Here is a 57671-nt window from a genome sequence, read left to right as displayed (position 1 = left end):
TGGTTCGGGATGGCGACCGTGGACGTGCTCGACGTGCTGCCCCCGACGCACCCGAACCGGGCGGCGCTGGTGGACGTCGTGCGGCACCTGGCAGGTGGCTACCAGCGGTGGCAGGACCCGGCGAGCGGCCGGTGGTTCCAGCTGCCGACCAAGCCCTCGCTCGCGGGGAACTGGACCGAGACGTCGTGTTCGAGCATGTACGCGTACACCGTGTCGCGGGCGGTGGAGCGCGGCTACCTGAGCCCGACCTTCCTGCCGGTGGCGGCGAAGGGGTACCGGGGTGTGCTCGACCGGACGTCCACCGGGTCCGACGGACGCGCCCAGGTCGAGGAGATCGTGGTCGGGACCGGGGTGGGGAACGAGCGGTACTACCTGGACCGACCGCGGGCCGTGAACGACTTCCACGGGTTGGGGGCGTTCCTCATCATGAATGAACAACTGGCCTACCCAGACCGATCGGTTGGTCCATGAGAATCGCGTGAAAGCGTCTCGGACCGCATTTTTCGGCCGCTCCAACACCAAGTTGTTACCTGTCGCGCGTGGACCTTGAATCCGCTGGTGGGAGGCGTTCTCGGCACCCCTATCGACCCCTGGGCACCCCAGATTTGTGTCGCATTTAGATCACGACACGCACCCTGGACGAGCTACGCGCGTCTTCTGGGTAGAGAACAGCTCGCTGCTCCTCGCCCGGAAGGACGGATCCCATGATCGACGACCCTCACGCGTACCAGCACCGTGAAGGCGACGCTCACCAGTGGCTGTGCCGCTTCGGCATCGACGACCGCCACTGCGTCACCGGGACGACGACCAAGACGGCCATCACCGAGCGGGGTGGGGAGGGGCGGTCCAGGTCGGGGTCGCTCGCGTCGCTGAGCTGGAACACGACCGACCCGTACGCGATCACGCTGCTCGTGCACGACGACGAGACCGGCGAGGCGTCCGAGTGGGTCTTCGCCCGTGAGCTGCTGGTCGACGGCGGCGGCATCGGCGACGTGCGGGTCCGGCACGGGCTGGTGACGTCGCTGGAACTGGACTCCGCGGCCGGTGACCTGACGCTGCGGCTGTCCGTGACGTGGGTGGAGCAGTTCCTCCGGTACACGCAGGAGGTCATGCCGCTGGGCCAGGAGCCGAGCCTGGTGGACGTCGGCGAGCTGGAGTGGACGACCGAACTGGAGTGGCTCGTGGACGGCCGCGCCGACATCTAGGACCCGCCTTCCCCCGCACCACCCCGACCTACCGGACCGCACGGCCGGCGATCACCTCTTCGAGTGATCCCCACCCGACTTCGGGCCCTCAAAACTGTCAGCCCTCTCCTCTAGCGTGTGAGTCGGGGGGCCTTCCACACCGGGCGACGCCCGCTTCGCGCTGCTCGAACGGCCGCGAGCCGGGGCCACCTCCGCCCGATCACCGCAGCGCGAACGACGGCCCGCTCGAACGGCACCAGGCCGAACAGCCGCCTGCCCGAGCGCAGACCCAGGCGACCCCACCGCCGGAACGACCACCTGCCGGAACAACCGCAGCCCCGGGCGACCCGGCCGCCGAACGACCGCCTGCCGGAACAACCGCAGACCCAGGCGACCCCGCCGCCGCATCACCCACCGCCGGATCACCCGCTGCCGGAGCGACCGCGACTTGAGCGACCGCCAGCCGAACAACCGCAGGCCCGAGCGACCGCGGGCGAACAACCGCCGATCCGGACAGCCGCCAGCCTGAGCGCCCGCGGCCCGAGAGCTAGCGACCGCCCAGGCAGTCCGACAGGTTGCCGTGCGCCCAGCGCGCGAGCTGGTCGAACACCGGGAGCAGGCGCTTGCCCTCCTCGGTGAGCGCGTAGGTCACCGACGGCGGCTTCGCCGTGGTCACCGAGCGCACGACCAGGTTGATCGACGCCAGTTCCGTGAGCCGGTCCGACAGCATCGAGTCGGTGATGCCGGTGACCGCCCTCTTCAGGTCGGCGAAGCCGACGGGGCCGAGCGCGCCGATCGTCGCGATGATCACGCCGTTCCACCGCTTGCCGAGGAAGCCGAACGCGCGCCGCAGCGACACATCGCACACTTGCAGGTCGTGAGCCTCTTGAACGGTGCTCGGCTCCGGTGGTGTCACGCACGCCATAGTACCCCGCCACTTGCGCTCCACCTGTGTGCTCGTATATTCATAGTGACTAGTGAAGCGCTAGCAGCTAGTGCATCACTACCCACTGGGAACCACTAGGAGTCACACCATGTCGCTCTTCCGCCTGGACGCGAGCATCCGCGTCGAGGGCTCGCACAGCCGAGAGATCGCCGACATCGTCGAGCAGGAGTGGAGGTCGGCCCACCCCGACGCCGCGGTGACCACCCGGCACATCGGCGTCGACCCGATCCCGGCCACCGCGTGGGCCACGGCCGTGACCGCGCCGTACACCCCCGAGGAGAACCGGACGCCCGAGCAGCGGCAGGCCGTCGCGCTGGCCACCGAGGCCACCGACCAGCTGGTCGACGCCGACGCGCTGCTGTTCGCCGTGCCGCTGTACAACTACGGCGTCTCGCAGCACTTCAAGACGTGGGCCGACCTGGTCGCCACCGATCCGCGGATGGGTCCGGGGGCCACGCCCGCGACGCAGGGCAAGCCCGCCGTGCTCGTGACGGTGCGCGGCGGCGGCTACGGGGCGGGCACGCCGCGCGAGGGCTGGGACCACGCCACCGGGTGGATGCGGCGCTTCCTCGCCGACGTGTGGCTGCTGGACCTGAAGGTGGTCGAGTCGGAGCTGACGCTGGCCGCCGTGACGCCCGCGATGGAGTCGCTGCGGGACCTGGCCGCCGAGATGCGGGTCGCGGCGGAGCACAACGCCCGCGAGCACGGTCGTGACCTCGCGGGCGCGGCGCTCCACCGCGTGTAGGACTAGGTCGCGCTCAGCGCCAGGACCTTGAGGTTCTGGTTGGGGGTGGTGGTGAAGGACGCGGCGGTGCGGGTCGGGTCCAGCGGGACGGCGACGTGCCAGATCCGGACCGTGCGGCCGTCGGCGGTGCCGTTGACGTTGTAGCGGGTGGTGGCGGTGATCGCCGTGTCCTCGCCGAACTTCGGCCCCGCCGCCGACGCCCAGTCGGTGACGGCCAGCGTCGCGGTGGACGTCGAGCCGTCGGTGTAGGTGACGGTGACGTCCACCCGCTGGTCGCCGTTGACCGCCGTCGTGAGCAGGTCGAGCGTCGTGTAGGCCTTCGGCGTCAGGTACGTGCGCTGGCCCCTCGCGGTGAGGACGTTGCGGGCGGTGCCCGTGGTGGTGGGGATCAGGTAGTCGACGCCCGTCACGGTGCGCGGCCCCGCCGCGGGGAGCTGTTCGGCGGGGAAGCTCCAGCCCTTGCCGTCGAGGTTGCCCTGCTGCTTGGCGTCCGCGGTGGCCACGCCGTCCACATCGGACTGGACGCGGAGGTCGTGGGCGCACTGGGAGCCGGACGGGGTGCAGGGCTCCGGGAGGTTGGGGACCGGGGCCGCCGCCGCGGGGACGTGGTCGACGGGGAGGTCGGTGGTGCCCCAGCCGGTGTTCGGGGTCGGACCGACGTCGACGGTCAGGTCACCGCCCCTGGCGACCACGCTCTCCGGGAGCCACGACCTCGTGTGGGCCTTGCCGTTCAGCGTGGCGCCCTGGACGTAGACGTTGTCCGGGGAGGCGTTCGGGGTGGTGATCCTGATGGTCTTGCCACCGCGGTTGATCCACGCCTTGGGGAAGGTCGGGCTGGACAGGAGGAGTTCGGCGCGGCTCGGGGTCTGCGGGTAGACGCCGAGCGCGGCGAAGACGTACCAGGCGGACATGGTGCCGAGGTCGTCGTTGCCCGGCAGTCCCCCCGGACCGGTCTGGTAGACGAGGCTCGCCATCGCCCGCACGGTCTGCTGCGTCTTCCACGGCTGGGCGAGGGCGTTGTAGAGCCACGGGGTGTGGATGCCCGGCTCGTTCGTCGGGTCGTAGCGGAGGCCGTCGCCGCCGGTGGCCCAGGAACCGTCGGGCCGGTGGAAGAAGTCGTCCAGCCGGGCCGCCGCCCGCGCCCTGCCGCCCATGGCGTTCGCGAGGCCGGAGACGTCGTGCTGGACCATCCACGTGTAGGTGGCGCTGCTGCCCTGGGCGAAACCGGTGTCCGAGGAGGGGGTGAACGGCCAGACCCACGTGCCGTCGGCGTTCTTCGCCTGCTGGTAGCCGGTTCCGGCGGCCGACGGGTTGAAGGTGTTGCGCCACCAGCTCGCGCGCGGGAGGAGCCGGGTGCGGATGTCGGACCGGCCGAGGCGCGCCGCCCAGTCGGCCAGGGCGAAGTCGGCGGTGGAGTCCTCCAGGGTTTCGGCCGCGCCGCCCCAGCAGTGGCAGGTGTCCTGGGGGGCGTAGCCGAGGCGCTGGTACTCGGCGAGGTTGGGGCGCTGGCCCTCGCACTGGCCGGGGCAGCCCTTGTCGGACAGGCCGTCGGGGTGCGGGGTGGTCGCCTGTCGGGCGAGCGAGGCCAGCGCTTCGTCCGCGTCGAAGTCCTTGGCGCCCATGGCGTACATGCCCGCGAGGGCCGGGGCGGAGGGGTCTCCGGTCATGACGTGGGTGGGGCCGTTGACGTGGACCCAGCGGTCCCAGACGCCGCCGTTCTGCTCGGCGAGGTTGAGCAGGGACTGGGCGTAGTCGCTCGCCACCTCCGGTTCCAGGAGGGCGAGGAGCTGGGTGTGGGCCCGGTACTGGTCCCAGCCGGAGAAGTTGCCGTACTGGTCGTCCTGGCCGCGTTCGAGCCGGTGGACCTGCTGGTCGCTGCCGAGGTACGTGCCGTCCACGTCGCTGGCGACGTTGGGTTGCAGGAAGGCGTGGTAGACGGCGGTGTAGAAGGTGGTGAGCTGGTCCTGGGTGCCGCCCGCGACCTCGACGTCCTTGAGCTTGGCCTCCCACGCCCTGGTTGACTCGCGGGCGATGGTGTCGACGGTGTCCCCCGGCTTGATCTCCTCGGCCAGGTTGCGCCTCGCCGCCTGTCGGCTGGTGTAGGAGATGCCGACCTCGACCTGGACGTCGCTGTCGGTGGACGGGTCGAACGTGACGTAGCCGCCGGAGCCCCGGCCCGCTCGCGCGGCGCCCGTCTCGTAGCCCTCGCCGCCGTGGGTGGTGGTCGAGCCGGGGGTCAGGGTGTCGTCGCGCCAGGTGCCCGTCGAGGCGAACGGGCGGTCGAACCGAGCGGTGAAGTAGAGGCGGTAGTAGGTCTTCTTGTTGTTGCCGCCGCCGTTGGCCCGCCTGCCGCAGAACGCCCCGGTGAGCACGGAGCCCTCCACCGAGTTGGTCCGCGGGTCGATGGTGATGTCCGCGTCCTCGCTGCCGTTGAGCGAGTTGGAGACGCGGAACAGCAGCGCCGCCTTCTTGTCCTCGGGGAACGAGAACGTGCCGACGCCCGCCCTGGTGGTCGTGGAGAGGTCGACCGCGGCACCGGACTCCAGGGCCACCCGGTAACGGCCGGGCGTGGCCTTCTCGTCCTCGTGGCGGAAGTCGTCGGCGTAGACCTCGTCCCCGGTGTCCGCCGTCGGGGAGGTCGTGATGTCGCCGGTGAACGGCATGATGGGGACGTCGCCCGCGGCGCCGGGGTGGCAGCCCGCGCCGTTGACGTGGGTGAGGCTGAAGCCCCTGACCCTGGTGGCGTCGTAGGCGTACCCGTTGGCCGCGCCGGTGTTGGTCTGGTCGCCCCTGGTGCTGGTGGGGCTCCAGGAGATCATCCCGAAGGGACGGACCGCGCCGGGGTAGGTGTTGCCGCCGTTGGCGCTGCCGATGAGGGGGTCCACGTAGCGGGTGAGGTCCTTGGCGGGTTTGAGGTCGCCCGCCGGGTGGGCGGACGTCGGGGTCGCCGCCGCGCTCAGGACCAGGAGGGCTGCGAGGCTGAGCGGGAGGACGCGCATGGGGATCCCTTCGTGCGGCGGTGGCGGCTCGACAGTAGGGTCCGCGCCTCGGCTCGCACAGGGACGTCGCGGTGAACTTCGGATTCTGTCCGGTGGACAGGCCCCCGGATCGGGCGAGGTCCGGAACTCGCCTGCTCGGACCGTTTTCGCGAGCGTCGATCACGCCCTGCGGGCGCACGGGACGCCGAGGGGCGGAGGTGCCGCGGAAAACCGTGGTGAAATCGATTGCGCGATCATCAGGTACCCACGGGGCGACGACGACCGCTCCCCGCCGCCTGCTCCTCAGTGGACGAGGACCACCCGTTCGCACCCAAGATCACCCGGTCCGTCCGCCCGAGCCCGGCCGCCGTGTCCTAACCTGGGCACGCGACGTCACGCAACGCCATTGGGGGATGGTCTCGTGAACGAAATCCTGTGCGGGGCGTGCCGGGTCCCGCTGCTCGACCAGGAGTCCGGCAGGCCGTCGCGGTACTGCTCGGCCGCGTGCAGGCAGCGCGCCTACCGCGCCCGCTCCAGGTCGGCGCGGAGGCACCCGGCGGGCCCCGACGCGAACGGGCCGGACGTCCCGCACCTCACGTCGCTGGAACTGCTGGCGTGGCGCGGAATGCTGGAGGTGCAGACCCGCATCGTCCGCAGGCTGGACGCGGACCTCCAGAGGCGGGCCGACCTGACCACCACGGAGTTCGACGTCCTGTACCGGCTGTGGACCGCGCCCGACCGCAGGTTGCGGATGAACCAGCTCTCCGGTGTGGTGACCCCCAGCGGCGTCACCAGGATGGTGACCCGCCTGGAGGAACGAGGCCTCGTGGAGCGCACCAGCGTGCCCGGCCGCCAGGCCGTGGACGCCGCGCTGACCGCCGAGGGCGAGCAGCACCTGGTGCGGGCCATGGACATCCTGTTCCGCGACATCCGGCGGGAGTTCATCGACCACCTCTCCTCCCCGGACGTCAGCCGCCTGGCCGCGCTGTGGACCCGCCTCGGCCCGTCCGCCGGATCAACGACAGAACAAGGACAGAAGCCGGACAAGCGCTGACCACCCGGTTCCACGGACCGAAGCGCCGGACGACCCGCTGTAGCTTGGTCGCGTCACCACCGCGAGCGGGAGGAGCCTGCGATGGTTTCGGCGGACGGCGCGCATCAGGGGTCCCCGACCCGCGCGGAGGGCGTGCCCGCGCTGGCGGTGCACCTCCTCCCGGTGGGCGAGCACGGGCGGCTGCCCGTCCGGCGGCTCGAACCGCTGTCCGGGGAACTCGCCTCCCACGGCCTCGCCCACGGTCTGTTCGACGACGCTGAACCGCTGCGGGTCGACTCCACCGACGAGAGCGCGTCCGCCTTCCAGCGGTCGTCCGGCATCACCGTGCGGCGCGACGGCGCGCGCTCGGCCTGGACGGCGCTGCCCGGCGGCGGGGGCAGCGCGCTGGTCGAGGACGTGGTGCCGCGGCTGGAGAACCTGATGACCGCGCTGCTCGCGCTCGACCTGCCGGTGCCGGACCACGTCGCCCCCTCGGTCGGTCTCGAAGCGCTCGACCACGTGCGCGCGGACGCCGCGCGGTCCGCGACCGTCACCGCGGGGGAGACCTTCAGCGTCACCCGGCTCCGCGCCGCGGTCCACGACGTCACCGCGGAACTCGGCGCCCGCCTCGTCTCCGCCGTGCGCCGCGAAGTCCGGTGAGCGACCGCGACGCGCCTCGGGTCTTCACCTCCCGCTCCCACGCCGACCCCGGTGTCGTGACCGCGGCCCGCCGAGTGTTCCCTTGACGCCGGACGAAGGGGAACCGATGACGAGCAACTCCATGTCCGGTGTCTCGGGCAACCTGGTGCAGGCGGGCGCGATCGCGGGCGGAGTGCACTTCCACGCGCCCTCCGAGGTCACGCGGACGCCCAGGCAGTTGCCCGCTCCACCGCGAGGGTTCGGCGGCCGTGACGCGCTGCTGGCGGCCGTGGACCGGGCGGTGTTCGACGCGCCCGCGGGGACCGTGCCGGTGGTGGTGCTGACCGGCATGGGCGGCGTGGGCAAGACCGCGCTGGCCGTGTCCTGGGCGCACCGGGCCGCCGACCGCTTCCCGGACGGGCAGTTCCACGTCGACCTGCACGGGTTCGGCGCGGAGCAGCCCTCCGACGCGGGCGAGGTGCTCGGCTCCTTCCTGCGGGCGCTGGGCGTGGAGCCGGAGAACCTGCCCGTGGGGACGGAGGAGCGGGCGGCGCTGTTCCGCTCGCGGCTGAGCGAACGGCGGGTGGTCGTCGTGCTGGACAACGCGCGGGACGAGGAGCAGGTGCGGCCGCTCGTGCCGGGTGCGGGGTCGTGCGTGCTGGTGACCAGCCGGGCGAACCTCACCGGGCTGGTGGTCGACCACGGCGCGGTGCCGCTGGCCGTGGACGTGCTGGCCGAGGCCGAGGCGCTGGACCTGCTGGCGACGCTGGTCGGCGACCGGGTGCGGGACGAGCCGGAGGCCGCGGCGGAGTGCGTGCGGCACTGCGCCGGCTTGCCGCTGGCGCTGCGGGTGGTCGCGGGCTACGCGAGCTACCAGCCGGACGTTCCGCTCGCCGACCTGGTGGCGGCGCTGGCCGACGAGCGGAGCAGGTTGGACGCGCTGGACAGCGGCGACCCCAGGACCGCCGTCCGGACGGTGTTCTCGTGGTCCTACCGGCGGCTGCCGCCGGACGCGGCGAGGCTGTTCCGCCTGCTGGGCCTCGTTCCCGGCGCGGACGTCGGCAGGGCAGCCGTGGCCGCGCTGGCGGACGTCCCGGTGCGCGGGGTGAACCGGCTGCTCGCCGTCCTGTTCCAGGCGCAGGTCGCCGTGGACGCGGGTCGCGGCCGGGTCGGCATGCACGACCTGCTGCGGGTCTACGCCGCCGAACTGGCCGAGGAGGGCGACCGGGAGGAACGGCGGACGGCGCTCGTGCGGCTGTTCGACCACCACCTGCACGGCGCGGCACAGGCGGACGTGCTGCTGTCACCGCGCCGCTTCCGCGTAGCGCTGGACGGGTCGTCGACGCCGGTCGAGGGGCTGGACAGCCGCGAGTCCGCGCTCGACTGGATGACGGCCGAGCACGAGGTGCTGGCGGCGCTGTTCCAGGTAGGCGGTCCGGAGTTGGACGCCCGCCGCTGGCAACTCGCCTACACGATGCGCGGCTACTTCTTCCTCACGAAGGACTGGGACACCTGGGTCCGCACGCACCGCACCGCACTGGCCGCCACCCAACGCCTGGGCGACCTCGCCGCGGAGGCGTCCACCCGCAACAACCTGGGTCTGGCCCTGCTGGAACGCGGCGACCCCGAGGCGGCGGGCCCGCACTACCTGCGGGCACAGGAGATCTTCGAGCAGGTGGGCGACCTGCGCGGCGCGGGCAACGCCATGGGCAACTACGCGTGGATCCTGCACGGCCGCGCAGACCACGAGGGCGCCCTGGAGTGGGCGACCCGCGCACTGGCCAACTACGAGCGCTGCGGCGCGCGGACGAACGCGGGGATCACGCTGCGCGGCATCGCGATCTTCGAGGCGGCACTGGGCAGGTTCCCCGAAGCCGTCAACCACCTGCACGACGCCATGGCCGTGTTCGAGGAACGCTCGTCACCACTGGACCAACTGATGGCCCACAACAGCCTGGGCGAAGTGCACTGCCAGGCAGGCAACCCGACAGCGGCAGCGGCAGCCCACCACAACGCCCTGGCACGAGCGGTAGAGCAGGGCAGCCGGTTCGAACGGGCCAGAGCACACAGGGGCCTGGCCAGAGCAGCACAACAATCAGGCGACCACGACCAGGCGAAAACCGAACTGCGCACGGCAGCAGACCTGTTCACCGCGCTCAACGCCACAGCAGAGGCGGCAGAGGCAACCACAGCACTAGCGGCACTGGAGCAGTGAGAGGCACAGCGCTGACCGGGAGCACGCGACCCAACCCGGCACAGACCTCCCCCACCGCACCACCGCCCGACCACTTCACCCGCACCAACCCTCACCCAGCCGAGGCTGGGCTGGGCTGGCCGAGCCTGGCCTGGGCTGGGCTGGGCTGGGCTGGGCTGGCCGAGCCTGGGCGGGGCTGGGCTGGCCTGGCCTGGCCTGGACCAGCCCTCACCCCAGCTCACCCAATCCCCAACCGCGACAACGACTCCCGAACCCGTGCCTCCCCGATCATCACCGGGTTCACCGAGTCGTGCACCCCATCGGCCCGAGCCCACAGCGCCTCAGCCTCGGCATCCCGCCCGGCAGCCCGGTGCACGTTCCCCAACCCGATCAACGCCCGAGCGGTCTCGTACCGGCTGCCGCACCGCTCCCCCAGCTCCACGGCCTCCTCGTAACGAGCGACGGCGGCCCCGTGGTCACCGGCCTGGAAGTGGGCCCAGGCCTCGCAGTTGACCGACATCACCACGTCGAGGTGCAACGCCAGGGCCTCGAACTCGCACCGCGCCTGCCCCGCGTGAGCCACGGCGTCGTCGTACCGCGCCAACTCCGCCTCCACCAGCGCGACACCGCGCAGCGCGATGGCGGCGCTGCGGGGCTGGCCGCGCCGCCGGTAGGACTCCATCACCTCGCGGAGCCCGCGCAGCGCGGTCTGGTGGTCGTCGAGGTAGAGCGCGGCCCACGCCAGGTTGGAGAGGGCGTCGGTGGTGCCGTGCTCGTCGTCCAGCTCGCGGAAGAGTTCCAGCGCCTCCTCGAAGTAGCCGACCGCGACGTCCAGCTCCCCCCGGTCGACGTGGGCCACGCCGAGGTTGTCCAGCGTCATCGCGAGCGCCCTGGTGTCGCCCGCGGCCCGTGCTGAGGCAGCCGCTACGAGGTGGGTGTCGATCCACGGGTCCCAGAGCTTCGCGAGGAAGAAGAAGTCCCGCAGGATGTAGGCGAGCTGCCAGCACGCGTGGTGCAGTCCGCGCGCGGCGGCCAGGTGGCACAGGCCCACGAGGTTCGGCCACTCCTGGTCGATCCAGGTGAGCGCCGACTCGTGGTCGGTGAACTTCTCCGACACCTCCGGCAGCTCGTCCGGCGCGACCGGCGGCAGGTAGCGGTTCGGGGCGAGGAACTCGTCGCTCGACTCGGCGAGCAGCAGGTTGTGGTCGAGCATCCGCCGCACGGCCGCGGCCTGCTCGTGGGCGGGGATGTCGGGCAGCACCCGGTCGCGGGCGAACTCGCGCACGAGGTCGTGCACGGTCAGGCGGTCGGCGGTGTCGTGCACGACGAGGTGGGCGTCGCCGAGGTGGTCCACCAGGCTCCTGGTGTGCGCCAGCCCCTCGCCCGCGAGCGCGGCGGTGGTGCGGATCTCCACGTCCCGCCCTGGGTGCAGGGCCAGCAGCCCGAACAGCCTGCGCTGCTCGTCGGTCAACGCCTGGCAGGACAGGCTGAACGCCGCCGCGACGCTGCGTTCGCCGTCGTCCAGCACGGCGAGCCTGGACGTCTCGTCGTCCAGCCGGTGCTCGAAGTCCTCCACCGTCCACAGCGGACTGCCGCGGAACCGGGCCGCGGCGATGCGGATCGCGAGCGGCAGGCGTCCGCAGCGCTCGACGACGCGGCCCACGACGTCGTCCGCGGCCGATTTCGCCCGGTCCCCGCCGATGGCGCGGAACAGCACGACCGCCTCCGCGGCGGGCAGCACGTCCACGGGCAGGTGCACGGCGTCGTCCAGGGCGTTGAGCCTGTTGCGGCTGGTGATGACCACCCGGCACCGGGGTTCCGCGGGGAGCAGCGGGGCGACCTGCGCGGCGCTGCGGACGTTGTCGAACACCAGCAGGACGCGCTTGCCGCGCAGCCTGCTGCGGTAGAGGTTGGCGCGGGCGTCGACGTGCGGCGGGATCTGCTCGGCGGGGACGCCGAGCAGCCTGAGCAGCGGGTCGAGGGCGTCGTGCGCGGTGACCGTCGCCGTGCCGGGCGCGTGGCCGTGCAGGTCCAGGAACAGGCAACCGTCCGGGAAGGACTCCCGCGCGTCCCACGACGCCCGCAGGCCGAGCGCGGTCTTGCCCGCTCCCGCCATCCCGCTCAGCACGCACGCGACCTCGCCGTCCTCCGAGGCCACGAACCCGGCGATGCGCGCCAACTCCTCCGACCGCCCGGTGAAGTGCGGCGTCGTCGGCGGCAGACCGGTGATCGCGGTGACGACGTCCCCGGTCCCCTGCCGCTCCCGCCTCCCCCGCACCAGCGCGGTCAGCACGCCACCCGCCGTCAGCGCGTCGTCGCACGCCCTCGCGAACTCGTGGTTGCCGGTCGCCCTGCCCGTCTCGACCTTGCTGAGGTAACCCTTGCTGTAGTGGATGCGCGCGGCGAACGCCGACTGGGACAGCCCGGCCTCCTCGCGCAGCCGCCGCAGTTCCCCGCCGAACTCCCCAGGACGTTCTTCCATGGACGCATCGTGCCTTCCGCTCTCCCGACACCCCCAGCGTCGCCCGCGGCGGGGACCGGGAGAAGGGGTTTCCTGTTTCCGGCGCGGCAGGCAACCGACGCCCGCCCGGCCCACGTGCGGGACAGACCGTTCCACCGGGGTGGCCGGAAGCGAATTCCCAGCCCCGAAGTCCAGACTCCGACGCGATCCGCCAGGACAAAGAGCAGACAGTTCGTGGCCGATCAGCACCGCGCGAAAATACAATGACAGATGCAGGACATCCGAACGCCGATGCCCACGGAGAGTTATCCTTCAACGGTGGGCACGAAAGGATACGACGTATTCCTCTCCTACAGCGGCGAGGATCGACCCGCCGTGCGCGAACTCAGGAACGCGCTGGTAACGGTCGGTGTACGCACGTTCATGGACGAGCACGACATCCGTTTCTCGCACAGCATCTCCGAGGAAATCCAGCAAGCACTGCGCACCTCGAAAACGATGCTGGTCTACTACTCAGAGTCGTTTTCCGGCCGTTCCGCGTGCCAATTCGAACTCCACCACGCCTATCTGTCCGCGCTGCGCACGGGCGAGGTGGAGCAGCGAATCCTGGTGATCAACCCGGACAACCCGAAAACCCACCACCTCATGCCGCTGGAATTGGCCGCGCACCGCTACTTCACGAAGTGGGGCACGAGGTCGGAGCTGGCCGCGATCGTGTCGGAGGTCCGGACCAGGGCACGGGCCCTGCGCACGCCGTTCTCCGGCATCGACTTCAGCGAGCGCGCGGCCACCCGGCAGACCTCGCCCGGTGCCCCGACGGCCGCGTACGTGGGCCGCTACCGGGACCGGTGGGCGATCCACTCCGCCCTGCACCGCGGCGAGCACCCGCTCGTGCACGCCGTGACGGCCCCGCCGGTCGCCGCCCTCACGGGCATGAGCGGCATCGGGAAGACCGCCCTCGCCAAGGTGTACGTGCACGACTTCGGCTTCCTCTACCGGGGCGGCACGCACCGCATCACGCTCACCGGCGCGGGCGCCTCCCCCGACCGCGTGCGCGCGACGCACACCGCGCAACTGGTCGAGCTGGCCAGGACGCTCGGACAGGACCTGCCGGACAGGTCGCGCGCGAACGTGCTGGCGTGGTGGAACGCCCGCCTGGCCGCGGGTGGCGGGCCCGCGCTGTGGATCGTCGACGACGTCCCCCGCGGGGTGCCCGACCACGTGCTGGCGGAACTGGTGCCGCGCGTCGACGGCGTGCACACCCTGCTGATCGGCCAGCACGAGTTCCCGCCGAGCCTCGCGACGCGGGTCCGGCTGCGCGCGATGACGGCCGACGACGGCCACGAGCTGTTCACCCGCGACCGCTCGGCCACGGCCGCCGAGGCGCGGGCGATCGACGACCTGGTGGACGGGCTGGGCGGCCACCCGTTCACGATCCTGTTCGCCGCGGCCGCCGCGCGGGGGCGTGACGGCCCGTGGGAACTGGACGAGCGGGTCCGCCGCCTCACCACCGACGCCACCGTGCTGGACCGGGCGCTGCACGCGGTGCGCGACGCGATCGACCGGCTGGCGACGGCCGAACGGGCGGTGCTGGGGCTGTCGGCGGTCTGCGGCGAGGACCCGCTGCCCGCCACGCTCATCGGCGAGGTGCTGGCCGCGTTCGCCAGGACCGCGGAGGCGGGCGCCGTGCTCGCGAACCTCGACCGGACGATGCTGATCGACCTGGTCGAGGGGACCACCTCCTGGCAGGTCCACCAGCTCGTCCGCCAGGCGGCGCGGCTGTTCCTGCCCCCGAGCGACCTGAGCACCATCGCCGCCGTTGCCGCGCACGCGCTCCTCGCCGCGGCGGCCGGTCCCGTTCCCGCCGAGCACGCCGCCGCGCTGCTGGAGCACACCGCCGACTCGCCTGCGTACTCGACGGGGCTGAACCTGCTGGCGGCGCGGGACTACGACCGGCGGGGTGAACCGGCGCTGGCCGCGCGGTTCCACGAGAACCTGCACGCGCTGCACCCGGACGAGGTCGAGCACCTGCTGGCGGCGGCGCGGACCCGCCAGGCCGCGGGCCACCTCGCCCAGGCCCGCGCGCACCTGGACGCCCTGAGCGGTCGGACCACCCCGGAACGCGGGCTCCCCGCCGACGCCCTGCCGTCCGAAGAGGACTGGAACGCCGCCGGGGCCGCGCTGCTGGAACTGGTGGCGACCGCGCGGCTCCCCTCCGCCCCGCGGATCGCGGTGGCGCACGGGCACGCCCTGGTCCTGCTGGGCCGGGCGCTGACCGACAGGGGCGACCAGGAGGACGCCGGAGCGGTCTGCCTCCGCGTCCTGGCGAGCCGGGAGGTCGCACCCGACCCCCCGGAGACGCCGAACACCGGTGCCCGCGCCGACCGTCAGGCCGACAGGACGTCCAGGTAGTGCTCGTTGTACATCAGGCCGAGGACGTTGCCGAACGGGTCGACGACGGAGGCGGTGACGTAGCCGGGCCCGCGCTCGGTGGGCTTGTCGTGCGGCGTCGCTCCCAGCGAGACCAGCCGCTCGACGCTGCCCTCCAGTTCGTCGACGTGCCAGTAGACCAGCGCGCCCGAGGCCCGTTCCGTCCTGGCGTGCGGGGCGAACCCGGAGTCCAGGATGCCGAGCTCGTGCTGGTAGTCGCCGATGCGGAACTCGACGTACAGCGGGGTGCCCCGCTCCGGCCTGACGAAGTAGGGCTCGATGCCCAGGACCTCGGTGTACCAGGCGACCGCGGCCGGGACGTCGTCGGCGAAGAAGGTGACGGTGGTGAGACCTCGCAACACGGGTGGCTCCTTTCCTCCAGCGGATGACTCCTCCCATCGTCCGGTGTGAAGTGCTCAACCTCTGAGCACTTTGCGGGCACACTGGGGGTGTGCGCGCAGATCGCCTCGTGGCGACCCTCCTGCTGATGCAGTCACGCGGCCGGGTGACCGCCGCCCAGGTCGCCGCCGAGCTGGAGGTCTCCGTGGCCACCGCCCGCCGCGACCTCGAAGCGCTGTCCGCGGCGGGGGTCCCCGTGTACCCGCGACAGGGTCGTGGTGGTGGCTGGTCGCTCGTCGGCGGCGCCCGCACCGACCTCAGCGGCCTGTCCGCGCCGGAGGCCCAGGCGCTGTTCCTGCTCGTCGGCCCGGCCGCCGCCGTCTCCGGAGAGGCCAAGGCCGCGCTGCGCAAGCTCGTCCGGGCGCTCCCCCGTGGCTTCCGGGCCGCCGCCGAGGCCGCCGCGAGCGCCACGGTGATCGACTCGGCCGGGTGGGGCGACCAGGGCCGGGGCAGGCCGGCGGTGGTCGACGTGCTCCAGTCCGCCGTCGTGCGGCGGCGCAAGGTCCGCATCACCTACGCGAAGCACGCCCGCGACCGCTCCGAACGCCTGGTCGACCCGTGGGGTCTCGTCGACAAGGACGACGTCTGGTACCTGGTGGCGGGCACCGACGAGGGGCGGCGGACCTTCCGCGTCGACCGGATCGTGGAGACCGGGCCGACGGACGAGCCCGCCGAGCGCCCGGACGACTTCGTGCTCGCCGCGGCGTGGGAGGAGGTCGTCGGCGAGGTGGAGCGCAAGCGGTCCCGCACGGCGGCGGTCGTGCTCGCCCCCACCCGGCACCTCTCCGTGCTGCGCTCCCACTTCGGGCGGCACTGCCACGTGGAGGAGGACCTGGCCGACGGCCGGTCGCGCGTCCGCGTGGCCGCGCCGACACCGCTCGACATCGCCCGCGACCTCGCGGGCTGGGGCGCCGCGGTCGAGGTGCTGGAGCCCGCGTCCGTGCGGGCGGAACTGAGGCGGATCGGCACCGAGTTGGCGGAGCGGTACGCCTGACCACCCGCCGAGCGGGGCCGCGGCTCCCCCGCGTTCCACACGACGGGCGCCGGGGTTCGTCGTCACCCGCCGTTCGCCGGGCCGCGCGGGGGAGCCGCCGTCACACCCCCGGGCCGAGGACCCCGGCCGCCTCCACCTCGTGGGGGCACGGGGTGGTCCCCGACCCGCAACCGTGCGGGACGTGGTCCCGCACCGCCTTCCGCAGGTACCGCGCCACGACGGACGCGCCCTGGCCGTTCGCCACGCGGAGCAGCTCGACCCCCGCCGATCCCGTGGGCACCACCGCACCTCCTGCCGCCCCCGTGCGACGAGGATGACCGCGTGCGCTCCGGAGAGCCTCGACGACTCCTCGGCGACGGGCGGGCTCAGGCCATCATCTTCCGGGTCTCCCTCGGTACGGCGCGGTCCAGGCGGGCGTCCGACCTGAGGATGGCCCGCTGGAGCTCGCGCAGGGAGCCGGACGGTTCCACGCCCAGCTCGTCGACGAGCGCGCCGCGCAGCGCCTTGAAGGCGTCCAGCGCCTGCCACTGCCTGCCCGAGCGGAACAGCGCGATCATGTGCTGGGCGCACAGGTTCTCGTTCATCGGGTAGCGCGCGGTCAGCACGGCCAGCTCGCTGAGCAGGACGTGGTGCCTGCCGCAGCGCATGTCGGCGGCGATGCGGCTCTCCACGGCCGACAGCCTGCTCTCCTCCAGGCGGGTGACCTCGATGCTCAGGGACTCGCCGGTCGGCACGTCCACCAGCGCCGGGCCGCGCCACACGTCCAGCGCCGCGAGCAGGAGCCTGGCCGCCGACTCGAAGTCGCCAGCCTCCGCGGCGTGCCTGCCGGACCGGGCGAGGCGCTCGTACTCGTGCACGTCCACGCACTCCGGCGGGACGTCGAGCAGGTAGCCGCCGAACCTGGTGGCCAGCACGCCCGTCGCGTCGTCGCCGAGCAGCCTGCGCAGCTGCATCACGTAGGTCTGGAGCGTGGTGCGCGAACTGCGCGGCGGGCGTTCGCCCCACAGCTCCTCGACGAGGGTCGCGACCGGCACGACCTGGCCCGCCCGCAGCGCCAGCAGGGCGAACACCTGCCGCGGCTTGGCGGCCGTCGGAAGCACGGAACGACCGTTCGCCGTGGCCTCCAACGGGCCTAGAACCCTGATCCGCATCGCCGTGCCTCCTCGGTGGTCCGCTCCTCCTGGTGCCTGGACAGTCCACCGCGCGGACGCTCGAAAGCCCAGTGTCGCTAGCACGAGTCCGGCGTGAAGTCACCCCCTACCGGGCATGAGAACTTCACGTTCGCGCACGGTACGCCGTAACTACCGGCGGGTTCCCCCAGCCGGACACAATCCTGACCAGCGCTTTCCACTGTTTTGAAGGATGAAACACGATCCTGGGAGAAAGAGATGAACGCCACCACCCGCACCGCGGACGACCTCACCGACGACCTCGACCTCGTCATCCACGAGTTCGACCGCCCCGCGGGCGCCGCCCTCGACTTCCTCGGGTTCAGCGTCCACTGCCACGGCGGTCCCGTCACCGGTCTCCGACCGACGTCCGCGCTCTGAGGGAACGGGTCGGGAGCGTGCGCGGACACGAGCGGATCGGGTTCAAGCGCCACCTGCGGCCGGAGGTCGTCCACGGCGAGGCGGTCTACCTGTTCTCGGAGAGCGGGGTGACGGCCCTCCAGGGGTCCCAGGTCGAACTGCTGGCACCGCTGCTGGACGGGACGAGGGACCTCGCCGAACTGCTGCGGGACCTGCCCGCGGGGGTGGACGCCGACCAGGCGGGGCGGCTGCTGGACCGGCTCGGGGCCGCGGGGCTCGTCGGTCCGGTGCCCGAGGAGGACGCCGACGACACGGCGCTGGCCTACTGGGACGCCGCCGGGCTGGACGCCTCGGCCGCCGTGAGCGGCACCGGAGCCGCCCGCGTGCGGGTCGTCCCGGTCGGTGGGGCGCGGCGGGACGCGCTCGTCGGCGCGCTGGGCCGCGCCGGGCTGGACGTCGTGGCGGGCGAGGCCGACCTCGCGGTGGTGGCCTGCACCGACTACCTCGACCCCGGCCTGCTGGCCCTCGACGAGGAGCACCGCCGGACGGGCACGCCGTGGCTGCTGCTCAAGGCGACCGGCACGCGGGTGTGGGTCGGTCCGTTCTTCACGCCCGGCGAGGGCGCCTGCTGGCGGTGCCTCTCCGCGCGCCTGTCGGCCAACCGGCCCGCCGAGGCCCACGTGCAGGCGGTGCGCGGCAGGCTCGGCCCCGCGGCTCGTCCCGCCGTCGGCCTCCCGTCGGTGGCGGCGACGGCCACGGAGGTCGCCGCGCTGGAGACCACCAAGTGGCTCGCGGGCTACCGGCACGCCGGGCAGCGCGAGATCTGGTCGTACGACAGCCTCGACATGCGGGTCACCCACCACGAGGTGCGCCGGATCCCGCAGTGCCCCGGCTGCGGGGACCCCGACCTGGTCCGCGAGCGGGCGCGGACGCCGGTCCGGCTGGCCTCGCGGGTCAAGCGGTCCCGCGACGGCGGCGGCCACCGGTCGGCGTCGCCGCAGGAGGTGCTGGACCGCTACCGCCACCTGGTGAGCCCGCTGACCGGCGTCGTCAAGGAGATCCGCCGCGACGACCGCGGCCACGACTTCTTCCACTCCTACCGCTCCGGCACGAACGCCGCCGCGCGCGCGACCGGTCTCGACGGCCTGCGCTCGACGCTGCGCTGCGACAACGGCGGCAAGGGCGCGACGCCGTTGCAGGCCGAGGTGGGCGCGCTGTGCGAGGCGCTCGAACGGCACAGCGGCACCTACCACGGCGACGAGGCCACGGTCCGCGGCAGCTACCGGCGCATCGGCGACGAGGCCGTGCACCCGGACGCCGTCCAGCTCTACGACGAGCGCCAGTTCGCGAACCGCGTGGCGCACAACGCGGCCCACTCGCCGTTCCAGCACGTGCCCGAGCCGTTCGACGAGCACGGGGTGCTGGACTGGACGCCGGTGTGGTCGGTGACGAACCGGTGCCACCGCCTGCTGCCGACGGGATCCCTGTACTACGGGGCTCCCGCGCCCGCGTCGATCACGGCGAACTCCAACGGCTGCGCGGCCGGGAGCAGCGTCGAGGACGCGGTGCTCCAGGGGCTGCTGGAGGTCGTGGAGCGCGACGCCGTGGCGCTGTGGTGGTACAACCGCACCCGGATGCCCTCGGTCGACCTGGACTCGATCGGCGACCCGTTCATCGACGAGCTGCGCGACGTGTACGCCGAGCTGGGCCGCGAGGTGTGGGTGCTGGACCTGACCGCGGACCTGGAGATCCCGGTGGTGGCCGCCGTGTCGCGGCGGATCGGCGGGCCGCGCGAGGACGTCATGTTCGGCTTCGGCGCCCACCTCGACCCGAGGGTGGCCGTCCGGCGCGCGCTGACCGAGCTGAACCAGGTGATGCCGTCGATCACGAGCCTGCGCGACGGCGACTGGCGGCGCATGGACGTGGACCTGCGGCACTGGCTGCGGAACTGCTCCACGGACAACCAGCCCTACCTGCTGCCGGACCCGTTCGCCCCCGCCCGGCGGATCGGGCAGTTCCGGTACGCGCCCGGCGAGGACCTCCTGCTGGACGTCGAATCGATCCGGACCCGCCTGGAGGAGCGCGGGCTGGAGCTGCTGGTGCTCGACCAGACCCGCCCCGACGTGGGACTCCCCGTGGTGAAGGTGATCGTCCCCGGCATGCGGCACTTCTGGTCCAGGCTGGCTCCAGGGCGGCTGTACAGCGTCCCGGTATGCCTGGGGCGGGTCGACAGACCCGCCGCGTTCGACGAACTCAACCCGGTCCCGATGTTCCTATGACCGGTATCGGTCTGGCGCGGCCTGGGCAGAGTTGGAGTAGCGCAGTGACCTCATACTTCCCCTCCGGGCGCCCCCTGTTCTCGCTCCTGGAGGACACGTCCGTCAGTGCCGACGGGCACGGGCTGACCGTGCACGGGCGCTGGGGTGACATCGACGTGTCCGACGACAGCCCACTGGTGCGGGAGGCGCTGAACCGGATGAGCCTGGGGCCGGTGTCGCTGGAGAACATCCCGGTCCTGTTCGCCGAGTTCGACCGGTGGCGGACCGGGGGCTGCGCGGGCACGGAGTGGTCCCGGCTGAAGCTGACGCTGGACGAGCTGGGCGGCGTGGTGGTGCCGTCGCTCGGCCTGCACGACGGGGCGGGCCCGATCCTGTCGCTGGTGGCGGTGGTGAGCGACGCGGTGTTCCCGTGGCCGCGGATCGAGGAGGACGACCCGATCGAGGTCGCGCGGGAAGCGCGGATCGAGGACGTGGACGGCGACCAGGTGCTCGTGTGCCCCGGACCGCCCTACGTCGTCGTGCTGCACCGCCCGCCCGCACCGGGGATCGCGAAGCAGCTGCTCGACGGACGGACGACCGTCACCGAGGTGGCGGGCCGCCTCCAGGTGGACCGGAGCACCGTCGCCGACGTCGTGGCGTACCTGGCGAGCGCCGGGTTCATCCTCAGCGTCGACCCCGGCAAGTCCGGCAGAACACCGTCCAGGCACCATTAGCATGAGGCTCGGACGGCGATGTCCCCAACTCTTGGCATGGGAGAAGTCGTGGCAGAACGCCTTGACGCCGTGATGTCGCGGTCCAGCGGCAGCGAGGGCGGGGCGGCCGGGCTCGCCCCGCGTCTCGCGCTCCTCGTCGTCACGGTGGTGTTCGCGGGCTTCGTCGTGAACGCCTTCCAGTACGTCATCGCCGAGTCGACGAGCTTCGGCCACGTCGCGCCCGCGGCCGTGTGCCTGGCCGTGATGATGGTGCTCCAGCTGGGTTTCTTCAGCAATCCGGCGGCGGACGTGCGCGGCGGGCGGGGGCTCGCGGCGCTGTCCGCGCAGGCGCTCGTCGTGCTCGGCCCCATCTCCCTCTACGGCGAGGGCTGGACGGGGATGCAGGGCTTCCTGGCCGGTGACGCGCTGCTCGTGCTGCGCCCGACCGCGGGCTGGCTGGTGTTCGGCACCGTCGCGGTCGCCAACGGCATCGTCCAGTACGGGATCACCGGGGTCCCGCTGGAGACCTTCTACATCGCGAACCTGACCGCGGTGGTCGGCCTCGTGGTGTACGGCCTGTCCCGGCTGAGGACGCTGGTCGCGGAGCTGGACGACGCCCGGTCCGAGCTGGCGGGCCTCGCCGTGGCCCGCGAGCGCCTGCGCTTCGCGCGCGACCTGCACGACCTGCTCGGCTTCTCGCTGTCGGCCATCACGCTGAAGACCGAGCTGGCACACCGGCTGGTGCCCCGGCTGCCCGACCGCGCGCGCCGGGAGCTGTCCGAGGTCCTGGACGTCTCCCGCCAGGCGCTCGCCGACGTCCGCGCCGTGGCGTCCTCCTACCGCGAGCTGTCGCTGGACGACGAGCTGGCCTCCTCCCGGTCGGTGCTGACCGCGGCGGAGGTCGTCGTGACCGTGACGTGCGACCGGGGCGACCTGCCGACCCGGACCCGCACCGTGCTCGCCACCGTCCTGCGCGAGGGCGTCACGAACCTGCTCCGGCACAGCAAGGCCGAGCGGTGCGAGATCACCGTGCGGCGCGAGGGCGGCGCGGTCTCCATCGAGATCGTCAACGACGGCGTCCGCGAGACCGGGGGGACCGTCGACCGCGGCAGCGGCATCGACAACCTCACGTCCCGCGTCGAGGGCGTCGGCGGCACGCTGACCGCGGGCGCGGGCCCGGACGGGACCTACCGGCTGCACGCCACCGTCCCGCTGCGGCCCGACGACGAGGACGACGACGTGCCCGCGCCCGCGCGGTCGCGGCGCGGGCGCCTCCACCAGGGCCGCGCGATGGCTCCCCGGCTCGGACTGGTGATCGCCGCCGCCGTCTTCTGCGGCTACGCCGTCAACGCGACGGTGTTCGTGATCGCCGCGCGGATGGGCCTGGGCGGCAAGCTGGTCGCCGAGGCGTGCGTGCTCGTGTCGCTGGGGCTGGTGCTGGGCTTCTTCAGCCGCCCGGCCTCGAACCTCCGCTCACCGCTGGGGTTCTCGCTGCTGGCCGTGCTGGCCGTCGCGACCTACCTGCCGATCGTGCTGTTCGACAACCCGTTCCTCGGCCTGCCCGGTCTGCTCGCGGGCAGCCTGCTGCTGGTGCTGCCCGCCGCGGTCGGCCTCCCGGCGTTCGGCCTCGTCACGGCGAGCACGGCGACCGCGCAGTACCTGCTGGGCGGCGACTCGATCAACGTCACGTACGGCGTGCTGGTGACGATCAACCACGGCCTGGTGGTCTTCGCGCTGTCCCGGCTGCGCACGATGGTCCAGGACCTGTACGAGGCGCGGTCCGAGCTGGCCGACCTCGCCGTGACCCGTGAACGCCTGCGCTTCGCGCGCGACCTGCACGACCTGCTCGGCTTCTCCCTGTCGGCCATCACGCTGAAGTCGGAGCTGACCCACCGGCTGCTGTCGAAGGACCCGTCGAGGGCGCAGCAGGAGCTGTCCGGGATCATCGACGTCTCCCGCCAGGCGCTCGCCGACGTCCGCGCCGTCGCCTCCTCCTACCGCGAGCTGTCGCTGGACGAGGAGATCGTGTCCGCGCGGGCGCTGCTGACGGCGGCGAACATCACCGTGACGCTGGAGCTGGAGCCGTGCGAGCTGACGCCGGACGTGCGGACCGCGCTCGCGACCGTGCTGCGCGAGGGCGTGACGAACCTGCTGCGGCACAGCAGGGCGGAGAACTGCGCGATCACCCTGTCCCGCACGGGCGACCGGCTCTCGCTGGAGATCGTGAACGACGGCCTCTCGCCCGCGGGCAGCCCGGCCAGGTCACGGGTCGTGGCCGCGGTGACCGGCGGCGGGTCGGGGATCCCGAACCTGACCGACCGCGTGTCCGACCTGGGCGGCACGCTGACGGCGGGCGTCACCGAGGACGACACCTACCGGCTCCAGGCCGAGGTCCCGCTCCCCCGCGCCTGATCGGTCCTCCGTGGACGGTGTCCCCTCGGGGTCCGGTGTGGACGGACAACGGGAAGCCCGCCGCGGCGGGCTTCCAGGAGGTGCGGGAGGGTCAGAGCCACCCGGCGTCGGACGCGATGCGGATGGCGTCGACCCGGTTGCGCGCGTCCAGCTTGGTGACGATGGTGGTGAGGTAGTTCCGCACCGTTCCCGCCGACAGCGAGAGGGCGCGGGCGATGTCGGGCGCGTCGGTGCCGTTGGCCGCGAGCCGCAGCACCTCCAGCTCGCGGTCCGTCAGGGGCGACTCCCCCTGGTCCCACGCGGCCAGCGCGAGCTGCGAGTCGACGACCCGCCGCCCCTGCGACACGTCCCGGATGGCGGCGGCGAGCTTGGCGGGCGGCGCGTCCTTGAGGATGAACCCGTCCACGCCCGCGGCGAGCGCGCGGCGCAGGGTTCCCGGCCGGGCCAGGGAGGTGAGCATCAGCGTCCGCACCTGGGGCATGGTGGCCCGGATGGTGCCCGCGGCGGTCAGGCCGTCCAGCACGGGCAGGTCGATGTCGATCACGGCGACGTCCGGGCGGTGCTTGCGGACCATGGGGATGATCTGGTCGCCGGACTCGACCTCGGACACGACCTCGATGTCGGGCTCCAAGCCGAGCAGGGCCACCAGTGCGCCCCGGACCATGTGCATGTCCTCGGCCAGCAAGATCCTGATCATCCCCGCCGTTTCCCTCCGCCCGGTCCGGCACACAGTAGCGCCAGACACCTCCGCCCCGCCCGCAGTACTGGTGAGGCGCTCAGGACGCCAGTTGGGGCAGGAACGCGTCGTGGACGTCCAGGACCGAGTCGGCGCTCAGGATGGCGTGGTGCAGCTGCCGGAGGCGTTCGGACGGGACGAGGCCCAGTTCCTCCATCAGCCGGTCGTGCAGGGAGCGGTACTCCTCCAGCGCGCGCCACTGCCTGCCGGAGCGGTAGAGCGCCAGCATGAACTGGGCCCGGAAGTTCTCGTGCATCGGGTGCTGCGCGGTGAGGACGGACAGCTCGCCCAGGAGCGCCTGGTGCCTGCCGAGGCGGAGTTCGGCGTCGATGCGGGTCTCCTGGACGCCCAGCCTGCTCTCCTCCAGCCGGGTGATCTCCATGCCGAGGCGCACTCCCGCCTTCACGTCCGACAGGACGGGGCCGCGCCAGACCGCCAGCGCGGCGCTGAAGGAGGCCGACGCCTCCACCAGCCTGCCCGCCTCGTAGGCCCGCCTGCCCGCGTCCTGCGCCCGCTCGAACGCGGTCACGTCCACGCTCTCGGGCCCCGCCTCCAACTGGTAGCCGCCGTACTTGGTGACCAGGACGTCCTTGGCCTGCGGGCGGGGGCACGCCTCCTCGATCTTGCGGCGGATCCCCAGCACGTAGGTCTGGAGCGTCGTGAGCGCGCTGCGCGGCGGGGACATCCCCCACAGCTCCTCGATCAGCGCGGGCACGGTGACGACGTGCTCGGCCTGCATGCCGAGCAGCGCGAGGAGCTGCCGCGGCTTGCTCGCCGTGGGCATGATCGACACGCCGTTCAGCCAGGCTTCCAACGGGCCCAGCACCTTGATCTCCATGGAACTCTCCCCAGTCTCGGCGGGCGGATGCGCAGCCCCAGTGCATCCGATGAGGACCCGGTGCCGCCACGTACGACGGCACGTATCCGCGATGATCGGTTAATGCGCGAGTGGTGAAACTTTCACCCCGACCCCCTACAACCGCATTCGACGGCGGTGCGGACGAAGGCGGCACAGCGGGTTCCCGGTGTTCGTCCTTGTGTTGGAGCACGTGGGAGTGGTGCCCTTGTAGTATTCGCCGCAGCGCGTCCTCGGGGGCAGAATGACTACTGTGACCCGCCAGGGTGGAACCGCACGGCTGAAGCCGCCCACCGACCGCATCACGGGCGCCGCGATTGCGGTGATGTGCGGCTTGGCCGCCGTGGAGATCAGCCACACGCTGTTGACCGGTCGCGGCTCCACCCATTCGGCGGTCGCCATCGGCATCATTGTCCTGTTGTCAAGCGTGCAGCTCTGCTATTTCCGCGCGTCGGGCTCGCCATTGCGTTTTCCAATAGTGCACCTCGCGCTGGTGGCGCAGACGACGCTCACGTTCCTGCCCGCGTTCCTGCTCGACCAGGCCTGGGTGGCGGTGCCGGGGCTGCTGGCGGGCAACGTCCTCCTGGTGCTGCCGCAGGGCGCGGGCCGGGTGGCGTACGTCGTGGTCGTCACGGCGACGGGCGCGACCAACGCGGCGGTGGGCGCGGGCCCGACCGCGGTGGCGTTCGGCCTGGTCACCACCGCGATGACCGGCCTGGTGGCGTACGGCCTGCCGCGGCTGGCCGTGCTCGCGGCCGGACTGGGCGAGTCGCGGACCCGGTGGGCGCACTGCGCGGTGGCCGACGAGCGCATGAGGGTGTCCCGCGACCTGCACGACCTGCTCGGGTACGGCCTGTCGGCGATCAAGCTCAAGAGCGAGCTGGTGCACCGGATGCTGCCGGAGCACCCCGCCGAGGCGCGGCAGTCCGTGGCCGAGATCCTCGACATCGCCCGGCACACGATGGCCGACGTGCGGTCGATCGCCCTGGGCTACCGGCTGCTGTCGGTGCGGGAGACGATCACCTCCGCCACGGCGGTGCTGGCGTCGGCCGACGTCGCGGTGCACGTGGAGCTGGACGACCAGCAGGTCCCCGAGCCCGCGGCGACCGTGCTGGCCGCGCTCGTGCGCGAGGGCGTCACCAACGTGCTGCGGCACAGCAAGGCCCGGAACTGCGACATCACCGTGCGCAGGCACGGCGACCAGGTGCTGCTGGACATCGTCAACGACGGCGTCGTCGAGCCGATCCGCGACCTGTCCAGCAGCGGTGTCCGGAACATGACCGAGCGGGTGCGCGAGATCGGGGGCGCCCTCACCGCGGGGCGCGCGGCGGACGGCCGGTTCCACCTGCACGCGTCGATCCCGCTCGACGTGCGGGACGCCCCGGAGGAACTGGCGGGCTAGAGCCAACCGGACTTGCGGGCGATGCGGACCGCGTCGACGCGGTTGCGCGCTTCGAGCTTCATGGTGACCGTCGTCAGGTAGTTGCGGATCGTGCCGACCGACAGGAACAGCTTGCTCGCGATCTCCATCGCGTTCGCGCCGTCCGCCGCCAGCCGCAGCACCTCCAGCTCGCGGGGCGTGAGCGGGCACTCGTCACCGTCCCACGCGGCCAGCGCGAGCTGGGAGTCGATCACCCGGCGGCCGACCGAGACGCCGCGGATCGCGTCCGCCAGCTCGTCGATCGGCGAGTCCTTGAGGATGAAGCCGTTGACGCGGGCGGTGAGCGCGCGGCGCAGGGTGCCCGGCCTGCCGAGGCTGGTCAGGATGAGCGTGCGCGTTTCCGGGGCGCTGTCGCGGATGAGCGCGGCCGCCGAGAGGCCGTCCAGACCCGGCAGGTCGATGTCGAGCACCGCCACGTCCGGCTTGTTCCGCAGGACGGAGGGAAAGATGTCGTCGCCGTTGGCCACCGACGCGACGACCTGCATGTCGGGTTCCAGGTCCAGCAGGGCGACGAGTGCTCCGCGCACCATTTGCACATCCTCGGCGAGCAACACCCTGATCATCTAACCCCCTAACACCGCGCGCCGATATAGCAAAGTATTACATTCCGTAAGGAAGGTGTACATCGGGTTGAGCCGAACGCCTCAACGAAAAACTGGATGGCCAATTAAAGGGTGACTATCGGTCACTCGCGGTGGCGAAAGGGGTTTCGCTTCCCCGAAGACCGCCGCCCCACCGAAACAATCGGTAGCACAACAGCGTTACCGATCATTGGCCACCGCACCGCGCCTCATCGGCCACACCCCGGAGGGCACCCGTCGCGGACCGCTCGCGAACGGACCGCCCGCGAGCGGGCGGAGGCCGTCGCGCAATCGGCCCCGGAGAACGCCGACCCCCGCCCGGAGAGCGGTGATCCGAACGCCCCATCAACGATAGGAATTCGTGATGGCCCCACCTCCTCGGCGCTTCTTCCCATTGCCCCGCTCCGCCACAAAAGCGATCATCGATCACTCGGCAACCGGGTTCTCCGGCAAGACCGCACTGAGAGCAACGGCACTTACTTTCGGCCGATGGAGATCCTACGACCCTTCCGGGAGCGAATCGAGCACCTCGACGAGCAACTCGCGGCGCTGATCGCCGAACGCCTCAAGGTGTGTTCCGACGTCGCGCTCGTCAAGAAGGCCGAGGGTATTCCGATGATGCAGCCCGACCGCGTCCTCGCGGTGCGCGCCGCGTACGCCGAACGCGGCCGCACGCTGGGGGTATCGCCCGAGTTCATGTCCGAGTTGGCGCTGCTGCTGATCAACGAGGCGTGCAGGCTGGAAGACCGGATCATCGACGGTCCCGACCGGTGAACCTTTGAGGTGGACTCAAGTTCTGCTCCGTTTGTCGCTGGAACAGTCCACCGTGGCAACCGATCCGCCGGGTCTTGCCGTTGTGTGTCCTACCCGATGACACGGGGGCAGCATGAGCACGGGTTACGTTCCTGACAACGGAATTGACGTTTTCTTCCGCATTCTCGGGCCACTTCAGGTGACCATCGCGGGCCGCGTGGTGCAGCTCGCGAAGAACCGGCAGCTCACCGTTCTCGCGCTGCTGCTGACCGAGGCGAACAAAGTGGTGTCGGGCAGTCGGATCATCGACGCCGTGTGGGGTGACGCTCCCCCGGTGACGGCGGACAAGCAGATCCAGACCTGCGTGTGGCGGCTGCGCAGCGCCTTCGAGAAGGCGGGCGGCACCGGGCTGATCGAGACCGCGCGGGGCGGGTACCTGCTGCGGATGCCCGAAGGCTGCCTGGACACCCAGGTCTTCGAGCGGGCGACGCTGCGCGGGCGGGAACGGGCCGAGGACGGCGACCTGGCGGGCGCGGTCGAGGAGTACCGGTCCGCGCTGGCGATGTTCCAGGGACGGCCGATGGCCGAGCTGGACAGCCCGGCCATCGAGGCGGTCGCCGCGTACTGGTCGGAGCGCAGGCTGTCGGTGCTGGAGGAGTGCCTCGACATCGAACTGGCCATGGGCAGGCACCGGGAGCTGGTCAGCGAGCTGCGGCTGCTGGTGGACGAGTACCCGCTGCGCGAGCAGCTGCGGGGACGGCTGATGACGGCGCTGTACCTGTCCGACCGCAGGGCCGACGCGCTCGCCGTCTACCGGGCCGGTCGGGCGACGCTGGTCAGCAACCTCGGCCTCGACCCGTGCGCCCGGTTGCAGGACCTGCACCGGCGGATCATCGCGGGCCACCCGGTGTCCTCGCCGCAGCCGCAGCGCGCCCGGTACGCCGCGAAGGTGCCCGCCCAGCTGCCCACCGACGTCGGCGACTTCACCGGCCGGTCCGACGACCTCGACTGGCTCGACCGCGAGCTGCGCCGCGACCGGACCGGCGGCGCGCCCATCATCACGCTGATCGGCCGCGGCGGCGTCGGCAAGTCGGCGCTGGCCGTGCACGCCGCCCACCGGGCGCACGACCGGTTCCCGGACGGCCAGCTCCACGTCGACCTGAAGGGCAGCACGACCCCGCTGCGCCCGCAGGTGGTGCTGAACGGCTTCCTCCAGGCGCTGGGCACGCCGGAGCGGAGCATCCCGGCGGACCTCGCCAACCAGGCGACGCTGTTCCGCAGCATCACCGCGGGCAAACGCCTGCTCGTCGTGCTCGACGACGCGGCGAACTGCACCCAGGTGGAACCGCTGCTGCCCGGCGGCAGCGACAGCGCGGTGGTGTGCACCAGCCAGTCCAGCATGGCCGAGACGCCCGGCGCGACCACCCGCCGCGTCGACGGCCTCGCGCCGGAGGACGCGGTGCGGCTGCTGTCGCGGCTCATCGGCGCCGAGCGGGTGTCCAGGGAGCCGGAGAGCTCGCGGGCGGTCGTCGAGCTGTGCGGGTACCTGCCGCTGGCGATCCGCGCGGCCGGGGCCAGGCTGCACACCCGTCCGACGTTCCGGCTGGCGCGGTTCGTCGACCACCTGGAGGACGAGAACCGGCGGATCGCGGAGCTGACCTACGGCTCGCTCGACACCGGCTCGCGGCTCACCGCCGCCGCCGAGCGGATCGGTGCCGGGGCGCGGAGGCTGTGGCTGGCGCTGAGCATCCTGGAGGTGCCGCACATCTCCGCGTGGGTCGCCGCGACGGTCGCGGGCACCTCGGAGGGCGAGGCGCAGCGGCTGCTCGACGAACTGGCCGCCCACCAGCTCGTCGACGTGGTCGACGAGGACCAGCTCGGCGGTTCGCACTACGAGTACCACCCGCTCGTCCGCATCCTGGCCCGGCAGCGGGCCGACGCGGAACTGGACGCGGGCGGGCTCGTCGACGCGCTCGACCGGCTGGCCGACGTGTTCTCCTGGCTGGAGGCGAGGGCGCAGCGCGCCCTCGACCCGCACGGCGCGCCCGCGCAGCACGGCCTGCCGCCGGAGGGGGTGCTGCGGATCGGGCAGGGCCTGCTGCGCGACGTGACGCACCAGCCCGAGCTGTGGCTGGCGCAGGAGCGCCCGAACCTGCCGTGGCTGCGCACCCTGGTGTCCGCGCGGGACCACCGGACCCTCCAGCTGCCGACCCAGTCCAGGGGGCTGCCCGCGGGGCACCACGTGGCGTGATCAGCGGCGCCGGACCACCGCGCGCGACAGGGCGTTGTCCTGCGACAGCACCAGGCCGAGCACGACGACGGCGCACCCGACGAGCGCCACCGGCTCGACGGCCTCGCCGAGCAGCACCACCCCGCCGACGATGCTGACCACGGGGTAGAGGTTGAGCACCAGCCCCGCCCTCGTGCCCGGCACCTTGGACAGGCCGTAGTTCCACAGCAGCATCCCGATCAGGTGGGCGCCGACGCCGTAGAGGAACAGCACGAACCAGCCGACGACGTCCAGGGCCCGCGCTGCGGCGGCGACCTCGTCGGCGAAGACCACCAGCAGCGGGGCCGTCCCCAGCCACAGCGTGAGGGCGCTGATCCGGAACGAGCCGTACCGGCGGACGAGCGGGCCCACCGCGACGGAGTAGACCCCCCACAGGAACGCGCCGAGCAGCACCAGCGCGGCGCCCAGCAGCATCGACGGGTCGAAGGCGATCCCGCCGCCGACGCTGAGGACCACCACGCCCGCGAACGCCACGACGAACCCCCACAGCAGCGGCCGCGTCAGCTCCTGCTTGAGCACCACGACGCTGAGCAGCGCGATCCAGAGCGGTTCGGTGGCCAGCAGCGCCCCCGCCAGCCCGGCTTCGACGTGCTGGACGCCGTAGGTCATCGAGACGTTGTAGGCGATGATGCCGACCACCGCGCACGCCGTCACGGCGGCGAGCCCCCGGCCGGTCCACCGGGGCTCGGTGAGCCCCATCCACGGCACCAGCGGCAGGTAGCAGGCGGAGCCGATCGCCAGCCTGATCGCGATCAGGCCCATCGGGTCGGCGTCCTGCACCAGGAAGCGGGTGGCGACCGGGGCGAGCCCCCACAGCACCGTCGCGCCGAGGACGGCGACCAGCGCCGTCGCCTGGCCCTGTTCGGATCTCACGATCATGCGACTGTACTGGAGGACCGGGACACGATCAGGTGACGACGAACGGAGGGGGTCCGGGGCGCGAGCCCCGAACCCCCTCCGCCCGCCGGGCTACTCCGCCCCGGCCAGCTCCTCGGCGAGCCGCTCCAGCGCGTCGCGCAGCACGTCGATCGCCGTGGCGTACTCGACGAGGTCGATGTGCTCGCGGTCGGTGTGGTCCAGCGCGGAGTCACCGGGCCCGTACACCGCCATCGGCACCTTCCAGCGCGGCTCGACGATGTTCAGGTCGGCGGTCCCGGTCTTGAGCTTCAGCTTCGGCCGGGCGCCGCGGGCGCGGATCCCGGCGCACAGCGCCCGCACGACGGCGCCGCCCGTGTCCACCCGCACGGCGGGCGTGCGGTCGTCGATCTTCAGCACGCCGTCGCGCGCCACCCCGGTGAGGAACAGCTCGAACGCGTCGAGGTCGAACCCCGGCGGGGTGCGGACGGAGATGGTCAGCGACGCCTCCTCGATGGTGCCGCCCATCTCCACGAGCGTGGCGATGGGCCGGTCGAACGCCTTGTCCCCGGTCGACACCCGGTCGCAGTAGCCCACCACCTCGTTCCAGAAGGCGACCCCGGCCTCGGTCGCCTTCTCCTCGGGGCTGGCGGTGTGGACGGACGGGCGGCTCGCGTCGTACTGGAGCATGACCCGGCCCTTGTAGCCGATGCCGACGCCCGCCCAGCCGTTGGGCTCGCCGACGAACCCGGCGTCGGGCCGGAACGTCTCGGCGAGGTGCGTGGCGCCGCGGCCGAAGGTCTCCTCCTCCACCACGCCCGCGACCACGATCTGCACGCCGCGGACGTCGGCCTCGGCGGCGGCGCAGATCATCGTGGCCAGCGGCCCCTTGGCGTCCACGGTCCCGCGCCCGTGCAGGACCGTGCCCTCCAGGCGCACCGGGATCTGGCTCGGGACGGTGTCCATGTGCCCGATCAGGATGATCATCGGCGCGGTCGGGTCGCCGCGCCTGCCGATCACGTTGCCGACGTCGTCGACGTGGCTCTCGAACCCGAAGTCCGGCAGCACCTCGGCCAGGTAGGCGGCCAGTGCGGCCTCCTCGCCCGACGGCGAGGGGATCCCGACCATCTGGAGGAGCAGTGTCTCGGCGCGCGTGGTCATCGTGCTCCTTCGACGAACGTCGTTCCGGTACCGGCTCGGGCGGCCAGCACGGGCGAGGGCACCCTGCCGTCCGCGAGGACGACGTGCCGCACCCCCGCCAGCCGCGCCTCGCCCGCGCTGCGCAGCTTCACCTTCATCCGCCCCTCCGCCAGGTCGAGGTAGTCCGCCAGGTCGTCGCACGGGACCTCGGCGACGAGGCTGGCCGGGTCGTCCGGGTCGCGCAGCAGCCCCGGCACGTTGGACAGGACGACCAGCCAGTCCGCCGAGAGCGCGACCGCCAGCCGGGCGGCGAAGCGGTCGGCGTCGACGTTGAGCGGACCCGCCTCCGGGTCCAGCGCGGGCGGTGACACCACGGGCACGTACCCGGCGTCCAGCAGCGTGCGGACCAGGTGCGGGTCCACCGCCGTGATCCGCCCGGAGAGGTCGTCGCGCACGACGCGCTCGGCGCCGTCCACCACCACCCGCGCGGGCGGCGTCCTGCGGGCGGTGACGAGCCCACCGTCCACTCCGGACAGACCGACGGCGCGCACGCCCGCGCGGAGCAGTTCGACCACCAGCGGGGGCTTGACCCGGCCGAGCATCCCGAGCGTGAGGGAGTCGAGCGCGTCCGCGTCGGTGTAGCGGCTGCGCCGCCCGTTGGTGGACGTCAGGTACCGGGTGGTGCGGCCGAGTTCCGCCGCGAGCCGGTCGGACTCCGCCCCGCCGCCGTGCACGACGACGACGGGGCACCCCTCCAGCACCAGGTCGCGGATGTCGGCGCACGCTCGGGACATGTCGTCACCGAGCGAGCCGCCGACCTTGACCACGAAGCACCCCGGCTCAGACCGGGTGGAGCCCGGTGAAGGAGAGTCCAGCGGTCTCGTCCCACCCGGACGCGATGTTGAGGCAGTGGACGGCATTGCCCGCACCTCCCTTCACCAGGTTGTCCAGCGCGGAGACGACCACCAGGTGGTCGCCCGCCGAGTTGAGCGCGAGCCCGATGTCGCAGAAGTTGCTGCCGCTGAGGATCTTCGGCTCGGGCAGCCGGTGCAGCGCGGAGCGCTCCCGCACCAGCCGGACGAACGGCTCGTCGCGGTAGGCGTCGCGGTAGACCGACCACAGCTCCCGCTCGGTGACCGACCGCGACGGCGTGATGTGGCACGCCACCTGCACGCCCCGCACGGCCTCGATCGCGGTCACCGACATCTGCACCGGCACCCCGCACGCCTGCTCGATCTCCGCGGTGTGCCGGTGCCCGTGCGGTTTCGCCATCCGCAGCGCGCCGCTGCGCTCCGGGTGGTGGCTGCCCTCGTCGGGCGTCCGGCCGCCCCCGCTGGAGCCGGTGCGGGCGTCGACGAGCACCGAGCCGTCGATCAGCCCCGCCTCGGCCAGCGGGTGCAGCGCGAGGATGGCGGCGTTGGCCATGCAGCCCGGCACCGCGATGTGGCTGGCCCCGCGCAGGCCGTCCCTGTTCAGCTCGGGGATGCCCGCCTGGAAGCGGGAGAGCCAGATCGGGTCCGGCGCGGGTCCGGGGTAGTAGCGCTCGCGCCGCGCGTGGTCGGTCAGCCGGAAGTCCGCGCTGAGGTCCACCACCCTCGGCGCGACCGACGACCACCGGTCGACGCCCTTCATGGACGCGCCGTGCGGCATCGCCAGGAAGACGACGTCGCACTCCTCGACCTCGTCGTCCGTCACGTAGGTCAGATCGCTCTGGTCGCGCAGGTTGGGGTGCACGACCCTGAGCGGACGTCCGCTGTGGCGGGTGGACGTGATCTGGGCCAGCTCGACCTCCGGGTGCTGGAGCAGCAACCGGACGACCTCGCCGCCGATGTACCCGCCACCGCCTACCACCGCCGCCTTCATCCGGACAGCACCTCCTCGACGTGCTCGACGAGGAGGTCCGCGATGTCCACCTCGGCGACCGAGGCGAGACCGTGGAACTCCATCGTGTGGTTGACCTCGGTGACCAGCAGCTCACCGGTCGAGCGCTCGATCAGGTCGACGGCGAGCATCCCGCCGCCGACGGCCTCGGCGGCCAGCAGCGAGAGCTTCACCAGTTCCGGTGTCAGCTCGCACGGCGACGTGGTGGCCCCGCGCGCCGTGTTGGTGATCCAGTGGTCGGACCGGCGGTAGACCGCCGCCACGACCCGGTCGCCGAGCACGATGGCCCTGATGTCGCGGCCCGGCTTGTCGATGAGCTCCTGGACGTAGAAGACCGAGTGCGACGGCGAGCGCATGGCCTGCTTGTGCTCGACGAGGGTCTCGGCCGCGTCCCGGTCGTTGACCTTGGACAGCAGGCGCCCCCAGGACCCGACGGTGGGTTTCACCACCGCCGGGTACCCGATGGTCTCGATCGCCCGCAGCGCGGCGTCCGGCGTCACCGCGACGACCGTCCGCGGTGTCGGCAGACCCGCGCGGACGAGCGCCAGGGACGTCAGGACCTTGTCCCCGCAGGTCTCGATGACCTGGCTGGAGTTGACGACCTGAAGACCCGCGGCCTCGAACAGGCGGGCGGCGTACACGCTGCGCGTGTGCGACATGATCCGGTTGAACACCCCGCGGTAGCGCACCTCGGGACCCGTCTGCAGGTCGACGACCAGGCTGCGGTCGTCGACGGCCTCGTAGGGGATGCCGCGCCGCTCCAGGGCGGCGAAGATCATCCGCTCTTCGAGGCGGACGCGGGTCGTCAGGACGGCCAGCACCGCTACTCCCCGAAGTCTTCCTCGATCTCCGGCGCCAGGGCGAACTCGGTCGGGTCGAGAGCGATGACCTCGAGTTCGACCTGGCAGCCGGGGCACACGACGATCGACGTGACGCGGAGCCCGTCCTGAACGGGTACGGTCTCGGTGCAGTCGGGGCAGGTGCTCACTGTTGCGGTTGTCATGACGCACTTCTCCTTTCACTGTTCATCCACTGTGGATGGTCAGGCGTGGATGTCCTCACCGGCGGCCGCGCACCACGGCCCGCGCGGCGGCCACGACGCGGTCCGGGGAGACCCCGGACGCTTCCAGCTGCTCGCGGTGGGTCCCCGGCCGTGGGCAGAACGAGTCCGCCGCACCGACCCGCAGCACGCGGGTGGGGTGGTGCAGCGAGGTCGCCTCGGCGACCGCGCTCCCCAGCCCGCCGAGCAGCGAGTGGTCCTCGACCGTGACGATCCCGGCGGTCGTGGCCGCCGCCCGGACCAGCACGGGCACGTCGAGCGGCTTGATGGTGTGCATGTTGAGCACGGTGGCGCTGATCCCCTGCTCCGCCAGGGCATCGGCGGCCTCCAGCGCGAACAGCACCGGGTACGACCCGGCGGCCACGATCGTCACGTCGCCGCCCGCGCGCAGCTCGACCGCCCTGCCGACCGTGAACCCCGGATCGTCCCCGGTGTAGACGGGGTCGGTCTCGGCGCGCCCGAGCCGGATGTACACCGGCCCCGGCAGGTACGCGGCCGCCCTGACCATGCGGACGGTCTCCCCCGCGTCCGCGGGGGTCATCACGGTCATGCCGGGTAGGGTCCGCATGACCGCGAGGTCCTGCTGGGCGTGGTGCGTCGGCCCGAGGTGCGCGGCGGAGAAGCCGGAGTGCGTGGCCACGACGCGCACCTGGAGGGCGTGGTAGGCGATGTCGACCTTGACCTGTTCGAGCGCCCGCGCGGAGGCGAACGCGGCCATGGTGTTGACGAACGGCAGGATCCCGGTGCTCGCCAGCGCGGCGCTGACGGACATCAGGTTGGCCTCGGCGATGCCGAGGTCCACGTACTGGTCGGGCAGCTCGGACTCGAACTGCTTCTCCAGGCCGCCCGTGTCCGAGTCGACGCACCAGATCCGGCTGTCCTCCCGCGCCAGCTCCAGCAGCGTCGCCCGGTAGGCCGCCCGGTCCGACGCGGGCGCCGGAGCGGGCGCCTGCGCCCTCGCGACCAGCGCGCCGCTCATGCCGCTGCTCGCAGCGCGGCGAGCGCGCGCTCGTAGGCGGCGGGGCTCAGCTTGGCGAAGTGCCCCTGCTTGCGGTGTTCGAGGTGCCGGACACCCCGGCCCTTCACGGTGTCGGCGATCAGCACGGTCGGGCGGCCCGACCCCGGTGCCGAGCGCAGCGCCGGGACGAGCCGGGAGAAGTCGTGCCCGTCCACGACGGACGCGTTCCAGCCGAACGCGCGCCACTTGTCGGTGAGCGGTTCGAGCCCCATCCGGTCCTCGGTGGAACCGTTGATCTGCAAGCGGTTCCGGTCCACGACGGCCGTGAGGCCGTCCAGGCCGAGGTGGGCGGCGGCCATCGCCGCCTCCCAGACGGAGCCCTCCTGGAGCTCGCCGTCGCCGAGCAGGACGTACACCCGGTTGGGGCGCACGGCCCGCCGCGCGGCGAGCGCGAGCCCGACGCCCAGCGACAGGCCGTGGCCGAGCGACCCGGTGGCGAACTCGACGCCCGGCACCGACAGCGTGGGGTGGGCCATCAGCCTGCCGGAGGACCGCCCGTAGGTGGCCAGCTCCTCCACCGGGAGGAAACCGCGCTCGGCGAGCGTCGCGTACAGGGCCGCGCTGGCGTGGCCCTTGCTGAGCAGGAAGTGGTCGCGCCCGTTCCAGCCCGGCTCGTCGGGGCGCACGCGCAGCACGTCGAAGTACAGCGCCACCAGGATGTCCGCCGCCGACAGCGACCCACCGACGTGGGTGCCGATCGGGCCCGCGCCGATCGCGAGCACGTGCTCCCGCACGGCCAGCGCCCGGCGCTCCAGCTCGCCCAGGTCGACTCCCACCCCGGCGAACGCCTCGGCGGTCTGCACGGTCACGCCGCACCCACCTTGGACGCCGAGTAGCCGGGCACGGCCGCCCACGGGGGCTCGTAGTCGAGCGACCGGGCGAACCGGCCGACGACGTCGAGGTGCTGCCACACGCGGTCGAACGCGTCCGCGTACTCCTCCAGCGCGGGACCGGCGTCGGGGTTGAGGTGCATCCGGCGCAGGCACAGCGAGTCCTCGATGACCTGGCAGGTCACCGGGTAGTCCGCGAGGTCGTAGCGCTGCGGGTTGGTGCCCGGCAGCGACCACGGGTAGCCCTGGCCGTAGGCGTCCTGCTTCTGGAACACGGGCTGACCCGGCAGCGGGATGATCTGGTAGTGCGTGAGCGGCACGCCCTCGGCGAGCAGCGCGCGGCGCAGGGCGTGCCGGAAGCGGCCCGCCGTGACCCCTTCGAGGCCCGCGGCCTCCGGGTTGAAGCGGAAGCGCAGCATGTGCCACATGTGCGTGCGGTCGGCGGGCACGGTGGGGATGACGATGCCGGGGAGCTGGGCCAGCCGGTCCAGGAACACCGGCACGTTCTGGTCGCGCTTGGCCTGGTACTCCCAGAACCGGTCGAGCTGGGCGCGGGTGAACGCGGCGAGCACCGAGCTGAGCTTGAGGTTCGACCCGCGGGTGGCCGACACGTACAGCCGCTCCTCGGTGCTGAGGTCCTCGCCGAGGATGCGCAGGCTGCGCACGCGCTCCGCGACCTCCTCGTCGTCGGTGGTGATCAGGCCGCCCTCGCCGCACGTCGGGACGCTCTTCTCGACGTTGAGGCTCCAGCAGCCGACGTCGCCGAGCGAGCCGATCGTCTCGCCGCGGTACTGGCCGCCCTGCGCCTGCACGGCGTCCTCGACGACGAGCAGGTCGTACTTGCGCGCCAGTGCCCGGATCTCGTCCATGTCGGCGGGCAGACCGCCGAGGTGGACCGGGACGATCGCCCTGGTGCGGTTGGTGATCTTCTCCTCGATCTTCGTCACGTCGATGTTGAAGGTGACCGGGTCGATGTCGACGAAGACCGGGATCGCCAACTGGTACAGCGGCGCCATCGCCGTCGCGACGTAGCTCAGGGCGGGCACGATCACCTCGTCGCCCGGCTGGATCCCCAGCGCCGTGAGCGCCAGCTCCAGCGCCACCGTGCCGCTGTTGACCGCCACCGCGTGGCGGGTGCCGCAGAACTCGGCCCACTCGCTCTCCAGGCCGTGGATCTCCGGTTCGTTCTTCGCGCCCACGGTGAACTTCCGGTGGTCCAGCACGCGCAGGACGGCGTCCCGCTCCGCGTCCGTCACCACCGGCCACTCCAGACGCCGGTACTCCGGACGTACCGCGGGCTTGCCGCCGAACATCGCCAGCTCCGCCTTCATATCTCTTCCTCTCGCCACAGAACAGGCGACGGTGGGTTCCGCGTCGCACTGGGGGTTTTCCTTCGAAGAGCCGCGCGGTGGCGCTGTCGTGCCCACCTGCGGTCCACGCTAATTTCCGGCTCTCTCGCCGCGGTATCAGGGGAAGAACCCCCGCTAGTACATGGCCGGGGGGTTCGGGTCCACGCGGACGTGGACGAGGTGCGGGCCGTCGTCGGCCAGCGCCGCCGCGAGGACGGCCTTCAGCGCGGCCGGGTCGGAGACCGAGCTCGCGGGGCAGCCCATGCCACCGGCCAGCGCCACGAAGTCCAGCCCTCCCAGGTCGACGCCGGGGATGTTGCGCCCTCCCGCCGCGGCGCCGAGCGTGCGCACCGCGGAGTACTGGGCGTTGTCGAGGATCACGAAGGTCACGGGCGCCCGTTCCCGCACGGCCGTCCACAGTGCCTGGATGCCGTACATCGAGGACCCGTCGCCGATCACCGCGACCACCTTGCGGTCCGGCCTGGCCAGCGCGGCGCCCACGGCGGCGGGCAGCCCGTAGCCGAGCGCGCCGCTGGCCGTGGTGAGGAAACCGGTGTCGGTCGCCGTGATCGGCAGGTGGTCGTGCAGGAGGGTGCGGTGGCTGGGGGTCTCCTCGACCACGATCGCGTTGTCCGGCAGCAGCTCCGCGATCGTCGAGTAGACGTGGCCCCCGGAGATCGGGGTGGTCTCGGCGGGTCGGGGTGGCCGCGGCCGCCGGGTCGGGAGTGGACGGTCGGCGGCCCGGACCCGCTCGCGCAGCGCGGTGATGACGAGCTTGGCGGTGGCCCGGACGCCGGTGCCCTCGCGCGCCCGCGCCAGTGCCTCGGGGTCGTCGCTCAGCAGGAACAGCGGCGGCAGCGGCACCTCGGACTCGCCGCGGTGCACGTGGTAGGTGAACGCGGGCGCCCCGAGCACCACGACGACGTCGTGCTCGGCGAGCGCGGCGGCCGTGGCCCGGCGCTCCGGGCTGATGAAGCCGCGGAACAGCGGGTGGTCCTCGGGGAACGAGCACCGCGCCGACACGCCGCTCGCCCAGACCCCGGCGCCGGTGCGCTCGGCGAGCGCGACGAGGTCCGCCACGGCGCCGTCCTCGTCGACCGCGGGCCCCGCGACGATGCCCGGTCGGGAGCTGCCGTCCAGCGCGGCCACCACCTCGTCCAGCGCCGCCGGGTCCGGTGCGGTGCCGGGGATGCGCGGCCGGACCACGACGGGCCCCTCGGCGGGGGCGTCCCAGTCGTCGACCGGCACCGAGACGAACACCGGGCCCTGCGGCGCCTGCGTGGCGACGTGGTAGGCGCGGGCGATGGCGGCGGGCACGTCCTGGGCTCGGGCGGGCTCGCAGCTCCACTTCACGTACGGCTTGGGGAAGTCGACCGCGTCGGTGGCGCCGAGGAACGGGTCGTCGGGCAGCAGCGTGCGCATCTGCTGGCCCGCGAGGACGATCATCGGCGTGCGGTTGCGGAACGCGGTGAACACGTGGCCGAGGCCGTGGCCCAGCCCACCGGCGGAGTGCAGGTTCACCAGCACGGGCTCGCGGGCCGCGTGCGCGTAGCCGTCGGCCATCGCCACCACGACCGACTCCTGCAACCCCAGCACGTAGCGGAAGTCCTCCGGCCAGTCGGTGAGGAAGGCGATCTCCGTGGTGCCGGGGTTGCCGAACACCGTGGTGAGACCCAGCGCGCGCAACAGGTCCCTGGTGGCGTCGCGCACGGTCAACTCGTCCATGTCCCGTCCATTCCCCTGGTGGGCCCGGCCGCGAACAGCCGGGCGCAGCGGTCGCGCAGCAGTGGCGCGTGGTCGCCGAGACCGTCGTCGATCCGGCGCACCGAGTCGTGGAAACCCGTGTCGTCGCCCGTGGAGGCGAACTCGTCGATCGCCAGCAGCGCCTCGCGGAGCTGCGTCCGCACGGCCGCCGCGTGCACGTTCGCCGTCTGGATCTCCCAGTAGACGTCGGGGTTCCCCCCGGTGATCCTGGCGAGCACCGTCAGCAGCGTCAGGTGCGGTGGCGGCGCCAGTCCCAGGAGGACGGACGGGTCGCCGTGGTCCGCCACCACCGCGCCGAACGCGAGGACGGCGGCGTGCGTGGCGGCCTGGAGCACGGCGGTGGTGCGGTCGTGCTCCTCGGCCGTCACCTCCACGACGCGCGCGCCCGCCCCGGCGACGAGCCCGAGCACCTCGGCGGTGCGCGGGCCGTCGACCACCCGGACCGCGGCCACCGCGTTGCCCGCGAAACCCAGCGAGGGGGCGAACATCGGGTTCAGGCCGCACACCTCCGCGCCCCGCTCCTCGGCCAGCGCGGTGAGCCCGCGGGTGACGCCCTCCTGCACCGACAGCGTCTCGACGAGCAGCGCACCGGACCGGACGGCCTCCGCGCACGCCGCGGCCGCGGTCAGCGCGACCGGTTCGGGCAGCGCGAGGACCACGACGTCGGCCGACCGCACCGCGTCGAGCACCGCGGCCGACGGCGCGCGGACGTCGCACACCACCGACTCGACCCCGACGGCCTCCGAGCGCCGGACGTCCACCGACACCACCGGACCGCGCGGCCGGAGGAGGCGGGTGAAGAGCCCGCCCACCTGGCCCGCCCCGCCGAGCACCACCGCCCGCCGGGTCACGGGGTTCCCGCGATCCCGGCTAGCTGCCCGGTGTCCAGCACGACCAGGTCCACCGGACCGGTGAGGTCGGGGGCGCGCAGCGCCAGCCACCGCCGCAGTCGCGGCGCGAGACCGCCGTGCGGCCGAGCGGACCGGCGGGCCGTGGCCTCGGAGCGCTCCAGCACGGCGTCGAAGTGGTACTCGGTGCCGGTGAGGGAGGCGGCGAACGTGACCTCGTAGCCGTGGTCCGCCGCGACCGCCTCCACCTCGTGCCAGTCGACCCCGTTGCCGTAGCCGTAGCGGACGGCGGCCGGGCGCGACTCGCGGGCGCGCCGGGCGAGCACGGTGTCCACGACGCCCGCGAGCGGGATGCCGACGAGCCGGACCCGTTCGACCCGGCGGGAGGCGAGCAGCCGCGCGAGGTGCGCCGGTGACTGGACCTCCCGGTTCCAGCGCAGCATCGGCAGCCGCAGGTGGGCGCCCGCGTGGCGCAGCACCACGTCGAAGTGGCCGACCGGACCGAGCGGCGGGTAGGCGTGCGCCGCGACGTCGTGGCCGACGGCGAGCCCGCGCAGCAGCGCGGGCGGCGACCAGCCCGCGGCGTCCCGCACGCTGCTCGGCCTGCCGGTGCGGGTCCAGTTCGCCAGGCGCTCGACCCTGGGGTCGCGCAGGTTCGCGACGAACACCGCGCCCGCGCCGCCCACCAGCCGCAGCCAGCGCACGACCGCGGTCGGCAGGTCCACGGTGGACAGCGACGGCGCCGCGAGGTCCACCAGCACCAGGTCGTACGGCTCCGGCGCCGTGATCGGGTCGCCCACCGCGGAGATGGCGCGCACGCTCATCCTGGGCCGCAGGTCCGGCCGCCGGGTGAGCACGTCGCACACCCGCGTCAGCGACAGGTCGACCAGCCGGTAGGTCGTGCACTGCGCCGAGAACGAGGCGGGCAGGTCGAGGTCGCCGATGCCGATCTGGAGGACCCGGTGCGGATCGAGGCGGTTGAGCCGGTCGAGCAGCTGCGCCGTCCGCGCGGGACGGGCCGACGGCACGACCGGTTCCGGTCGGGGCACGACGACCGCCGTGACGCGGCCGGACTGGCGCAGGACGACCACCTGGGCCACCAGCGGGTGCGCCGCCAGCACGGCGCTCAGCTCGGAGGACGTGTCGGCCGCGGTGAGGTCGACGCGGTCCCCGCCGTCGGCGAGGTGCAGGCCGTCGCTCCTGGCGACGGCGGAGAGGTCGAGCCCCCCTGGGGGCCGCGAGTCGAGGACGGTCATGGCGTCGGCACCGAGTCGAGGTCGAAGGTCCGCAGCACCTGCGCGTCGACCTTGCCGCTGGGGCCGCGCGGCAGCCTCGGCAGCACGACGAACCGGTCGGGGTGCATGTAGGCGGGCAGCAGCCGGGCCACCTCGTCCCGCAGGTCCCCGTCGGTGAGGCCGGGATCGGGCGACGCGACGAACGCGAGGACCTGGTCGACGCCGTTGCCCCCGGTCCGGACCGTGACGGCGCAGTCCGCGACCGACCGGTGGTTGCGCACCGCGGCCTCGATCTCGCCCAGCTCCACCCGGAAACCCCGCAGCTTCACCTGGTTGTCGACCCGCCCGATGATGTGCAGCTCGCCCTCCGCCGACCAGAGGCCGCGGTCGCCGGTGCGGTAGATCCGCTCCCCCGGCGCGCCGAACGGGTCCGGCAGGAACCGCTCGGCGGTCGGTCCTGGCCTGCGGTGGTAGCCGCGCGCCACGGCGGGGCCGCCGATGTAGATCTCCCCGGCCAGGCCGGGAGGGGCGGGCCGCAGCCGGGCGTCCAGCACGTGGACGCGGTAGTTGGGCAGCGGGCCGCCGATGGGGATCTTCGCGCCGGTGGCCTCGGCGAAGCCGCACCGGTGCGCGGTCGCCCACACGGCGCACTCGGTCGGGCCGTAGTCGTTGAGCAGCACCGCTTCCGGGCAGTCCAGCAGGTGCCAGGCGACCAGCTTGGGCGGCATCGGCTCGCCTCCGACGGAGACCAGGCGCAGGTGTTCGAGCCCCGCGCCCGCCGCCGCCTGGAGGACCAGGCCGTAGTGCGACGGCACGGAGTGGACGTGCGTGACCGGGTCCCGCAGCAGCAGCGCCCGCAGGGCGAGGAGGTCGTGCGCCTCGGCCTCGGTCGGCAGCACGACGGTGCCGCCGCCGGTGAGCGTCCAGTAGAGGCCGCCCGCCGCGCCGTCGAAGCACAGCGGCATGGTCACCAGGTCGCGCTCGGGCGGCGGTCCGCCGATGCCGCGGGCGTGCGTCGAGACCACGATGGACCGGTGGCTCACCGCGACGCCCTTGGGCACGCCGGTCGAGCCGGACGTGTAGATGAGGTAGGCGAGGTCGCCGGGGTCGACCGCGACGGCCGGGTCGTGCCGCGGCCCGTCGGCGCGGTCGGCGAGCGGCAGGACCGGGATCGGCGCGTCGAACGGCCGGTGCGCGACGACGACCCGCGCCCCGGAGTCGTCGAGGACGTGCCGGATCCGCTCGGGCGGGTAGGAGGGTTCGACGGGGACGTAGGCCGCGCCCGCCTTGAGCACACCGAGCATCGCGACGATCGGCTCGGCGGCCCGGTCGGCGAGCACCGCGACGAGGTCGCCCGCGCCGATCCCCAGCCCGAGCAACCGGTGCGCCACGCCGTTGGCGCGCGCGTCCAGTTCGCCGTAGGTCAGCTCGACGCCCCCGCAGACCACCGCGACGGCGGCGGGTGTGGCAGCGGCGTGCCGCTCGACCAGGGTGTGCAGGCAGGTGTCCTCGACCTGGCGGTGCTCGCCGCGCGACCAGGTGTCGACCTCGTCGCGCTCCGCCGGGGTGAGTGCGCCGATGTCGCCGACCCGCTCGTCGGAGGTGATGCCCGCGAGCACGGCGAGCAGCCGGTTCGCGGCCGTGAACACGGCCCGCGTCTCGAACAGCCCGGCGTCGTGGTCGACGCGCAGCGTGCCGTCGTCGGTGAGCGCGAAGGACAGCTCGTGCTCCGCCCGGCCGTCGGCGACCCGCACCGGCGTGACGGCGAACCGCCCGACGGCCTCCGGCGCGGTGTCGCGGTGGCGGCCCACGGCGACGGCCGCTCCCGCGGACGGCGGCACGGGAATCCCGTTCAGCAGTCCGTTGTGGACTATCCGCACCAGTTCGGACGCCCGCCGGTGGTCCTCGACGAGCACCGGTACCAGCACCGGGCTCGGCGTCGTCACCAGCAGGTCGACGGTGGGCAGACCGCGGTAGCGGGCCAGCAGGACCGCGACGGCCGTCGTGAGCACGGCCTCCTCGGACACCCCGAGCGCGGCGGCGAACTCCGCGGGCGCCTGACCGCACGGCCTGCGCAGCGTGCTCGCCGACCCCGACGGCTGCCCGCCGCGCAGTGCGGCCGGCAGCTCGACCGCCGGGAGCACGGGCAGGCCGCGCTCCCCCGTGGACTGCGCCGGGACGTCGTGGTGGTCGGGGTCGAGCGCCCAGCCCAGCACGGTGCGCGGGTCGAGGCCGCCCCTGGTGACGACGACGGCGAGGTGCCGGTCGCGGGCGAGCCTGGCCACCGCGAGCCGGGCCGGGGCGGGGTCGACCACCGCGGCCTCCACCTCCGCGCGGACCAGTTCGCCCCAGCAGGCCGATGCCTGCTCGTCGGCGTCGAGTTCCGCGACCGGCTCGTGCGGCGGTGCGGAGAAGTCGTAGCCGGTGACGCGGAGCACCGGGTGGGCCGCGGCGAGCCGGGCCCTGGTCGAGGTGAGGTCGAGATCGCCCAGCACCAGCCAGGAACGGTCGGTCAGGCGCGTCGGGTCGGGCACTGGTCTCCTCCTCCTTGTCGTCGGTGGACGGGCCGTCCGGGGTGGCGCGGTACGCCACCCCGGACGACCCGCTCAGAGCAGGACCCGCTCGTGGGCCGCCGCGCGGTAGCGGCGCGACCTGCGCAGGTCCCTGGTGACGATGACCTTCTTCAGCCACCGGTCGGTGCCGTCGTACCGGGCGCGGAACTCGCTCCGGCCGTGCACGGCCTTGTAGTTGTCGACGACGAGCAGGTCGCCCGCCCCCAGCGCGATCTCGGTCAGGTTCGCGTCCAGCGCCGAGACCAGCGCGTCCAAGGCCTCCGCGGCCTCGGTGTCGCCCGGACGCGCCGTCATGAACGCCGGGTCGATGCGCAGGTACGGCGCGTCCGGGTGGCCGAACAGGACGGCGCTGGGATCGGGGCTCTCCCGCATCCGCTGGATGCTGTGGATACGGTCCGTGCCCTCCACGAGGGCACGGGCCCGGTTGACGTGCTCGTTGTCGGGCAGGATGAGGAACCGGGGTTCCGCCAGCACCTCCCGGTGCCGCGCGGCGATGTCCACCTCGTCGATGCTCGCCACCGTCGTCGGGACGGCGTCGTGGTTGCGGACACCGAGCAGCAGGAGGTAGTCGCACCGGTGCGGGTGGAACCCGTCCTCGGTGTGCCACTCCAGCTTCACGGTGCCGTGACCGCTCTGCTCGCGCTGCTCGGCGGGCATCGGCACCACGTTGTGCAGGAGCTTGCCGTTCTGCAACGTCGACCACCCGAAGATGTCGCCGAGCAGGCTGGCCACCAGCACCAGGTAGACCTCGTGCGCCGTGAGGGCCGCCACCCGCTCCGGGGTGGGGACCTCCCGCCAGTCCAGGGGTGTCGGACCGATCTCGGCGTCGTCGATGCGCAGCCCGCGCACCACCAGGGCGGCGGCGGGCTCGTGCAGCCGGAAGTCCCTCAGCTCGTCGACCAGGCCCTGCGGGAGCCTCTGCGCCAGGCCCGCCGCCGCGGCCAGCAGCGCCGGGGAGGTGGCGCTGCCGTGGTCGGCCGCGACGTTGCGGGTGAACGTGTCGACGTCCTTGGTGTCGATGGAGGACAGGTCCAGGTAGCGGACGGTCCGCTGGACCGCGGTCGTCGTTGTCGGTGTTCCTTCCATGACGTGCCTCTCTCGCTTCAGCGCACGACGTCCTGAGGTGCGGGCAGGTATCCGTTCTCCACGAGGAACCGGAAGCACGAGTGGGCCCACTGCTCGTTGACCGGCGGGCACTCGATGCCGGACCCCTCCAGCGCCTCCAGCAGCACCTTGCACTCCTCGAGCGGGTCGACCTGCTGCTGCAACTCGGGGTCGAGCGCGGCGTGCCGCATCGAGGCCACGCGCAGGAGCGGGGTGAGCGGGTAGAGGATGTGGTCCTCGTCCACCTCCAGCGCCTGCCTGCGGGCCTCCTCCTCGGCCACGACGTTGAGGTCGTAGCCGAACGACCGCAGCCACTGGTAGCACTGCTGCATCGTCGTGGGTTCCCGGTTGGTGATGTTGAAGTTCTTGCCGAGGTTCTCCTCGCGCAGCGACGTGTAGACGATCGCCTCGGCGGTGTAGTCGACCGGCACCGCGTTGATCACGTCGTTGTAGAGCGGCAGGACGCCCAGGTCGAGGAAGCCCTTGAGGTACACGTAGAGGTAGTCGGTGTCGTGCGACGCACCGGTCTTCGTGTGGCCGGTGATCATCCACGGGCGCTGGATCGTCACCGGCACACCGCGGTCGCGGGCGATGACGGTGATCTTCTCGGCGACCCACTTGGTGCGCGGGTAGCCGGTCGGGACCTTCACCGGGTGGTCGCCGAGGTCGTCCTCGGTGAACGGCCGCGCGGCACCGGTGCCCATGAAGACGTCCACACTGGACACGAGGTGGAACGCCTTGAGGGTGGTGTTCGTGCACAGCCGCAGCAGTTCCTCGGTGCCGAGCACGTTCGCGGCCTTCATCGCCTCGAACGGGTAGGTGAAGTTGACGATGGCGCCGCTGTGGTAGATCGAGTCGAGCGTGGCGGCGTGGCCGTCGAACTCCTCCTTCGACAGGCCGAGGTACGGCTTGGCGAGGTCGCCGACGACGACCTTGATGCGCGAGCGGTAGGACTCGTCCCACGCGCGGTACTTGCGGAACGTCTCCTCCAGCCGGTCCCACGCCGCGTCGGGGCTCTCGCCGCGGACGAGGCAGTGCACCGTGGCGTCGGTGCGCTTGACCAGCTCGACGGCGATGAACACCCCGAGGTAGCCGGTGGCGCCGGTGACGAGGACGTTCTTCGGCGCGAACCAGTCGGCCCTCGGCAGCCCGTCGGGCTTGATGGCGGGGTCCAGCTTCACGTCGGCGACGAGTTCGGCGACCTGCTGGGCGTAGAGCGCCGCGCTGTCGACGTCGTTGCGGTCGCGCTGGTGCGTCTCGACGACCCGCGCGATGCCCTGCACCGTGGGGACGCGGAAGACCTCGTCGATCGGCAGCTCGATGTCGTTCTCGCGGGAGAGCTGCGCGGCGAGCCTGGCCACCAGCAGCGAGTTGCCGCCCAGCGCGAAGAAGTCCGCCGTGGCGCTGATGTGCTGGAGGCCGAGCACGGAGGCGAACGTCTCCGCGATGCCCGCTTCGAGCTGGCTGGCCGGCTCGACGAACCCGCTGGCGGCGATCTCCTGCGGGGCGGGCAGCGCGGCGGTGTCGATCTTGCCGTGCCGGGTGAGCGGCATCCGCTCCAGCGTCACGAAGCCGCTGGGCACCATGTAGTCCGGCACCTGGCCGATGACGTGGTTGACCAGCGTCTCCTGGGTCAGCACCCGGCCGATGACCGGCACCACGTAGGCGACCAGGCGCTGCACGCCCGGCTGGTCCTCCCGCACGGTCACGACGGCCTCGGCCACCAGCGGGTGACGCAGCACGACGTTCTCGATCTCGGACAGCTCGATGCGGAAGCCGCGGATCTTGACCTGGGTGTCCGTGCGGCCGAGGAACTCGATCGTGCCGTCGGCCTGGTAGCGGGCGAGGTCGCCGGTGCGGTAGAGCCGCGCGCCGGGCTCGGCGGTGAACGGGTCCGGCAGGAACCGCTCGGCGGTCATCGCCGGTCGGTTGGCGTAGCCGCGGGCCACGCCGTCGCCGCCGATGTACAGCTCGCCGGGCACACCGGGCGGCACCGGGTTGAACCGCTTGTCCAGCAGGTGGATCCGGCCGTTGGGGATGGGCTTGCCGATGGGCACCCTCGGCAGCTTGGCGTCGGACGGCGACACCGGGTGCACCGTGGCCCACACGGACGCCTCGGTCGGGCCGTACTCGTTGAACAGCGCCGTGTTCGGCGAGCGGCGGAAGTGCTCGGCCACCAGGCTCGGCGGGAGCGCCTCGCCCGCGACGATCGTGGTGCGCAGCGAGTCGTGCGGTTCGAGGTCGGTCTCCAGCAGCACCGCGTACTGCGACGGCACGCCGTCGAGGTGGGTGATCCGCTTGCCGCGGATGAGCCTGCCGAGCAGACGGGGGTCGAGGACCTCGGCCTCGGTCGGGAACACGACCGTGCCGCCGCGGCCCAGCGTCCAGTACAGGCCGCCGCCCGCGGCGTCGAACGTCAGCGGCGCGAGGACCAGGTACCGCTCGGGCAGACCGGGTGCCTCGACGGCGGAGCGGGCCGCCGTGGAGTGCACGATCGCGCGGTGCTCGACGGCCACGCCCTTGGGGCGGCCGGTGGAGCCGGAGGTGTAGATGACGTAGGCGAGGTCGTCGACGTCCACCGCGGACGACACGGGCGCGTGCTCGCCGTCCTCGGTCGGGATGGCGATCCGGCCGATCCCCGCGAGCTCCTCCGGCAGGCCGTCCAGCGCGTCGGCGCGGCCGACGAACTGGCTGATGCCCGCGTCGTTGGTGATGAACGACAGGCGGTCCGCGGGGTAGGTCGGGTCGAGCGGCACGTACGCGCCGCCCGCCTTGAGCGCGCCGAGCAGGCCGACCACGGCGTGCACCGAGCGGTCGACCAGCACGCCGACGCGGGAGCCCACGCCCGCACCGGCCTCGACCAGCGCGGCGGCCAGCGCGTTGGCACGGCCGTCGAGCGAGGCGTAGGTCAGCTCGACGCCGTCCGCGGCGAGCGCGATGGCCGTCGGGTTGGCGGCGGCGGCGGCCTCGACCAGGCCGTGCAGGGTCCTGGTGCGGTCGTGCTCCAGGTCGGTGGCGTTCCACTCGCCGACGACCTGCTCGCGTTCGCGGTCGGTGAGCAGCGGGACCTCGGCCAGCGGCAGCGCCGGGTCGGCGACCGCCTTCTCCAGCAGCAGCAGGACGTGGCCGAGGAACCGCAGGACCGTCGAGCGGTCGAACAGGTCGGTGTTGTACTGCGCCCGCAGGGTCAGCTCGCCGTCGCGGCGCACCGCGTAGAGGTCGATGTCGTGCGGTGTCCACGTGGTCGGCAGGTCGAGCGGCGACGCCGCGGCGCCGGGGACCTCGCGGGAGCCCGCCTCCTCCTCGAAGGTGAAGGAGGTCTGGAACAGCGGCGTGCGGCTGAGGTCGCGCTGGGGCTGCGCGGCCTCGACGATCCGGTCGAACGACAGGCGGGCGTGCGTCAGCGCCTCGGCGTGGACGGCACCCACCCTGGGCGCGAGCCGCGACAGCGAGTCGGCGTCACCGAGCTCGATCCGCAGCGGCACCGTGTTCTCCAGCGGTCCCACCAGGTTCGCGCCGTCGGAGTGCCAGGACGCGGGTACCGGGACACCGACCGCGAGGTCGCGCTGCTGCGAGTACCGCGACAGCACCGCGACGTACGCCGACAGCAGCACCTCGGACGGGCCGTGGCCCGACTCGGCGCCGTACGCCGTCACGGCGTCGGCCAGTCCCCGCGCCACGGGGACGGTGACCGAGTCGCCGTGGATGGTCTTGAGCGGCGGCCTGGGGCGGTCGGTCGGCAGGTCGAGCGGGGTCAGCGCGGCCAGCTGGTCGCGCCAGTAGTCGATGTCCTTGGTCGCGTCGTCGCTGTTGACCCAGTCGCGCTGGGCGCTGACCAGCGAGTGGAAGTCGACCGGGGTGGCCAGCACGTCGCCGGAGGTGCCGTCGACGAGCGCGGTGTAGCGGGTGAGCACCTCGTCGGCGAGCAGCTTGACCGAGCGGCGGTCGGCGACCATCTGGTGCAGGGTCAGCACGAGGACGTGGTCGTCCGCGGCGGCCCTGAGCAGCGAGGCCCTGATGAGCGGCCCCTTGGCCAGGTCGAACCGCAGCCGGGTCTCGGAGGCGACCACGCGGGCCAGCTCGGCGTCGAGGTCGGCGGCATCCACGTCCACGACCGGCAGCCGCAGGGTGACCGCGGGGACGGTGGTGCCCAGCGGGTGGCCGTCGACCTCGCGGAAGGTCGTGCGCAGCACCTCGTGGCGCTGCACGACGGCGGTCAGGGCCTGCTGCATGGCAGCGGGGCCGATGTCACCGGACAGCCGCACCGCGGTGCTGACCTGCCACGGCTTGCTGTCGTCCAGCTGGAGCAGCATCCACAGCCTGCGCTGCTCCAGGGAGAGGTTGCTGGGCGTGGCCTCGGCGGAACCGTCCAGGAGCTGGGCGAGCAGCGCGCGCTTCTCCTCCGGCGTCATGGATTCCAGCTCGTGCTGCTGGCTCATCGGGCACTCCTGTCGTTTGGGTTCGGGCTGGACTAGCTGACGCGGTCGCGGACCGAGCGGGGTCGCATGTCGGTCCACACCTTCTCGATGTGCTGAAGGCACTCCTGCTTGCTTCCGGTGGTTCCGTCCGCCGTCCACCCCGCGGGCAGATCGCGGTCGGCGAACCAGATCGAGTACTGGTCCTGGTCGTTGACGACGACCTGGAAGGTCGTGTCGGCGTCGTCGATGCCCATCTGCGTGCGTCTCCTTCGGTGTGGTGACCTGCCAAGGGTTTTGGTCGGCCAAGGGGTTCGGTCAGCCGAGCTGCCGCAGCAGCTGCTCGACCTCCTTGTCGGTCATGCCGTCGAGCTGGCCCCGCACCGCGGTGGCCTTGTCCGCCGGGCCGCGCGCCCGGTCGTTCTCCAGCGCCGCCACGGCTTCGGCGAGTCCGGCCGCGGTCGGCCTGCGGAAGAAGTCGCGCACCGGCACGAGCACGCCCAACTGGTCGCGCACCCTGCCGATGACCCTGGCGGCGAGCATCGAGTGGCCGCCGAGCGCGAAGAAGTCGGCGTGCACGCCGAACTCCTGCACCGGCAGCGTGTCCTTGAAGATCGCGACGACGACGCGCTCGACCCGGTTGCGGGGCGGTGTGGCGTCGACCGCGCCGAGCAGGGACTGCCCGCGCAGGGCGGCCAGCGCGACGAGCGCGGCGCGGTCGACGGCGCCGTCGGCGAGGCGCGGCAGCTCGGGCACCACGCCGAACGCCTCGGGCACCTCGTGCGCAGGCAGGGCCGCCAGCGCGCGGGTGCGCACGGTCGCGGCGAACTCGTCGTGCTCGCGCGGGGACCCCGCCGCGCGGGCGCCGTCGAGGACGAGCCAGCCGACGAGCCTCGTGGCGCCGCCGACCTCGCCCGCGACGACGGCCGCGGACCGCACGCCCTCGACACCGGTGAGCACGCCCTCGATCCGGCTCGGCACGACCAGGTGGTCGCCCGCGACGAGCCGCTCGTCGGCGTAGCCCACGAACCGCAGGTCACCGCGGCGGCTGTAGCGGTAGCGCTCGCCGGTGGCCGTCGCGGCGGAGCCGTCCGAGCCGCTCCCGGCCACGGCCGGGCCCGCCAGGTGCAGCTCGCCGACCGTGCCGATCGGGACCGGGGCTCCGGTGCCGTCGAGCAGGCGGCGGGTGGTGTTCGCCAGCGGCGCCCCGTCCGGGCCCAGTCCCACCGGGGCGGCGGACGTGGGGGTGTCCCGGCCGACCAGCACCGGGTGGCCGGTCCGGTCGAGCATCCGCACGAGGTCGTCGGCGACGACCGTGCCGCGGCACACCAGCCGCGCGCCCGCCGGTGGCGTCCACCCCTCGGTGAGCACCCGCCGCCACGTCGGCGGCGGGGCGACGACGAACGCGCCGTCGGGAGCGCCGTCGGCGCCGATCACCAGTGCGCGCGCCGAGGTCAGCGCCAGCAGGACGTCCACGAGGTCCGGGCTGGTGCCCGCCAGCAGGACGACGTCGTCGGCCGGGGTGAGCGCGAGCCGGTCGGCGAGCGCGGTGACCGCGGCGAGCAGCGCGCGGTGGGAGAACACCGCTCCCGCCCGCCACGCCGGGCTGTCGGGACCGGGCGCGCTCGGCCCGGTGGGGTCGAACCGCGGGCCCGTGGTGATCACCCAGTCGTCGCCGCGGCGCTTGACGAACGCGCCGTCTCGGGGGTGGCGTTCACCGAAGGACAGCACGGCCCCGACCTCGAACACGGCCAGCGCGGCGACGACCAGCGCCGTGGAGGTGACCGGCGGGGTGGCCACGACGACGTCCGGTCCGCCGATGCCCTCCTCGCGCAGCAGGTCGGCCAGTTCCGCGGCGCGGGCGCGCAGTTCGGCGGACGACAGCTCGACGCCGCCCTCCCGCACGACCGCGTTCCCCAGCAGGTCGAGGACCGTGCCGTCCGGCACCGTCCGATGTGGACCGGTGGCCCAGCTCTCCACGACGGCCCGCTCGGCGTCGTCCGCCTTCGGCAGCGTCCCGGAGACGGCGTCGGGATCGCGGCGCACCTCGGTGAGCACGCGGCGGTAGAGGTCGAGCACCGCGTGGGCCGTGTCGGTGTCGTACAGGTCGCGGTCGTGGTCCAGGCGCAGGAGCAGCCCGTCGGCGTGCGGCAGGACCGTCAGCCACAGCTCGAACTTCGCCGACGTGGTGACGAGCTCGACGGGCGTCATGGTCAGCTCGGGCAGCTCGACGGCGAACGACGGCGTGTCCTGGAGCGAGAACATCACGTCGAACAGCGGGTTGCGGTCCAGCACGCGCGGCTGGCGCATCTCCTCCACCAGCCGGTCGAACGGCATCCGCTGGTGCGTGAACGCCTCCAGGCAGGTGTGCCGGACCGCGGCCACGGCGGCCCCGAACCCCTCCGCCAGCGGCAGTCGGGTGCGCAGCACGAGGGTGTTGGCGAAGAAGCCGATCAGCTCCTCGGCGTCGGGGTGGTGCCTGCCCGCGACCGGCGTGCCGACGGCCACGTCGTCCTGGCCGGTGACGCGGGCCAGCGCCACCTTGAACGCGGTCAGCAGCACCATGAACCGGGTCGCCGACCAGCCCGCGGCCAGCGCGTCCAGCCCGGCCACCTCGGCGGCGTCGAGCACCAGTTCCAGGCGTCCGCCCGCCATGCGGCGCGCGGTCCCCCTCGGCCGGTCGACGGGCAGCGCGAGCGGGGTGGTCCCGGACAGCGCGCCCCGCCAGTGGGCCACGAGCTCGCGCATCGGCTCGCCCGCGAGCGACTCCTCCAGCCAGGCCACGTAGTCGGCGTACTGGATCGGCGGCTCCGGCCGTGCCGGGCCGCCGCCGAGCAGGGCCCGGTAGGCGTCGGCGAGGTCGCGGTAGAACACCTCGGTCGACCAGCCGTCGCAGGCGACGTGGTGGATCACCACGACCAGCGTGTGCAGGTCGCGGGACTCCCGGACGAGCACGACCCGCAGCAGCGGGGGCTCGTCGAGGGTGAACGGGATGGCGGCCTGCTCACGGGCGTGGTCCTGCACGTCGCCCTGCACGACCGGCAGCGACACCAGCGTGTGCGGCACGACGACCTGCCGGGGCTCGCCGTCGACCAGGCCGATGCCGGTGCGCAGGCTCTCGTGCCGGGCCACCACGTCGTTGAGCGCGCGCTGGAGCAGCACCGGGTCGAGCCGCCCGGTGAGCCGCACCGCGCTGACGACGTTGTAGGCGGCGTTGCTCGCCGGGTCGAGCTGGCACAGGAACCACAGCTGCCGCTGAGCGGGAGCCGCGGGCAGGACGAAGAAGCCGCTGTAGTCGCGGGCGGGTCCACCGCTCACACCGCCGACGTAGGACGAACTGCTCACCGCCGTGCCCCTTCCGCGAGGAGGTCGGACTCGATCAGGGAGACGACGCGCCGCTCGTGGCGCTGCACGAAGAAGTGGTCGCCGTCGAGGTCGGTGACGGTGCACGCCGCCGACGTCAGCTCGGACCAGCTTCCGCTGCCCACGGCGGTGGACTGCACGTCGTCGCTGCCGCGCAGGACGTGGATCGGCACCGGGAGCGGGGGTTCCGGCCGGTGGGCGTACTCCTCCACCACGGCGAGGTCGGCGCGGATCGTGGGCAGCATCAGGTCGATCAGCGCCGGGTACTCCAGCACCTCGGGGTCGAGGCCGTTCACGCCGATCAGCCAGGCGACCAGCTCGTCGCGCGGCAGGTCGTGGGCGCGGTCGAGGCGCAGCCGCTGCGGGGCGTCCATGCCCGCGACGAACAGGCCGAGCGGCAGCGGCAGCCCGGCGGCGCGGAGGGCGCGGGTCAGCTCGTACGCCACGAGAGCGCCCATGCTGTGCCCGTAGAAGGCGTAGGGGCGGTCGGTGAAGGGCGCCAGCGCGGTGGTGAGCGCGGCGACCAGCTCGCCGAGGTCCGCCATCGCGGGCTCTCGGAGCCGGGACTCCCGGCCGGGCAGGCGGACCGCCTGCACCCGCAGGGCGTCGGTGTGCCGCTGCCAGCCCTGGAACACCGAGGTGCCGCCACCCGCGTGCGGGAAGCACAGCAGATCGCACGCGGGCTCTGGCACGTCGGCGAAGGACGTCAACCAACGGGTTCCCATGCCGGCCACACGCACCTCCGAATTGATTCCTCCGACGAGCACAACAAATGGGTACCAGCCACCCCTCCGGGCACGTCAAGACATGCAGAGAAAGGTGAGAGATCGCGGGTAGGTACGTGAGAACAAGGCGAGAGAACGGGTCTTTACATTTGCCGGAGCGTCACCGCAGAAATGGAGTCCACCGATGCCCGAACGCACGCTGGCGCATGTGCTGGTCGACCACGTCGCCGCGGGCGGGGACCGCCTCGCCTTCGAGTTCCTGCACGACGACGGACGGCTCGACACGCTGACCTACCGGGAACTGCTGGACCGCGCCACCGGCGTCGCGCGGCGGCTGCGGGAGGAGTCCGACGGCGGGCCCGCGCTGCTGCTGTACCCGCCGGGGCTCGACTTCGTGGTCGCGGTCTACGGGTGCTTCCTGGCCGGCGTTCCCGCGGTGCCGACGTATCCGCCGCTGTTCGGGGCCGCTGACCGCATCAAGCAGCGGTTCGAGCGCGTGCTGGCGGACTCGCGGGCGACGGCGCTGCTGGCCGACCCGTTCGTGCTCGCTGTGCTCACCTCGTCCGGTGCGCCGGAAGGGCTGCCGCCGGTGGTCGCCGTGGACGCGGACGCCGCGCCGGGGGACGCGTGGGACGACCTGCCCGCGCCCGGCGACGTGGCGCTCGTGCAGTACACGTCGGGCAGCACGAACCAGCCGAAGGGCGTCGTGCTCGAACACCGGAACCTGATCGCGAATATCGAGGCGATCAGTGCCGTGTTCAAGCTCGACCAGGACACGCGCGCGATCTCGTGGCTTCCCCCGTACCACGACATGGGATTGATCGGATTCATTCTCACACCCGTGCACGGCGGTTTTCCGGTGCGACTGATGTCGCCGATCCACTTTCTCAAGAATCCGCTGGAGTGGATCAGGCAGATCGGCGAACTGCGGGTCACGCACACCGGCGCGCCGAACTTCGGCTACGACCTGTGCGTGCGCCGCGCCGCGGGCAAGGACCTCTCCGACGTCGACCTGAGCGGCTGGCGGCTCGCGTTCAACGGTGCCGAGCCCATCCGGGCCCGCACGCTGGCCGCGTTCGCGGACCGCTTCGCCGCCAACGGCTTCCGGCCCGAGGCGTTCCTGCCGTGCTACGGGCTCGCCGAGGCGACGCTGATCGTCACCGGCCGGCACTGGACGGGCGACGACGTCGACGCGGACGGCAGGGTGGACTGCGGGCCGGTGATCGACGGCCACGACCTCGTCATCGCCGATCCGGAGTCCGGCACGCTCGTCGACGGCGCGGAGGGCGAGATCTGGGTCCGCGGCCCGAGCGTGAGCCGCGGGTACCTCAACGACACCGGGCAGCCGGAGGGCGACCTGGTCGGGCACGTCGACGGCGAGCGGTACCTGCGCACCGGCGACCTCGGCTACCTGCGCGACGGGCACCTGTTCGTCACCGGCCGCCGCAAGGACGTGCTGATCCAGCACGGCGTGAACCACCACGCGCACGACCTGGAGGCCGCGGCCGTGCTGGACAACCCGGTGCTGCGCCCGACGGCGGCGGCGTTCACCGTCGACCACGACGAGGAGCTGGTGATCGCCGTCGAGCTGGTCAAGCGCGACGGGGCCGACCACGACGCTCTGGCCGCCGACGTCCGGGACAGGGTGCTGGCCGCGACCGGCGCGCGGATCGACACCGTCGTGCTGTGCCCGCCGGGCGCGATCCCGCGCACCACCAGCGGCAAGATCCAGCGAGCGCTGACCCGCACCCGGCACCTCGCCGGTGAGCTGACCGGCACGACCGTGTCGGCGGCGCCCCGCGCGACCGGCGGTCCGGCCCTCGAACCCGTCGAGCTGTTCTTCGCCGAGGTGTTCGCCGCCGTGTGCGAGGTGGAGCACTGCGCGCCGACCCAGACCCTGAGCGGCATCGGCGGCGACTCGATCCGCGGCGCGGAGATCTCGGCGATCACCGAGGACGCGCTCGGCCTCCCCGTGCCCGTCGGAACCCTGCTCGAAGCCCAGTCACCCCGTGAGCTGGCCGGGCGACTGCTGGCGCGCTGGGCCGAGGACGGGGTCACCGGTGCCCGCGTGCTCGACCGGATCGGCGCAGTGGCCACCGCTCGACCCTGACCTCATCGGAGGAGCTTCTCGTGGAATTCCCGGCTGCCCTTGGTCGTGATCTCGTCAAGCGGTGGCGCGCCCGCGCGGCACCGGCCGCCGCGTCGGGCGACACCCCGGCGCAGGCGGGCCTGCGGCTGTTCGAGCAGGTCCACCCCGGCACCGCGGTCAACGTGCTGTCGTTCGTGGCGACCGTGCCGGGAGCCCTCGACGTGGACCGGCTGCGGTCGGCGCTGGCGGAGGTGGCCGCCCGGCACCCCGTGCTGGGCCCCGGTTCCCCGCTCGCGGTCCGGACCGCGGACGACCGCGCGACGGCGCTCGCCCAGGCTCGGGAGCTGGCGTCCGAGCCGGTGGACCTGGCGGGCGGACCGCTGTGGCGCACGGCGGTCTGGTCGCTGGACGGCGAGACGGTCCTCCAGGTGGTGGCGCACCACGTCGTGTGCGACGGCTGGTCGCTCGGCGTGTTCCTGGCGGAGCTGTCCACCGCGTACTCCGGTGGCGAGCTGCCGCCCGCGGAGCCGATGCCCGCGACCACGACCGCGGTGACGGAGGCCGACCTCGCGTACTGGACCGAGCGGTTGGCGGGTCTGCCGCCGCTGGCGCTCCCGACCGACCGGCCGCGCCCGGCCAGGCCGCGCTTCCGCTCGGACGACGTGCCGCTGGCGCTGGACGCCGAGGTCGTCCGCCGGGTGCGGGAGGTCGCCGCGGACGAGGGCGCGACGCCGTTCATGGTGCTGCTGAGCGCACTGCACCTGACCGCGTCGAGGGTGTCCGGGCAGACCGACCTCGCGATCGGGACACCGTCTGCGACCCGTGAGCGCCACCGCGCGCCGAGGGCGATCGGGCCGCTGGTGAACATGCTGGTGCTGCGGACCGACAGCACGGGCGCGCGGACCGGCCGGGACCTCGTGCGGGCGGTCCGCGACACCTGCGTGCGCGCCTACGAGCACGGCCACGTGCCACCGGAGTCGTTGGGGGGCGCGGCCTTCCGGCTGATGTGCGTGTTGCAGGACGGGTTGCCCGAGTTCCGGATGGACGGGCTGCCCGTGCGACCGCTGCTGATGGCGCCCGCCGCGGTCCAGCACGACGTGGAGCTGTACCTGTGGCTGACCCCCGAGGGGCTGACCGGGTTCCTCGGCTACGACACCGACCTCTTCGACGCGTCCACCGCGCGGCTGCTCGCCGACCGGTTCGGGGTGGCTCTGACGTCGCTGCTCGCCGATCCCGACGGCGATCTCGCCGACGTGGACGTGCGCACCGACGCCGAACGCGCGCTCCTCACCGCGCTGGACACCGGGCACCCGGCCGGGACGCCGACCGCGTGCGTGCACGAACTGGTCGAGGCGCAGGTCGACCGCACACCCGACGCCGTGGCGCTGCGCGCGGTCGACGGCACGCTGACCTACCGCGAGCTGGATTCACGCGCGAACCGCCTGGCGCACCACCTGATCGGCCTCGGCATCGGTCCCGGCGATCTGGTCGGTATCAGCCTGCCCCGCACCAGCGAACTGGTCGTCGCGATCCTCGGTGTGCTGAAGGCGGGCGCGGCCTACGTGCCCGTCGACCCCTCCTACCCGGCCGAACGCGTCCGGTTCATCGTCGAGGACACCAACGCGCCGCTGCTCCTCACCACCGACACCTACGCGCTGTCCGATGTGGACACGCGACCGGCCGTGGCGGTGCGCACGGACGACCTGGCGTACACGATCTACACCTCCGGCTCGACCGGACGCCCCAAGGGCGTGATGATCGAACACCGCCAGACCGCCGCGATGCTCGCCTGGGCGGTTCGCGTCTTCCCCGCGAACGTCCTCGCGGAAACCCTGGCCGCCACGTCGGTG

At 72.9% G+C, this 57671-nt stretch carries 44 protein-coding genes (1 of these 44 running past the window's edge); 17 read left to right on the top strand and 27 right to left on the bottom strand.

Annotated features, from left to right (window positions below; translation table 11 throughout):
- Window positions 1-471, top strand: partial view of a glycoside hydrolase family 88 protein gene (locus tag VFZ92_RS05705; protein WP_330874718.1) — the 3' end only. It extends 1059 nt beyond the left edge of the window; 471 of the gene's 1530 nt are visible here — the last part of the coding sequence; its start codon lies beyond the left edge, outside the window; its stop codon occupies window positions 469-471.
- A 233-nt stretch (window positions 472-704) separates the two neighbouring features.
- Window positions 705-1205 carry an SsgA family sporulation/cell division regulator gene (locus tag VFZ92_RS05700; RefSeq protein ID WP_330874717.1) on the top strand — a complete coding sequence of 167 codons (501 nt, stop codon included), beginning with the start codon at window positions 705-707 and terminating at the stop codon, window positions 1203-1205.
- A 526-nt stretch (window positions 1206-1731) separates the two neighbouring features.
- Here the strand turns inward: VFZ92_RS05700 and VFZ92_RS05695 are convergent.
- Entirely contained in the window at window positions 1732-2052 is a 321-nt protein-coding gene (locus VFZ92_RS05695) for a helix-turn-helix domain-containing protein (protein WP_330874716.1), read from the bottom strand.
- A gap of 166 nt (window positions 2053-2218) precedes the next feature.
- On the opposite strand from VFZ92_RS05695, the gene VFZ92_RS05690 reads away from it, so the two are divergent.
- A complete protein-coding gene (locus tag VFZ92_RS05690) occupies window positions 2219-2875 on the top strand; it encodes an FMN-dependent NADH-azoreductase (protein WP_330874715.1) in 657 nt (218 codons plus the stop codon).
- A 2-nt stretch (window positions 2876-2877) separates the two neighbouring features.
- Here VFZ92_RS05690 and VFZ92_RS05685 read toward each other — a convergent pair whose 3' ends face one another.
- Entirely contained in the window at window positions 2878-5874 is a 2997-nt protein-coding gene (locus VFZ92_RS05685; RefSeq protein ID WP_330874714.1) for a GH92 family glycosyl hydrolase, read from the bottom strand.
- Between the two features lie 400 nt (window positions 5875-6274).
- On the opposite strand from VFZ92_RS05685, the gene VFZ92_RS05680 reads away from it, so the two are divergent.
- From VFZ92_RS05680 to VFZ92_RS05670, 3 genes are all read left to right on the top strand, one after another.
- Window positions 6275-6907, top strand: coding sequence for a MarR family winged helix-turn-helix transcriptional regulator (locus tag VFZ92_RS05680; protein WP_330874713.1), 633 nt, complete (start codon window positions 6275-6277; stop codon window positions 6905-6907).
- A gap of 81 nt (window positions 6908-6988) precedes the next feature.
- A complete protein-coding gene (locus VFZ92_RS05675) occupies window positions 6989-7546 on the top strand; it encodes a hypothetical protein (protein ID WP_330874712.1) in 558 nt (185 codons plus the stop codon).
- A 106-nt stretch (window positions 7547-7652) separates the two neighbouring features.
- Window positions 7653-9740 (top strand): ATP-binding protein, encoded by a 2088-nt coding sequence (locus VFZ92_RS05670; protein ID WP_330874711.1) that lies wholly within the window; start codon window positions 7653-7655, stop codon window positions 9738-9740.
- A gap of 217 nt (window positions 9741-9957) precedes the next feature.
- Here VFZ92_RS05670 and VFZ92_RS05665 read toward each other — a convergent pair whose 3' ends face one another.
- Window positions 9958-12201 carry an ATP-binding protein gene (locus VFZ92_RS05665; RefSeq protein ID WP_330874710.1) on the bottom strand — a complete coding sequence of 748 codons (2244 nt, stop codon included), beginning with the start codon at window positions 12199-12201 and terminating at the stop codon, window positions 9958-9960.
- 297 nt (window positions 12202-12498) lie between these two features.
- Between VFZ92_RS05665 and VFZ92_RS05660 the strand changes: the two genes are divergently transcribed.
- Window positions 12499-14592 (top strand): TIR domain-containing protein, encoded by a 2094-nt coding sequence (locus VFZ92_RS05660; RefSeq protein WP_330874709.1) that lies wholly within the window; start codon window positions 12499-12501, stop codon window positions 14590-14592.
- On the opposite strand, the gene VFZ92_RS05655 is transcribed toward VFZ92_RS05660, so the two are convergent.
- On the bottom strand, window positions 14568-14972 hold the full coding sequence (locus VFZ92_RS05655; RefSeq protein WP_330874708.1) for a VOC family protein: 405 nt from the start codon (window positions 14970-14972) through the stop codon (window positions 14568-14570). The genes VFZ92_RS05660 and VFZ92_RS05655 overlap by 25 nt on opposite strands.
- 89 nt (window positions 14973-15061) lie before the next feature.
- On the opposite strand from VFZ92_RS05655, the gene VFZ92_RS05650 reads away from it, so the two are divergent.
- Complete coding sequence (locus VFZ92_RS05650) at window positions 15062-16003, top strand: helix-turn-helix transcriptional regulator (RefSeq protein WP_330874707.1); 942 nt, start codon at window positions 15062-15064, stop codon at window positions 16001-16003.
- Window positions 16004-16103: 100 nt separating this feature from the next.
- On the opposite strand, the gene VFZ92_RS05645 is transcribed toward VFZ92_RS05650, so the two are convergent.
- Together VFZ92_RS05645 and VFZ92_RS05640 are read right to left on the bottom strand one after the other, a co-directional pair.
- Window positions 16104-16283: a hypothetical protein gene (locus tag VFZ92_RS05645; protein ID WP_330874706.1), complete on the bottom strand. Its 180-nt coding sequence runs from the start codon at window positions 16281-16283 to the stop codon at window positions 16104-16106.
- Window positions 16284-16368: 85 nt separating this feature from the next.
- The gene (locus VFZ92_RS05640; protein WP_330874705.1) at window positions 16369-17154 is read right to left on the bottom strand and encodes an AfsR/SARP family transcriptional regulator; all 786 of its coding nucleotides are present in this window, start codon (window positions 17152-17154) and stop codon (window positions 16369-16371) included.
- A gap of 237 nt (window positions 17155-17391) precedes the next feature.
- Between VFZ92_RS05640 and VFZ92_RS05635 the strand changes: the two genes are divergently transcribed.
- Genes VFZ92_RS05635 through VFZ92_RS05620 form a run of 4 tightly spaced genes read left to right on the top strand, consistent with a single transcriptional unit; the run spans window position 17392 to window position 22915 of the window.
- On the top strand, window positions 17392-17553 hold the full coding sequence (locus VFZ92_RS05635; RefSeq protein WP_330874704.1) for a hypothetical protein: 162 nt from the start codon (window positions 17392-17394) through the stop codon (window positions 17551-17553).
- 17 nt (window positions 17554-17570) lie between these two features.
- Window positions 17571-19811: a TOMM precursor leader peptide-binding protein gene (locus tag VFZ92_RS05630; RefSeq protein WP_330874703.1), complete on the top strand. Its 2241-nt coding sequence runs from the start codon at window positions 17571-17573 to the stop codon at window positions 19809-19811.
- 44 nt (window positions 19812-19855) lie between these two features.
- Window positions 19856-20524 carry a hypothetical protein gene (locus tag VFZ92_RS05625; RefSeq protein WP_330874702.1) on the top strand — a complete coding sequence of 223 codons (669 nt, stop codon included), beginning with the start codon at window positions 19856-19858 and terminating at the stop codon, window positions 20522-20524.
- Window positions 20525-20572: 48 nt separating this feature from the next.
- On the top strand, window positions 20573-22915 hold the full coding sequence (locus VFZ92_RS05620; protein ID WP_330874701.1) for a sensor histidine kinase: 2343 nt from the start codon (window positions 20573-20575) through the stop codon (window positions 22913-22915).
- Between the two features lie 91 nt (window positions 22916-23006).
- Here the strand turns inward: VFZ92_RS05620 and VFZ92_RS05615 are convergent, their stop codons facing one another.
- A complete protein-coding gene (locus tag VFZ92_RS05615; RefSeq protein WP_330874700.1) occupies window positions 23007-23612 on the bottom strand; it encodes a response regulator transcription factor in 606 nt (201 codons plus the stop codon).
- Window positions 23613-23691: 79 nt separating this feature from the next.
- On the bottom strand, window positions 23692-24489 hold the full coding sequence (locus VFZ92_RS05610) for an AfsR/SARP family transcriptional regulator (RefSeq protein WP_330874699.1): 798 nt from the start codon (window positions 24487-24489) through the stop codon (window positions 23692-23694).
- A gap of 496 nt (window positions 24490-24985) precedes the next feature.
- On the opposite strand from VFZ92_RS05610, the gene VFZ92_RS05605 reads away from it, so the two are divergent.
- The gene (locus tag VFZ92_RS05605) at window positions 24986-25909 is read left to right on the top strand and encodes a sensor histidine kinase (protein WP_330874698.1); all 924 of its coding nucleotides are present in this window, start codon (window positions 24986-24988) and stop codon (window positions 25907-25909) included.
- Here VFZ92_RS05605 and VFZ92_RS05600 read toward each other — a convergent pair.
- Window positions 25906-26511 carry a response regulator transcription factor gene (locus tag VFZ92_RS05600; RefSeq protein ID WP_330874697.1) on the bottom strand — a complete coding sequence of 202 codons (606 nt, stop codon included), beginning with the start codon at window positions 26509-26511 and terminating at the stop codon, window positions 25906-25908. The genes VFZ92_RS05605 and VFZ92_RS05600 overlap by 4 nt on opposite strands.
- A gap of 507 nt (window positions 26512-27018) precedes the next feature.
- On the opposite strand from VFZ92_RS05600, the gene VFZ92_RS05595 reads away from it, so the two are divergent.
- Both VFZ92_RS05595 and VFZ92_RS05590 read left to right on the top strand, forming a co-directional pair.
- Complete coding sequence (locus VFZ92_RS05595) at window positions 27019-27303, top strand: chorismate mutase (protein WP_330874696.1); 285 nt, start codon at window positions 27019-27021, stop codon at window positions 27301-27303.
- Between the two features lie 178 nt (window positions 27304-27481).
- Window positions 27482-29533 (top strand): AfsR/SARP family transcriptional regulator, encoded by a 2052-nt coding sequence (locus VFZ92_RS05590; protein ID WP_330874695.1) that lies wholly within the window; start codon window positions 27482-27484, stop codon window positions 29531-29533.
- Here the strand turns inward: VFZ92_RS05590 and VFZ92_RS05585 are convergent, their stop codons facing one another.
- From VFZ92_RS05585 to VFZ92_RS05500, 18 genes are all read right to left on the bottom strand, one after another.
- Entirely contained in the window at window positions 29534-30451 is a 918-nt protein-coding gene (locus VFZ92_RS05585; protein WP_330874694.1) for a DMT family transporter, read from the bottom strand. It abuts the gene before it with no gap.
- A gap of 90 nt (window positions 30452-30541) precedes the next feature.
- Complete coding sequence (locus tag VFZ92_RS05580) at window positions 30542-31588, bottom strand: [LysW]-lysine hydrolase (protein ID WP_330874693.1); 1047 nt, start codon at window positions 31586-31588, stop codon at window positions 30542-30544.
- Entirely contained in the window at window positions 31585-32394 is an 810-nt protein-coding gene (locus VFZ92_RS05575) for a [LysW]-aminoadipate kinase (protein ID WP_330874692.1), read from the bottom strand. Before VFZ92_RS05575 ends, VFZ92_RS05580 begins: the two co-directional genes overlap by 4 nt.
- Window positions 32395-32407: 13 nt before the next feature.
- Window positions 32408-33430 carry an N-acetyl-gamma-glutamyl-phosphate reductase gene (gene argC, locus VFZ92_RS05570; RefSeq protein WP_330874691.1) on the bottom strand — a complete coding sequence of 341 codons (1023 nt, stop codon included), beginning with the start codon at window positions 33428-33430 and terminating at the stop codon, window positions 32408-32410.
- Window positions 33427-34269: a lysine biosynthesis protein LysX gene (lysX, locus tag VFZ92_RS05565; protein WP_330874690.1), complete on the bottom strand. Its 843-nt coding sequence runs from the start codon at window positions 34267-34269 to the stop codon at window positions 33427-33429. The genes argC and lysX overlap by 4 nt, the downstream gene beginning before the upstream one ends.
- 2 nt (window positions 34270-34271) lie before the next feature.
- A complete protein-coding gene (locus VFZ92_RS05560; RefSeq protein ID WP_330874689.1) occupies window positions 34272-34451 on the bottom strand; it encodes a lysine biosynthesis protein LysW in 180 nt (59 codons plus the stop codon).
- Window positions 34452-34506: 55 nt separating this feature from the next.
- Complete coding sequence (locus tag VFZ92_RS05555; protein WP_330874688.1) at window positions 34507-35487, bottom strand: transketolase family protein; 981 nt, start codon at window positions 35485-35487, stop codon at window positions 34507-34509.
- A complete protein-coding gene (locus tag VFZ92_RS05550; RefSeq protein ID WP_330874687.1) occupies window positions 35484-36335 on the bottom strand; it encodes a transketolase in 852 nt (283 codons plus the stop codon). The genes VFZ92_RS05555 and VFZ92_RS05550 overlap by 4 nt, the downstream gene beginning before the upstream one ends.
- Window positions 36332-37687, bottom strand: a complete 1356-nt coding sequence (locus VFZ92_RS05545) for a DegT/DnrJ/EryC1/StrS family aminotransferase (RefSeq protein WP_330874686.1) — start codon at window positions 37685-37687, stop codon at window positions 36332-36334. The genes VFZ92_RS05550 and VFZ92_RS05545 overlap by 4 nt, the downstream gene beginning before the upstream one ends.
- Window positions 37688-37840: 153 nt before the next feature.
- Complete coding sequence (mdlC, locus tag VFZ92_RS05540; protein WP_330874685.1) at window positions 37841-39430, bottom strand: benzoylformate decarboxylase; 1590 nt, start codon at window positions 39428-39430, stop codon at window positions 37841-37843.
- Window positions 39418-40320 carry a prephenate dehydrogenase/arogenate dehydrogenase family protein gene (locus tag VFZ92_RS05535; RefSeq protein ID WP_330874684.1) on the bottom strand — a complete coding sequence of 301 codons (903 nt, stop codon included), beginning with the start codon at window positions 40318-40320 and terminating at the stop codon, window positions 39418-39420. The genes mdlC and VFZ92_RS05535 overlap by 13 nt, the downstream gene beginning before the upstream one ends.
- A complete protein-coding gene (locus VFZ92_RS05530; protein ID WP_330874683.1) occupies window positions 40317-41573 on the bottom strand; it encodes a hypothetical protein in 1257 nt (418 codons plus the stop codon). Before VFZ92_RS05530 ends, VFZ92_RS05535 begins: the two co-directional genes overlap by 4 nt.
- The gene (locus tag VFZ92_RS05525) at window positions 41570-44086 is read right to left on the bottom strand and encodes an amino acid adenylation domain-containing protein (protein ID WP_330874682.1); all 2517 of its coding nucleotides are present in this window, start codon (window positions 44084-44086) and stop codon (window positions 41570-41572) included. The genes VFZ92_RS05530 and VFZ92_RS05525 overlap by 4 nt, the downstream gene beginning before the upstream one ends.
- 72 nt (window positions 44087-44158) lie before the next feature.
- The gene (gntD, locus tag VFZ92_RS05520; protein ID WP_330874680.1) at window positions 44159-45211 is read right to left on the bottom strand and encodes a guanitoxin biosynthesis L-enduracididine beta-hydroxylase GntD; all 1053 of its coding nucleotides are present in this window, start codon (window positions 45209-45211) and stop codon (window positions 44159-44161) included.
- A 17-nt stretch (window positions 45212-45228) separates the two neighbouring features.
- Complete coding sequence (locus VFZ92_RS05515) at window positions 45229-49668, bottom strand: amino acid adenylation domain-containing protein (RefSeq protein WP_330874678.1); 4440 nt, start codon at window positions 49666-49668, stop codon at window positions 45229-45231.
- Between the two features lie 32 nt (window positions 49669-49700).
- Window positions 49701-49901 (bottom strand): MbtH family protein, encoded by a 201-nt coding sequence (locus VFZ92_RS05510; RefSeq protein WP_330874676.1) that lies wholly within the window; start codon window positions 49899-49901, stop codon window positions 49701-49703.
- 61 nt (window positions 49902-49962) lie between these two features.
- On the bottom strand, window positions 49963-52989 hold the full coding sequence (locus VFZ92_RS05505; RefSeq protein ID WP_330874674.1) for a condensation domain-containing protein: 3027 nt from the start codon (window positions 52987-52989) through the stop codon (window positions 49963-49965).
- Window positions 52986-53732 (bottom strand): thioesterase II family protein, encoded by a 747-nt coding sequence (locus tag VFZ92_RS05500; protein WP_330874673.1) that lies wholly within the window; start codon window positions 53730-53732, stop codon window positions 52986-52988. Before VFZ92_RS05500 ends, VFZ92_RS05505 begins: the two co-directional genes overlap by 4 nt.
- Before the next feature lie 184 nt (window positions 53733-53916).
- Here VFZ92_RS05500 and VFZ92_RS05495 point away from each other — a divergent pair, with 184 nt between their 5' ends.
- On the top strand, window positions 53917-55842 hold the full coding sequence (locus VFZ92_RS05495; protein ID WP_330874671.1) for an AMP-binding protein: 1926 nt from the start codon (window positions 53917-53919) through the stop codon (window positions 55840-55842).
- 20 nt (window positions 55843-55862) lie between these two features.
- A partial coding sequence (locus VFZ92_RS05490; protein WP_330874669.1) for a condensation domain-containing protein occupies window positions 55863-57671 on the top strand: 1809 nt, incomplete at its 3' end.

It is taken from the genome of Umezawaea sp. (assembly GCF_036375055.1).
Taxonomy (GTDB): Bacteria; Actinomycetota; Actinomycetes; order Mycobacteriales; family Pseudonocardiaceae; genus Umezawaea.
The sequence above is the reverse complement of the archived record's forward strand: the minus strand, read 5'-3'. Positions and strand labels throughout refer to the sequence as shown.

Coding starts and splice junctions, on each gene's coding strand:
- gntD (WP_330874680.1), bottom strand. CDS start 45,211: ATGGAAGGAACACCGACAACGACGACCGCGGTCCAGCGGACCGTCCGC.
- VFZ92_RS05495 (WP_330874671.1), top strand. CDS start 53,917: ATGCCCGAACGCACGCTGGCGCATGTGCTGGTCGACCACGTCGCCGCG.
- VFZ92_RS05510 (WP_330874676.1), bottom strand. CDS start 49,901: ATGGGCATCGACGACGCCGACACGACCTTCCAGGTCGTCGTCAACGAC.
- argC (WP_330874691.1), bottom strand. CDS start 33,430: ATGAAGGCGGCGGTGGTAGGCGGTGGCGGGTACATCGGCGGCGAGGTC.
- VFZ92_RS05585 (WP_330874694.1), bottom strand. CDS start 30,451: ATGATCGTGAGATCCGAACAGGGCCAGGCGACGGCGCTGGTCGCCGTC.
- VFZ92_RS05530 (WP_330874683.1), bottom strand. CDS start 41,573: ATGACCGTCCTCGACTCGCGGCCCCCAGGGGGGCTCGACCTCTCCGCC.
- VFZ92_RS05555 (WP_330874688.1), bottom strand. CDS start 35,487: ATGAGCGGCGCGCTGGTCGCGAGGGCGCAGGCGCCCGCTCCGGCGCCC.
- VFZ92_RS05610 (WP_330874699.1), bottom strand. CDS start 24,489: ATGGAGATCAAGGTGCTGGGCCCGTTGGAAGCCTGGCTGAACGGCGTG.
- VFZ92_RS05640 (WP_330874705.1), bottom strand. CDS start 17,154: ATGCGGATCAGGGTTCTAGGCCCGTTGGAGGCCACGGCGAACGGTCGT.
- VFZ92_RS05675 (WP_330874712.1), top strand. CDS start 6,989: ATGGTTTCGGCGGACGGCGCGCATCAGGGGTCCCCGACCCGCGCGGAG.
- VFZ92_RS05700 (WP_330874717.1), top strand. CDS start 705: ATGATCGACGACCCTCACGCGTACCAGCACCGTGAAGGCGACGCTCAC.
- VFZ92_RS05690 (WP_330874715.1), top strand. CDS start 2,219: ATGTCGCTCTTCCGCCTGGACGCGAGCATCCGCGTCGAGGGCTCGCAC.
- VFZ92_RS05545 (WP_330874686.1), bottom strand. CDS start 37,687: ATGAAGGCGGAGCTGGCGATGTTCGGCGGCAAGCCCGCGGTACGTCCG.
- VFZ92_RS05615 (WP_330874700.1), bottom strand. CDS start 23,612: ATGATCAGGATCTTGCTGGCCGAGGACATGCACATGGTCCGGGGCGCA.
- VFZ92_RS05670 (WP_330874711.1), top strand. CDS start 7,653: ATGACGAGCAACTCCATGTCCGGTGTCTCGGGCAACCTGGTGCAGGCG.
- VFZ92_RS05595 (WP_330874696.1), top strand. CDS start 27,019: ATGGAGATCCTACGACCCTTCCGGGAGCGAATCGAGCACCTCGACGAG.
- VFZ92_RS05515 (WP_330874678.1), bottom strand. CDS start 49,668: ATGAGCCAGCAGCACGAGCTGGAATCCATGACGCCGGAGGAGAAGCGC.
- mdlC (WP_330874685.1), bottom strand. CDS start 39,430: ATGGACGAGTTGACCGTGCGCGACGCCACCAGGGACCTGTTGCGCGCG.
- VFZ92_RS05600 (WP_330874697.1), bottom strand. CDS start 26,511: ATGATCAGGGTGTTGCTCGCCGAGGATGTGCAAATGGTGCGCGGAGCA.
- VFZ92_RS05635 (WP_330874704.1), top strand. CDS start 17,392: ATGAACGCCACCACCCGCACCGCGGACGACCTCACCGACGACCTCGAC.
- VFZ92_RS05685 (WP_330874714.1), bottom strand. CDS start 5,874: ATGCGCGTCCTCCCGCTCAGCCTCGCAGCCCTCCTGGTCCTGAGCGCG.
- VFZ92_RS05580 (WP_330874693.1), bottom strand. CDS start 31,588: ATGACCACGCGCGCCGAGACACTGCTCCTCCAGATGGTCGGGATCCCC.
- VFZ92_RS05560 (WP_330874689.1), bottom strand. CDS start 34,451: ATGACAACCGCAACAGTGAGCACCTGCCCCGACTGCACCGAGACCGTA.
- VFZ92_RS05500 (WP_330874673.1), bottom strand. CDS start 53,732: ATGGGAACCCGTTGGTTGACGTCCTTCGCCGACGTGCCAGAGCCCGCG.
- VFZ92_RS05665 (WP_330874710.1), bottom strand. CDS start 12,201: ATGGAAGAACGTCCTGGGGAGTTCGGCGGGGAACTGCGGCGGCTGCGC.